This is a genomic window from Aquimarina sp. AWH4_224 (genome assembly GCF_056160245.1).
In genome coordinates this window covers 230,686-288,356 of sequence record NZ_JBSWWU010000005.1, presented here as the reverse complement: position 1 = coordinate 288,356, position 57,671 = coordinate 230,686, and the positions used below count along the sequence as shown (strand labels likewise).

Below are 57,671 nucleotides of genomic sequence, written 5' to 3'. Positions count from 1 at the left end.
TAGGAGATAAATCAGATCCAATACTCCATGCCGCACCTTCGTTTTCGACTTTAGTCAATACAAAACTATTTTGTATTACATGAATTCTTTCTTCCTTTGCTATCGTTTGTCGCACTACGTTTTTTGAAACCTGATCACAACTTACGTTGAGCAGCACTAAAGCTAATATTAAAGTAATTCTTAGTTTTTTAGCAATTTTTATGGACATATTAAAAGGATGATTTATATTAAAATTAGGCAAGAGTAGGTTTTTTACTGTTTCCAATAGTCTTTGAAATCTGTAATAGGAAAAGCTTCTTTATATTTTTCGCCGTTGATGGTTCTGTTCTCGTTCGAGTCGTAATCCAGGGTGATTTTCCAATTTTTACCTTCTAACTTTAATAAAAGATGAAATTGTCCATAAGATGTTTTTTCTTCATTGTTTTTATTGGTGTAATACACGCGATAAATACCTCGGTCAGAAATCAGCGAATCCGATAGGATTCTTTCAAAAAGTCTGAAGCTGATTTTTGCAGGTTTTCTATCGGGTTCGCTCCATCTTTTTTGATATCCTTCCAAATATTGAGAAACTGTTTTTATCTCTCCACCATTTCCTGAAATTCGTATCATTTCTTTGCTATGTATAGAAGCAAAAAGGTCATAATCCAATGTTTCAAAAGCTTTGGAAAAGTTCTCGTAAATATCTGCATTGATTTTGTCGTGTATGGTTGCTTTTTGGGCAATACTTTGTTGCATTCCGCAGATCACAAGTGAAAGCAATATAAAGTTCGGAATATATTTAGATAGCATGAGGATTAAGATTTTGACTTTTTATACAAGACACAAGATAACAATTCTGGATAGTTCTCCAGTTTAGGATGCAAAAAGGTTTCTATTCTTTCCATTCCTATTTTTTTCATTATGAGTTCTGATTTCACATTAATTTCTGGTGCAACAGAATATATGGTATCCAAACCAATTTGATGATAACCATAATCCAAGCACGCTTTAGCGCCTTCTGTAGCATAACCTTGATTCCAAATACTTTTTTTTAAGCGCCATCCGATATCTACAAAGGTTCCAAGTTTTGTTAAATAAGTTTGTTCGGATAGCCCTATAAACCCTATAAATTCCTGATTTTCCAAAAGGTCTACGGCAAAATAACAAAACCCTTGTTCCTTATACATGCTTTGCATTCTTTTAATAAAATCCTCAGTATCATCTTTTGAGGGTTTAAAAGGGAAAAATTCCATAACGTCATCATCATTATTGATGTGATACAAAGCTTCAAGATCATCTGTTGACCATTCCCGAAAACCAAGCCGTTGCGATGAGAAAATATAAGTGTTCATAAGGTCGTTGCTAAAGAGAAGACTAAAATATGTTTTTCTTTCAAAAATGCTTTCTTTGTATACCAAACATTATATGTATTTTGTGATATGCACCCATTACAGCAACACTTATCCAAAGAAGTTGATCTTACCAGCGCTGAGTTTGAGAAGGTTTTAGGCTATTTCGAACCCATTTCTTTTCAAAAGAAAGATCAAGTGATGCATTCTGGCCAATACATCAATCATCAATACTACGTGATAAGTGGATGTTTGCGTACGTATTTGTTGGATCGAGATGCAAAAGAGCATACTTTGCAATTTGCTGTGGAAAATTGGTGGTCTAGTGATTATATAGCCTATTACACTGGAGCTAAATCTATCTTGAATATTGAATGTATAGAAGATACAGAGCTACTACGTGTCAATAAAAAAGATATTTTATTGCTGTTTGAAGAGGTTCCTAAATTAGAACGTTTCTTCCGTAGACAACTTGAAAATGCTTTTGTTGCCTTTCAAAAAAGAATACTTTCCAATTTAAATAATACTGCCGAAGAGCGTTATGATGCTTTTTTACAAAGTTATCCAAATATCGAGCAACGCGTAAAAAATTATCAGATCGCCTCTTATCTTGGGATTACTCCGGAAAGCTTAAGCAGGATTCGAAAACAAGTCAAAAAGAGCACTTAAGCTACTATATACCTTTCTTATCATACATCAATTTTTAGCAGACACGTCGGTTATACTTTTGAAATCAAATAGTACCTCAGAATTAGAGATGTACTTTAAAATGTTTGATTTTAAAATTTATGATTATGAAACAAAATATGTTATGGATGAGCATTATGGTATTAATATTTACCAATGTAAGTGCTCAGAAAGTAAAAAAGATTTGGGAGGTAAACGGTTTGGAAGCGCCAGAATCTGTTGTTTTTGATAAGGAAAACAAGGTGTATTATGTGTCGAACGTGGCTGGGCAACCTGCCGAGAAAAACGGATTGGGATATATTTCCATGGTGACCACCGATGGTAGCATCAAAACAAAAAAATGGATTGCTGGGTTGAATGCGCCAAAAGGCCTTGGGTTGTATAACAACCATTTGTATATCGCCGATATCGATGTGGTGGTAATAGTAGATATCAGTACCGGGAAAGTTCTAGACCGACTCACAGCAGAAAAAGCTACTTTTCTAAACGATATTGAAATAGATGCTAATGGCACCGTGTATGTTACGGATACCTTTGGCGGGAATGCGATTTACAGCATTAAGGATAAGAAAATTGAACTTTGGTTAAAAGATGAAAAATTGGACTATCCCAATGGACTCAAAATTGTAGATAATAAACTATATGTGGCAAGTTGGGGGGTGGTCACTAACCCAAAAACTTTTGAAACTGAAGTTCCGGGAAAATTAATGTCAATAGATCTGTCGACCAAGCAAATCAAGGACATTACTGGGCCCAAAGGAAATTATGATGGTTTGATAACATATGATTCCCAATTTCTGATCTCAGATTGGATAGCAGGAGGGGTGTATGCGATTAATCAAAAAGGAGAGGTGTCTGAAATTTTGGATTCAAATCCGGGTGCTGCAGATATTTTCTTGAATGAAGAAGAAAAGCTGTTACTCGTACCGCAGATGCTAGATGGAAAGATGACCGCGTATCAATTATCAGAATAGAAATAAAATGATCGTGTAATAAAAAAGCGCCTTCAATTTTTTGAAAGCGCTTTTTTATACATTGTATTTCATAGTTAATTCCCATCCTCAAAAACGGTACTTTCGTACGCACCAATATCCGGGGCCGTAGGATTTCGTGTTGTACCCAAAATATCGGTTCCCGAAGTAGGAGTACTGGCTCTGCCATTGGCAGCAGAATTATCACCAATATTCAGCATGTTATCAAATGGTGCTTTGAAGTCGGGATTTTCATTAAAGATGATGTTCTCAAAAAGAGATGTATTGTCAAAATCGTATAATGGATCATCTACAAACCGATCACTAAAGTCATTAAATCGAATCAAGCTATTTTGGAAATTGTAATTAAAAGCTGTACCGTCTACACGACTAAATAAAAGTTCTAAATCTTGATTTCCGTAAATAATACAATTCGTAAAATTAGCAGCCAATAAATCCGCGACTACAACTTCGGTATCACTGATTTGCAGATTATTATCAATCAAAACAGATGGCAGTTGTCTAAAACCAGTTCCTATACTCGAGTAATTCGTAAAAGTACAATGATTAAAATTGTAGGTGCCTCCTAAGGAACAATTTAAAGCCACCTGTCCAGCATTATTGATGACAATATTCTCTCCGAGAATGTTGGCCGTTCTGGCCAATAAGCCAACGTTTGAAGAATTATATATCTGCGTATTCGTTATGGTGAGAGTAGGGTCAGGACCTCCATCATTAGAATCCATCAATATACCTGCTGTAGCATTCTTTATGGTTGCATGATTAATAGTATGTCCTGTACTTCCAGCTGTTAACCAAATGGTACCCCATTGTCCTGGGATATCACTAAAACCGGGTTCTAATCGATCTCCTTCAAAAATGACTTCATTTTCCATACGTTCGGGATCTGTACTCAACTCTCCATTAACTTGTAACGTGGCATTATTGGCTACAATCAATCCGGAATTAGCATGAAAATGGATTCTTGCACCAGGATCTATCACCAGAGTTTCACCACTAGGTACCGCGGCATATCCATAAATTACGTAGGGCTTTTCGTTGGTGAAATTGAGTTGATCATTGTCGAGAAAGAACCCTTCTATACGGATCTCATTATTTTCATTATCGACTCCTAATAGTAAAGTCTCGACTTCTCCGGTCATCGCATCCCGAGAAGGGAATAGAAAAATGGCATCTTTGACCAAGGTGACCAAATCTACATCTTGCGGACTTCCTCCTGCATCAAAAATAATACGATCAGTATATAAAAACTCCAGATCATTAGTTTGTGAGGTAATATCCGTAGTGGTTTCTACAAAGATGAAAATACTGTCTTTCGCCAAAACTTGAATATCTTCAAAGGATTTTCCAGGGATACCATCTACATTAAGTCTGTAATTAGAACTCTCTCCACGTTCAAGGGCTATGGTTGGAATAGTGAAATCGTCATTTGTTCTATTATATACTCTAAAACTATAAGTACTCGAGCTGATGTTTGTAAAAACGGTATCCAGAAAAAGAGTATCTACCGAAAATTCTAGATTCCCTATACTTGGTCCTGATTCGAAATCCTTACGACAGGAACTCCAGAAAACAATCACTATAAGTAAGAAAAGTGCTGATAAATAGCGCATTATGTTTTGGTTTTTTAGAGCAGAGATATCTCTTTGCAAATCAAGTCATACTTTGATCGAAATATCAATATCTAATTTGAGTTAAATGTATAACTTTTTATGTAGTCTTAATATTGCTTTTTGGCAAAAATTTCAGAATCCCTGTACTTCTGTAAGAAATAAAACATTCGTACATTTGTTGTTCACTATTAATACGACAACATAATAATCTATTATGAGTACATATGATGTAGCCGTGATTGGCTCTGGACCTGGTGGATATGTAGCTGCTATTCGATGCGCACAACTAGGTATGAAAACTGCAATAATCGAAAAATATTCAACACTTGGCGGAACTTGTCTTAACGTAGGGTGTATCCCTAGTAAGGCATTACTCGATTCTTCTCATCACTATGAGCATGCAGTAAAGCATTTTGCTGATCATGGAATTGAAATTCCTGGAGAAGTAAAAATCAATCTCGAAAAAATGATCGCTCGTAAGCAAGCAGTAGTAGATCAAACTACAGGTGGAGTGGATTTCTTGATGAAGAAAAATAATATCGAGGTGTATGAAGGTGTTGGTGCTTTTAAAGATGCTACTCATATCGATATCGCAAAGGCAGACGGAACAACAGAAACCATCGAAGCGAAAAATATAATCATCGCCACAGGCTCAAAACCTTCAACATTACCGTTTATCACAATAGATAAAAAGAGAGTGATTACTTCTACAGAAGCGTTAAAGCTAAAAGAAGTACCAAAGCACATGGTGATAATAGGTGGTGGTGTTATAGGATTGGAGCTAGGACAGGTATATCGACGTTTGGGAGCTGAGGTTTCTGTGGTAGAATATATGGATAGAATTATTCCAGGAATGGACAAAGCTTTATCCAGAGAATTACAGAAAGTATTGAAAAAGCAAGGTGTGAAATTCTACACTTCTCATAAGGTTACCGAAGTAAAAGCTACTGCAAAACAAGTAACTGTTACTGCCGATGACAAAAAAGGAAATCCGGTACAGTTCAAAGGTGATTATTGTTTGGTGTCAGTAGGGCGTCGTCCTTACACAGATGGATTAAATGCTGAAGCTGCCGGAGTAAAAATTAATGAAAGAGGACAGGTTGAGGTAAATGATCATTTGCAAACCAATGTGCCTAATATTTATGCTATTGGAGATGTGGTAAAAGGAGCAATGTTAGCCCATAAAGCCGAAGAAGAAGGAGTTTTTGTGGCAGAAACATTAGCAGGACAAAAACCACATATCGACTATAACCTAATACCTGGAGTGGTTTATACCTGGCCAGAAGTTGCTGCAGTTGGTAAAACTGAAGAAGAGTTAAAAGAAGCTGGAGTAGCCTACAAATCAGGTCAGTTTTCGTTTAGAGCCTTAGGAAGATCCAGAGCAAGTGCTGATCTAGATGGATTTGTTAAGATTTTGGCTGATGAAAAGACAGATGAAGTGCTAGGAGTACACATGATAGGAGCACGTTGTGCAGATATCATTGCCGAAGCGGTGACTGCCATGGAGTTTAGAGCATCTGCCGAAGATATTTCACGTATGTCGCATGCACACCCTACTTTTACAGAAGCGGTAAAAGAAGCGGCCTTGGCAGCTACAGATAATAGACCTTTACACATGTAAGAGAATAAGACTATAAATAAAAAAAGGCGAGCTTAAGAAACTCGCCTTTTTTATTTGATGAAGTTATAGCTGTTCGAGTGTTTTTAGAACCTCGGTCTTATAGTTCCTGCTGATAGGGAGTGATTTGTTGCCTACTACAACTTCTTCATTAGAAAAAGAATCTATTTTAGATATAGCCACAACAAAAGAACGGTGAATACGAATAAAGTCTTTAGTAGGAAGTTTGGACTGCATATTACTAATGGTCTCTCGGGTTGTGATCACTCCAGAAGTACAATGTATTTTTAAGTAATCACTATAGCTTTCGATATATAAAATATCAGAAAAATCTATTCGTTTCATACGTCGGTCCGACCGTACAAAAATATAATCTGTATGCAATGAATTCTCTTGGATATCCTTAGTAGGTTGTTGATACACTTCAAAGTAATTGTTCAGTGATTTCAATAAGCGTTCAAAAGAGATTGGTTTTAATAAATAATCTACAGCATGCAAGTCAAAACCATCGATAGCATATTCTCTGTAGGCAGTAGTAAAAATGATTTTGATGTTTTTATTAATGGATCTGGCAAATGAAATACCAGAAATACCGGGCATGTGTATATCCAAAAAAATCAAATCCACAGCTTGTTCATTAATACAGCTAAAGGCATCCATAGCATTGGCGCAAATTGCAATAATTTCGATGCGATCTATTTTGCTTAAATGATCTTTGATGATATCCCGTGCCGTAGGTTCATCGTCTACTATGATGCAGGAAACTTTAGTATTCATTAACCGAAGATTTTGAAATGTTTAATTGTAATTTGGAAGTATACCACTCGCTGTCTTTGTGCGTTTCTAATTGATAGTTATTTTTGAATAGAAGCTCAAGGCGTTTTTGGACATTGCTTAAGCCAATTCCTGGCGGATGTTCGGCTTCGTCATTTTGAATCGAATTTTTGATATGAAAATACAATTCGTCGCCAGTAAGTTTAAGTTTGATATAGATATATAATTTATCATTTCGTATTTGCCCATGTTTGAAACTGTTCTCTACAAAAGGGATAAGTAACATAGGAGGGATTTCTATGGTGCTATTTACTAGAGGTAGGTCTACTTCAATAGCCAAGCTATCTCTGAAACGCATTTTTTCTAGAGCGACATAATCTTTGATGTGCTCTATTTCCTCTTGTAAAGGAACCAAAGGTTTGTCACTTTGATACAGCAAGTAATCCAGGAGATTTGAGAGTTTTAGAATAAGTTCTGGAGTTTCTTCAGACTTTTTGATGGCAAATCCATACATCGTATTTAATGTATTAAAAAGAAAATGAGGATGAATCTGCATTTTTAAGTACTGAAGTTCTTGTTCCTTCAACTTTAATTGTGTCTCCAGAATTTTATGAGTTAGCTGTTGATTCGCTGTAATGGATTTGTAGTTGCGATATGCAAGGTTTAAAGCACTGGCGATGAAAACCACAAAGTATACCGCGATAAAAAGAAATAGGGGACTTCTTGTCATGGGAGCCATATCGGCAACTTTTGTTTCAGTAAGAAATATCAGCCCATAAAAAAAGGAAATTACAATAAAGTAAGCAGAAACTATGATGGTGTAAATACAGTATAAGACAAAGAGCAAATACTTCTGCTGAAACAGATATTTAGGAATCAGCAGTTCGATCACCGTATATGTTGTTCCCACGGTTACTGGCATCAAAAACAAAGAGAACGAAAACACATAATGAATGTCATTAGTATTGTATCCAAAGAAATAGGTATAACAAAACAACACAATCGTCCAAAAGGCAACGTGTAATATTATTTGCGCGATTTTTTTGAAAATAAATTCTTTTGAAATCATCTCTTTACGGATACGCTTCTAATATCCGTATATTTTTTAAAACAGCATGATTAATGAGGTGAATAACTGAATTGCCCCCTGTTTTGACATTTTGAACAACATTTGTAATTGGATCTGCTATACGCAATGCTAATTTGGTCATTGATCGAAATTAAAAATATTGAGGTCTCTTTGATCTTAGTTTTGTTTCCGAATCAATATCAAAATCATTCTTCAATGCGAATTTTAGAGATTACTTTTCTACTGAGTGTTATTGCTTTTTTTGTCAGCATTTTTCTTAAGAACTCATCAATTAAAAAATGGATCTTATACAGCGAGACACTATTTCTGGTACTGCACTTACTCATAGAGGAGAGCAGATGGCAAATGTATTTGGGATATGTCTCATTTGTAATTGGAATACTTTTTTATGTTCGTCCCAGGATCAACCGATGGATAAGAGGAATAGGATCGGGTTTGGGGATGTTGTTATCTATTGTAGCATTTGTTTTAGGTATGGTCATGCCAGTAATCAAGTTTCCAAAGCCAACTGGGGATTATACCGTAGGAGTAGATACTTTGTATTTTGAAGATCAATCCAGACCCGAATTGATTACAGAGGAAGAGGATGATAGAAGAAAATTAACGGTTCATATCTGGTATCCTTCTTCAAAAAAGATTACCGAACCCGAACGATATCTGGATGATGGATATGCCGAAGTATTTGCACAAAGTAAAGGTATGCCTACGTTTATGGCCTCTCATTTTAACCTTACCAAAACGCATACTCAACGACTTTTACCCATAATCAAAAACAAGCGATTACCAGTAGTGGTATTGTCTCATGGCTTAACATGGAGTGCCAAAATGTATACCACCCTTGTCGAAGAAATGGTAAGCAAGGGGTATGTGGTTGTGGGTATTGATCATATGTATGAATCATTTTTGACAGAATATGAAGGAGAACGAATCCGTTGGAGTGAAGAGAACATCCAAAAAATGAATGAGGGCGTTGATTTTAAGTTTGTAAATGAAACCAATGAACTTTTCAAACAAGAAAAAGACACCACCAGGAAGTACGAACTGTTAAGCAAGGTGGTCCAACATCTGCCATATTTTGAAAGTTTAGATCGATGGGCGAACGATATTTCTTTTGTACTGGATCAAATCGAACTGCTGAATAACAATCCGGATAGTGTGTTTTTTCAAAAATTTGATGTGGATAACATTGGTCTTATTGGGCATTCCTGGGGTGGAGCAGCGGTTGTTCAAAATGCAGCAGTAGACCCAAGAGTTAAAGGAGTGATTAATTTGGATGGAGCACAATGGGGAAGAGCAATCGATACAACTCTGAAGGTGCCGTTGCTAGTCATGCATGCCGATAGAAATTATAAAGAATTCTTTACTCCTAATTTTTACATCTACGATCGTATTACTAGAGAGGATTACTACCTAGCTACTATTGCATCCAGTGCGCATACTAATTTTGGAGATCTTTCGTATTGGACCAAAATTAATGCCTTAACCGAAACAGGAACCATTGTACCCAAACGAATGAGCGACATTACCAATCAATTGGTTTTGGCATTTTTTGATAAACATCTTCGGGGTAAGTCGATTGCACTTGCCAAAGAGTTTTCTTCAGAACAGTACCCTGAAATAGAAATGATCAAGAAAAAATAACCTTCGAGCATTATCGCTCACATATTATTTATAAATTAAACACCAGTTATTATGATATCACTATTTTTTATTCAATCTCAAGATCAACCCGCATCATTCCCCGTCTTTCAACTCTTACATGAAGGAGGTCCATTTTTTATGGTACCAATTTTGATGGTTCTTTTAGTAATACTGTTTTTGGTCATAAAGAGTATATGGGTATTCTATCGAGAAAAGCGTTGGTCTTCAAAATACATAAAACTGATTAACTCTTTAGGGTTATTGATTTTGGTTTGGGGTATTTTGGGGCAACTTATTGGGCTTATTGAAGCATTTGATCGTATAGAAATGTTAGGAGATATTTCTGCCAGCATGCTGGCTGGAGGATTAAAAGTATCTGCTTTGCCTACCTTATTCGGCTGTTTTGTATTTGTGATTTCCAGAGCAGCGACAACAGTATTCACCTGGGTACAAAAAGAAGAATAAAACACAAATATCATGCAAAAAACGATCACTACTCTGTTATTATTTGTTACAGTTATCACACAGTCACAAATAGTCAATACACAAAAACTCGATAGTTTTCTTACTCATTTATCGCAAAAAAATAAGGCAATGGGAAGTTTGTCCATTCACAAGGCGGGTAATGAAGTATATGCTCGGTCTATTGGTTATGCCGATGTAGCTGAAAAATTGTTAGCCAATAGTGAAACAAAATACAGAATAGGTTCAATTACCAAAACGTTTACGGCTACGCTAATCATGCAATTGATAGACGAAGGTAAGTTAACTCTCGATACTCCGCTTAGTACGTATTTTCCGCAAATGCCAAATGCCGAAAAAATTACTGTCGAGCACCTTTTAAGACATCGTAGTGGTCTTTTTAATATAACAGGAGATAAAGATTTTAGACAATGGATGCTAAGACCTAATACCAGAACCGAGATGTTGGACCGAATGGTAGAAAAAGAAATACAATTCAAACCCAACAAAAAAGCAAAATACTCGAACACGAATTATCTACTACTGGGATATATTTTGGAGGATATTGAAAACAAGAGTTATGCAGAGATTTTGAAATCACGAATAGTGATGCCTTGTAAATTGAAAAATACGAGCTATGGTGGCAAAATTGATGTAGCCAATAATGAAGCGAATTCCTATGTGCTACATGCCAATTGGGTGGCACAACCAGAAACAGATATGAGTGTTCCGGCAGCGGCAGGTGCTATTATATCTACACCAAAAGATGTTGCCATTTTTTATAATAGTTTATTCAAAGGGAAATTAGTCTCTGATAAATCGTTAGAAGAAATGAAACGATTGGTAGATCGATTTGGTTTGGGGCTAATGGAATTTCCATATACAGATGGAGAAAATTACGGGCATTCTGGAGGAATAGATGGTTTTCAATCCATCGCGATTTATATTCCTGAAAACGAGCTGATCATCACATATTTGTCTAATGGAGTTGTCTTGGGGCTAACTGATATATTAATGGGAGTAGCCAAAATATACTTTGGAGCTCCTTATGAGTTCCCAGAGTTCAAACCTCCTTTAGCCTTGAAAACCGAAGAGTTAGATTCGTATTTGGGCGTATATAAGGCAAACAAGTTTCCACATCAAATAAAAATCACCAAAGAAGATACGCTATTGATTGTTAATGCTAAGAATGGACCCACATTTCCGGTAGAATCTTACGAAAAAGATGTGTTTAAATCAGATCAGACAGGAGTGCAAATTCAATTTTTTCCAGAGCAAGATAAAATGGTATTACACCTGGGCGCCAAAACCACAGAATTAATAAGAGAATAATATAAGATATGAAGCTCTAATTGAAGGAAAAAAATTAGAGCTTCATAATTTTAGTTTTTGTGAGACCCGTCACAATACGGAGGGTTTTTGGTTTGTTTACAGGTACATAAATACGCTTCTTTAGCTTCTTCAACCTTAAAAATCACTGGGTCGGTGCCGTCTTCTTTTTTATGGTTTCCGTTGCAAAAAGGTTGGTCAGAACTAAAACCACAACTACACCAGGCATAATTTTTATCTGCTTCTAATTGACAGGGAATAGGAGCATCCCCGGCTTTTCTTACATTTTTCATAGCTAAACGATTTTTTGTGTATTTAAATGTATTAAAATGAGCATTAAGACTGGTTCTAAATACGATCATTTTTCAATAGAAAAAGGAGTCATCCAATTATGAGGGCGTTCTTTATTTTATTAGAGTAACCTCAGGAAAAGCAGCTTTGTAACCAAACCAAAACGCATTGTGGGTAGGAACTCTTTTTAAAACTTCTTGTGTTTTCGTATTTATTAATTCTTCTTCTTCCAATTTCCAGGAATTACCTTTACTATCGGTTGCTGTAGATTGTCCATCATAACCTACAAATTCAATAGTTTTGTTGAAATATACCCGATGTGCTCCACTTTTATCCGTAAATACAATAAAGTTTTTTTGATGGATTACACCGGTATGTATAGGATTCTTTCGTAGATATTTGGAAGAAATGGCAATATTCTCTTCAGTTACACTAGGTAGTCGTATGGCCAGAATCTCTTGCTTGTTTTTTAATCGCTTGTCTTTTTTGGGAATATTAAACATTAACTCATCTGTAGAAAAGTAGTCTTTGTAGGCAATCCCTTCGTCGTAATTACGATCATGCCCTGTTTTAAGAGACAATACTTTAGTTTCCGGATGCCTCTTTTTCCATTCACCCCAAGTCGTGGTGACTACACTAAGGTATTCGAGTTCAATCCCTTTATCTACCAAAGGGCCAATAACTGGCTTTCCCCATAAGGTGTTCCATAAAGATTGTGTTTTTTTATCATACATTAATTTGTTAGAACGATATAAAAAACCACTGGTTCCCATTTGGTATTTCACGCCATTTTGTTCGGTTTTATAGAGAATAACGGTACCACATAATGTACAATACACCCCAGCTACCGGAACTCCTCCAACCTGATCGGTAAACATTTCGTGCCAAGCCAAAATTCGTTTGGGATAAGCCCGTGTATCTCCATTGATCGATATCCCAAATACGATATGATCATCTTCCAAATAAGAGGCCTGATTGGCGTTGATCATATTGGGATTTCGCAATGGAGGAATCCCATCCTGGATAACACCACCCCAACGTACTTCGTCTAATCGGATTGTGGATTGATCTTGACGACTCAAAAAATATTTAGCAAATCTGGAGTCTATTGCTCTGTGCAAAGCAGCTTTAAAAAAGTAATATCCCTCATTATACGTAGCATCTTTGTTCCAAAGATATTCATACCATTGATTGAAATCGTAGGTGTAATTTTTACCGGTCTTTTTTTGCAAGATATTCAAAAGCTTACTTGAGGTAGAAGGACTTTTTAAAAAATACAAGCTCTCTATAGCCAAAGCTTCAAAATCTTCAGACCAGTTATCGTTAATGTATATCAACGCTTTTTGATGTGTATTACGATCTCTGGTGGCAAAAAAATCTAAAAAATAATCATAATCCTGTTTGGGAAAATGATTACCATTTTGAGCTTCTAAGGTTCCTAATTGCAGACATGTCAAAAGGATAAACACAATCTTTTTCATAGACTTACTTTTTAGGTAAGTCGTTATGGGTAGCGGATATCAACAGATTTTAAGGAAACTTTAGAGAATTAAATTCGCGCTTGGTAGGTATACAAGTCAAAATACCTGCCTTCGGCTTTGATTAATTCATCATGAGTTCCACGCTCCGCAATGTTTCCAGATTCGATAACAAGTATCTGATCTGCTTTTTTTATGGTGCTTAATCTGTGGGCAATCACAAATGTGGTACGTCCTTTCATGAGTTCGGCAAGACTTTTCTGTATCAAGGCTTCGCTTTCGGTATCCAGATTCGATGTGGCTTCGTCTAGAATAATAATTTTTGGATCGGCCAATATAGCTCTGGCTATCGCGATACGTTGGCGTTGTCCTCCGGATAATTTCACCCCTCGTTCTCCAATTAAAGTATCTAATCCATCTTCAAAGCGATCTGTAAATTCATTTACGTAAGCCGCCTTTACTGCAGATTGTAATTGTGCCTCGGTAGCATCAGGACGAGGGAAAAGAATGTTTTCCCGAATAGTGCCTTCAAACAAAAATTCATCCTGAAGTACCACTCCCAGATTCTTACGGTAACTCTTGAGTTTTACTTTAGAGATATCATGACTATCTATGGTAATGATCCCGGATTTTGGATTGAGAAAAGTAGCCGCCAATCCTGCAATGGTAGATTTTCCAGAACCTGAGCTTCCTACCAAAGCAGTTACCGAACCGGACTGTGCCCTAAAGCTTATGTTGTGCAATACTTCTTTTCCTTCTTCATAGGCAAAACTCACATTGTCGAAAATAATATCACCATCGATTTGATCCAAAACAATATTTCGGTCCTCAATCTCTTCTTCGGTAGTCATGTTCATCAATTCTTCAGTCCTGTCCAAACCAGCTAGGGCTTCGGTTAATTGACTTCCAATATTGCTCATTTGTACGATAGGGGCGATCATAAAAGCTAAGTACATTGTAAATGACAAAAATTGCCCCGTTGTAAGACTACCTTCCATCATATAATAACCTCCGATCCCCATGATTCCTGTAGAGGCAATACCTGCCAAAAGGAAAGTAGAAGAACTTGTCATTAACGCAGTGGCGGTCAAACTCTTTTTTACATTTTGAAACAATCGATCAACTCCTCTTTCAAAAATCTTATTCTCTTGTTCTTCGGCATTAAATCCTTTGATGACTCTTACACCTGCTAGCGTTTCAGTAAGTCGACCTTTTACTTCGGCATTAATTTCACCTCGAGCTCTAAAAATAGGTCGAATATATTTGAAGGCTTTAAGAGCGATGATGCCAAATAAAGTAACAGGAACAAGCACAAATAAGGTCATCCAGGGATTGATATAAATTAAAAGAATCAAAGAAACAATGGCTGTAAACGTACCGCCAACCAGTTGCACTAATCCTGTACCGATCAAATTTCGCACTCCTTCAACATCACTCATAATTCGTGATACAAGAGAGCCGGACTTGGTGTTGTCAAAAAAACTAATAGGTAAGGAAAGCACCTTTTTTTGCACTTGGGCACGTAATTCTGAGATGAGGTATTGCGCCTGCACACTCAAAATTCGAGTTAAAAGAAATGACGTGGTCGCTTGAATCAATATGGCCAACCCTACTATGATCAATAGTTCGTATAATTCACCCATATCTTTACTAGGGATTACTTCATCCAGTAAAGCTTTACTTTTCCAGGGTAAGATTAAACCAGCGATTCTATTAAAAATAATTAAAACCAATCCAATAAAGACCAAATTGCGTCTTGGCCAAATAATAGTTTTAAATGCGGTGATCATGCTCACCTTAGGTTTCTTTTTGCTCTTTGTTTTATCTTTTGTATTCATTGGTTTTGGTTAGTTTGAAATAAGGAAATAGTATAATCCAGTAATGTGCTATCTCCATGCACTCCATGACCTGGGATTACAATGGTAACTTCAGGATAAGCCTTTTTGATGTTTTGCACCGTAAGGGGCCATGCAATGACATTGGCATCGGCTAGATTTCCTTTTCTTGCCTCAAGACTTTTGATCATACACCCTCCGAAAATGATCTTCTCTTTTGGGAAATACGAAATGATGTTATCAGCTGTATGCGCTTCTCCAAAAAATCTATTAATGATAGTCTTATTTCCAAGTGTGAGCTCTAGGCTATTTTCGAAGATGCGATCGACGGATCCTGAATTTTCTTGTTGCATAAAAAATGCGGTTTTTTGCGAAGCAATAGATGGGATATTGTATTGTTTAAAGACATCCATTCCTTCGATACAGTCATTATGATGATGATTAAAAACTACTCCTTTTATAGATAGCTTTTGATCATCCTGAAGCCATTGGATGAGCTCTTTGGTTGCAGTATCATTTGCAGGAGTATCAAAAACATAGGCTTGTCCCTCATTTTTGTATACAAAACCATTACAAGGAAATAGGGCTCCATTTTGTAAAGTAATATTAGAAATATGGATATAAGCGTTATCGGTGATTTTGAGTAGTTTTAGATCCTCCGAAACAATAATTGTTTCAACATCTTTATGAGTTTGGCAAGAAATCAATTGAGCACACAGAAATACAAATAAGAGTGCTTTACTCATTGGATTGATCCTCATATGGTTGGGTGGTTTTCTTCTTTTTGATTAATCGTACAACTAAGATATAAATCCCAACGGGAATTCCGACCCAAATAAGTTCACTTAACAATACTTTAATGCCCCAAATTCCAAAAAAGTTACTGGCTCCAATAGGCGATACCATGATTGGGCGCCAAGGAAAGAAATATCGGGTATCATCAAATGGTGAGAAAAAAGCAATACCCAATCCACCTGTTGTCATAGCATCCAGAACTCCATGAGAAGCTGTACATAGCGTAAAGTATAAGGTCAAAAGTAACCCGGTATGCGAGAAAAAGCGTCTTCGATAAAAAATGATGGTAACCAGAAATCCTAGCAAGACCGCAAAAACCAGTGAATGCGAAAACCCTCGATGCCCCCAAAAATCTTCATAAGCAATACCAAATTTAAACCCCACTACATCCGCATCTGGTAACATAGCACATAAGATACCAAGGATCCAAAATTTTGTGTTGATTATGGATTTGGGAAAGGTCTTTCCAATGCCATATGCCAAGAAACCATGTGTAAATATAGAAGCCATAAATAACAATTGTTTCTAAGCGCTTAATATCTTGAATTATCGCTTCTTTCGTTTTTTATTCTTTTGATTAAACGTCTTATCTCCACGAGTTTTGGGTTTTTTGTACTTCTTTTTGATCTCTCGTTTATACTTTCCACCCAGATTTACTTTTTTGTTTTTTTCCTTTTTTTCATGAAAGGCTGCGCCCGCTTCATCATCGTTAGGGCGTTTATGAGGGTTGTAAATTTCCTTGATTTTGGGTTGCTCTTCTGGAGTAAGTTCTTCCGAAATTTCTACAGCTTCCGGAAAAGAAAGCTGTTCTATCTTCATTTCCATTAAAGCTTCAATGGTTTCGAGAGATTCTTCCTCTTGCGAAGTGACCATGATGATAGCATTTCCTTTCTTTTGCGCTCTACCGGTTCTACCGATACGGTGCATATAATTCTCTGGGTATGCAGGAGTATCTACATTGATTACATGAGAGATATCATCTATATCCAATCCTCTGGCCATAACATCTGTAGCAATCAAAATGCGATGTTCTCCACTTTCGAATTGTTCAATGCTTCGAAGACGATAATTTTGAGTTTTGTTAGAATGAATAACAGCGCATTGGTCTGGGAATGTTCTTTCAAACCGCTCAAACAAACGATCTGCCATACGCTTGTTGGCTACAAACAGCAGGGTTTTTTGAAACTCTTCGTTGTCTTCGAGAAGATATTCCAGGAGATTTACTTTGGTATAAAAGTTTGCTGTACTGTAGGCGTATTGTTTGATGTTCTCTAGCGGTGTACCACTTTTGGCAATCGATATTTTTTTAGGATTGATAAAAATATCTTTGATGATTTCTTCGACCTGTTCGGTCATTGTTGCCGAGAACATGATATTTTGCCGCTGCTGCGGAAGGATATCAAAAATATTCATCAGCTGATGCCTAAATCCTAGGTCCATCATCACATCTACCTCGTCGATTACTAATTTTTGTATAGATTTTAATTGCAGTGCTCTACTTACAGCAAGATCATACAAACGACCTGGGGTTGCTACGATAATATCTAGCCCTTGCGAAACGATTTGTTTTTGTGTGTTGATATTAGTTCCTCCGTATACACCAGCGATGCGGACGTTAATATAGGTGGATAACTTTTCAATTTCATCTGATACTTGTACTACCAGTTCGCGAGTAGGAACGAGTACTAGAACTCTTGGATTTTGTTGAACCGAATACTTAAGCATTCGCAAAATAGGAAGCATGTAGGCATAGGTTTTACCTGTACCGGTTTGTGCTATCCCCACCACATCTTTACCAGACATGACTACTGGAAATGCTTTTTCCTGAATTGGAGTAGGAGTGGTAAACCCTAAATCGTCTAGAGCGTTTAAAAGTTGAGTACTTAAATTAAGATCTTGAAAAGTCAATGGTATTTATTTTGATGGTACAAAGGTAGCCTTATTTTGTGACTGTATACATTTTGGTTAATTTTGAAATCAAAATCACACAAATATGAAAAAGATTCTCGCTTTTGCCGGGTCTAACAGCAGCACATCGATCAATCACAAATTAGTAAAGTATGTAGCCTCAGAGATTAAGGAACATGAAATTATGGTCCTAAATTTAAATAGTTACACTATGCCTATGTATAGTGAAGATGAAGAGAAAAAAGGGTTTCCTGCCATGGCGATGGGTTTGAAAAAGGAAATTTCAGAAGCGGATGCTTTGATCATTTCGGTTAATGAGCACAACGGAAGTTTTGGTGCTTTTTTCAAAAATATTATAGATTGGTTATCTCGATTGGATCGTAATTTTTTAGAAGGAAAAAAAATATTATTGATGAGTACTTCTCCAGGAAAAAGAGGAGGATTAAGCTCCTTAGAATACGCAAAAGGTATTTTTCCGCGGTTTGGAGGTGAGATTATCGAGAGTTTCAGTTTTCCTTCTTTTTATGATAATTTTTCTATGGAATCTGATGCCGTATCAGACGAAACACTTTTGTTGGGATTAAAACAAGTTATAAGTACTTTTGCACATCAAATTAAATGATGCCGTGCGAAGTACCCAAAAATATGCTTTAACAGATCCCGCTTCTTTCAAAAATCAAATGTTACAATGGGCGCAGACATTTGATGAAGTCATTCTATTAGATTCTAATTCGTATCAGCAACTGTATTCTAGTTATGATGCTGTTTTGGCTGTTGAGGCCTTTACTACACTAAAAACGGATCACGTAAACGCTTTTGCAGAGTTACAAGAGTACCAGGAGAAAACGGCTGATTGGATTTTTGGATATTTATCTTATGATTTGAAGAATGATGTGGAGCATTTGATTTCTCAAAACAAAGATGGTCTGTTATTTCCTGATCTGTATTTTTTTCAACCCAAGAAATTATTGTTGCTGAAAGGTGACGAATTAGAGATGCATTATTTGCGTATGGTGGATGATGAGATGGACGATGATTTTCAAGAAATTCAGAAGTTACCGGACACGATTCAATTGCTGGAAAAAGAAGATAGTGATTGTGGTAAAGTGAAAATTAGCCTGGGAATGACCAAAGATGTGTATAAGAAAAAGGTCGGGCTGATGTTGGATCATATACATCGGGGAGATATTTATGAAGCGAATTTTTGCCAGGAATTTTTTGCCAAAGACAGTTGCATTGATCCTTTACAAACCTACCATCATCTCAATGCCATTTCGCAACCACCTTTTGCTACATTTTTGAAGTTCGACAATCAATATTTGTTGTCCGCATCACCAGAGCGATATATTCGAAAAGAAGGAAAGAAAATTATTTCGCAACCTATAAAAGGAACTGCCAAACGAGCCGAAGATAAGATAGAGGATAAAAAGCTTGCAACTCAATTAAAAGCAGATTTAAAAGAGCGTTCAGAGAATATTATGATCGTGGATCTGGTGCGTAACGATTTGTCCAGAACTGCGGTCAAAGGTTCGGTGAAGGTAGAAGAACTTTGCGGAGTATATAGCTTCAAACAAGTACATCAAATGATTTCGACGGTTGTCTCTGAGGTGAAGGAAACAACCTCTCCGATAGAAGTGATCAAGACTACATTTCCTATGGGGAGTATGACCGGAGCACCTAAGATTTCTGCTATGCAAATTATTGAAAACCTGGAAGAATCTAAACGCGGATTGTACAGTGGTGCGGTGGGATATTTTACTCCTAAGGGAGACTTCGACTTTAATGTAGTGATACGTAGTATTTTGTATAATGCTGCAGAGAATTATATATCGTATACTGTTGGGGGAGCAATCACAGCCAAATCCGATCCCGATAAGGAGTACGAAGAATGTTTGCTAAAAGCAAAAGCAATGCGCGAAGTGCTTGAAGGTGTTTAATTGATTTTTAGAATATTGTTTTAGTCAAATAAGATTTTTTCTAAAGCTTTTTCTAACATTAATAATAGTTTCCTTTACATCATTCGCAGTGATTTCCATGATGGAGGCAATTTCGTCAAAATTAAGTTTGCCAAACACAAATAAATCGATGATTTTGGAAGTCTTCATCGGTAACCAACTGTAGAATTTACCTAAGAGTTTCTGTTTCCTAAAATCTGTAGAGGGCTCGGCGTCAATGATACGAAGGATTTCAGAATCCAGGTCATCATAAATGAAATTTTGCTTGTTTTCAGAAGATTGATGGTAGCATATGTCATTCAGATCTTCTTTCATGATTAGTTCGTTACCTTCTGTCGTATACACTTCTTCTAGTTTCTCCAATTCGTTTTTTAGGAAATGGTTCGTACTAATACTTCGCTGATGCCAACCTTCTCTTAGATACAATTCATCGATAAGTTCGTCGGCAATTTTGAAAAGTTGTAATTCCAGTGATAAGGTATCCATATGGATATCAAATTCATCCTGGTGTAGTTTTACAATAGCATCGTCTATAATACCGTTAGAACAATACATGTTTTGTGGCAAAATACCAACGCTTTCAGCAATGTATAATCGGTGTTTTACATATGGATGTAAGTGAGGAACAATAGAAAGTAATTTTTTACTAAATTCCCTTTGATCATCAGCCCTATAAAATTTCTGCAATTCATCTGTCCTTGTCATTGGTCCTTGATTTAAGAGTTGTTGTTTTAAAAATAACGAAAACAAACCAAATTTGATGTTAAAAACTTGAAAATCAATGGATAAATCAATGTTTTGAGTCTAATGTTATTGGTAAATCAAAATTGTATATTTGGAAAACCGTAAAAAAAGACAAATATCTTGTTAGCACAGGAATTTAAAGAGCATATTTCTACACAACTCCCTTTTTTGATGGGGAGCAGAATATTGATTGCCTGTAGCGGAGGATTGGATAGTATGGTGCTTGTAAAATTATGTGTTGAAACCTCTTTTGAAACAGGAGTTGCACATTGTAATTTTAAGCTTCGAAATGAAGAGAGTGACGGGGATGAAGCTTTTGTAAAAGCATATGCTCAGCAATTACATATTCCTTGTTTTACAACCTCATTTGATACCGAAAAGTACGCGGCGACTCATAATTTGTCGATACAAATGGCAGCTCGGGAGTTACGATATCGTTGGTTTGATGAAATGGCAGAACTCCATCAATACGATTATATTCTTACTGCGCATCACACGGATGATAATCTCGAAACCTTTTTGATCAATTTGTCAAGAGGAACGGGAATAGAAGGGCTTGCCGGTATTCCAGAAGTAAATGGGAAGTATATCAGGCCTTTACTTAATTTTTCGAGGGAGGATTTGCTAAAGTTTGCTAAGAAACGAAAATTACAATGGAGAGAGGATAGTAGTAATAAGAGTACCAAATACCTTAGAAATAAATTGAGGCATGATGTAATCCCAGAGTTGAAGATGATTAATCCAAGCCTACTTAAAAACTTTCAAACTACTGTAGCCAATATACAAGCCAGTACTAGCTTTATCAAGTCACAAGTTCTCTTGCTAAAAAAAGAGCTGTTCCTCTTGGGGGAAAATGGTGTTATAAAAATTCCGATTAATCGATTACAGAGTTATGGTAATTCAAAGAGTAGCTTATTTTTCTTATTAAAGGATTATGGGTTTACAGCTTGGAGCGATATCGAACAAATGGTAACTGCGCAATCCGGGAAACAGATTTTTTCTGCAACCCATCGTTTAGTAAAGGATCGAGAACATTTATTATTAAGTCCAATAATCGAAGAATTACCAGATCATGTGTATTCAATTCCTGAAGAAGAAACCATGTTAATGTTTCCTTCCGGAACGATGCGTTTTAAGGAGGTTGACGAGATGGAAAGTGCAAATTTGAAGACGATTTTTGTAGATAAAGAAAAGTTAAAGTACCCTTTAAGTGTAAGAAAATGGAAAGAAGGCGACTACTTTTATCCACTGGGAATGAAAGGGAAAAAGAAATTAAGTAAATATTTTAAAGACGAAAAATTATCTTTGTTAGCCAAAGAAAGAGTGTGGTTGTTGTGTTCTGGAAAAGAAATTGTTTGGATTATCAATTACAGAGCAGACAATCGATATAAAATTATGCCCCAAACTAATCAAATACTAAAAATAACTATAACCTAATGCGCTATCTACTACTATTTATAACCCTATTGTCTACATCTGTTTTTTCTCAAACCCTCGATCCAATAGAATGGAATGCGGGAATTGAAAAAGAAACAGAGGATACGTATGTCTTAAAATTTACAGCCAAACTGGACAAAGGATGGCATCTATATTCAATACACGAGGTAGAAACCGATGAAATAGCTCCTGTACCCACAGAGTTTACCTTCTATCCAACACCAGACACCTATGAGCTAATTGGAGCGACTATAGAGCCTAAGGGAATTGAAAAGTTTGATAAGATTTTTGAGATGGACATAAAGTACTTTGAAGAGAAAGTTACTTTTACCCAAAAAATAAAACGCATTAACCCCAATTTAAAAAGCGTTAAGGCAGAGGTTTTCTTTTCTATTTGTGATGACGAGCGTTGTTTGGCTCCAGAAACGGTAGAGTTTGATATTAGTTTTTCTGGTGCAGCTTCCGAGAACAAAGGAGATGCTTCTGCAATAACTGATAATGATCGTAATAAGTCTAATGCACTAGATATCGGGATTCAAGGGAAAGAAAAATTTCCATCAGAAGAGGTAGAAAAGAAAAGTTATTTCAACATCTTTATTTTAGGTTTTTTAGGTGGTTTGATCGCACTGCTTACACCTTGTGTGTTTCCAATGATACCGCTCACGGTATCGTTTTTTACCAAAAGTGCCAATAACAAGAAAAAAGGAATGTTTAATGCTATTTTGTATGGCTTTTTCATTTTTGCGATATATGTATTACTAAGTTTACCATTCCATTTGTTGGATTCTGTAGACCCGGAGATTTTGAATAATATCTCTACCAATGTGACACTCAATATTTTGTTTTTTGTCATATTCATTGTTTTTGCAATTTCCTTTTTTGGATATTTCGAAATTACTTTACCTGCATCTTGGAGCAATAAACTAGATAGTAAGGCAACCAGTATAGGAGGAATTGTAGGTGTGTTTTTTATGGCACTTACATTAGCTTTGGTTTCCTTTTCTTGTACAGGACCGATTTTAGGATCGTTGTTAGGAGGATCCCTAAGTACCGATGGTGGAGCGATGCAGTTAAGTTTTGGTATGGGAGGTTTTGGATTAGCCTTGGCATTACCATTTGGTTTATTTGCCTTGTTTCCAAATTGGTTAAACTCTCTACCTAAAAGTGGAGGATGGTTGAATACGGTTAAAGTAGTACTTGGGTTCATTGAGCTAGCCTTAGCTTTCAAATTCTTGTCTAATGCTGATCTTGTAGAGCATTGGGGACTATTGAAGCGAGAAATATTTATCGGTATCTGGATTGTTATCGGAATAGGGATGGTCTTGTATTTGTTTGGGAAAATTCGTTTTCCACACGATGGCCCGTTACAGAAATTAAGTACAGCAAGAAAAACACTGGGAGTAGTAACCCTGGCCTTTGTGATTTATTTATTACCTGGCCTTACCAATACAGCTTATGCAAATTTAAAGTTACTAAGTGGTTTCCCGCCTCCGTTATTTTATAGTGTTTATGAAAAAGAAGCGCATGGCCCTCTAGGATTAAATGCATATACTGATTTTGAAGAAGGAGTGAAAGCGGCCAAAGCCCAAAACAAACCGATTATGTTGGATTTTACGGGATGGGCCTGTGTAAATTGTAGAAAGATGGAAGAGCAGGTTTGGAGCCACCCAGAAATTATTGAAATATTAAAAGATAAATATACATTGATTTCATTGTATGTAGATGATCGAGAAAAACTATCCAAAGAAGAACGATTTAAGTTCTTGAAACCTGATGGAAGAGTAAAAAATATAAAAACTATTGGGGACAAATGGGCAACCTTTCAGACCCTTAATTTTCAGAATAATTCGCAGCCGTATTATGTTCTTTTGGATAGTGATATGAATATGCTGAACCGTACTACAGCATACACTCCCGATGTCAAGGAATACCTAAAATGGTTAAAGACCGGCTTAAAGAATTATAGTTCAAAATAATCGTTTTTGATATTGTTATAAGTTTTTATTATAGCTATCGTGTAAGTACGTTTATTTTTTTCGACTTACTTAGTGTTCAAACCCTAATACAATGAAGAATGCTAAGTGAAAAATTAGAACTTTCCAGATGTTTTCCGTTTATCGAAAAAGAGCTTGAAGATGAAATGCTTTCTTTTGGGCAATTAAAAAGTATTCCCAAAGGTGAGTATGTCGTAAAACAAGGTAGTTACCTTAACTTTCTTCCCATCATATTAGACGGTTTGATTAAAATGTACGCCGAAGAGGAGGAAGTAGAATTTTTGCTATACTATATTCATCCAGGACAATGCTGTATTCTTAGTTTTAATCATTTGTTCGGACAAGAACCTGTTCGTTTCTCAGCAGTTACAGAAAAAGAAACAAAGGTGCTATGCCTACCCATTAAAAATGTAAAAGAATGGTTTTTTAAATATCCATCATTCACGCAAATTATATTAAAAGACTTTCAACGTAATTACGAGGATCTATTGAATACTACAAAACAAGTAGTGTGTTATAAAATAGAAGATAGATTGGTGAATTACCTAACCGAAAAAGCGAAGCTTCAAAATTGCAATATGATACAAATGTCTCATCAGCAAATAGCTTCAGATTTAGGAACTTCAAGAGAAGTAGTTTCGAGGCTTACCAAAAAATTACAAGCTACGGATTTACTGATTCAGCATAAAAGACATATCGAACTAAAACAATTGCAAGTAAGCTAAAATAATAGTTTTTCTACCCTTTGCTTTTAGGTGCCAAATTGGTGCCTAAAAGTGTATGTATTTTTGTTTGTAATCATTTGATTATCAATTAATTAAATAACAAATTTTTAACAATTTACGGTGACTTTTGTCACCGTTTTTTGGTTTTGATTGCGATTAATTTTGTCTCAAGTAAAATGAACAAATAAAAGTATATATCATGAAAAAAATTAATCTTTACTTTTTTATTGCTTTAATAGCATTCGCATCGTGTAGCGATGACGACGATGTAGTGACACCTCCGGATAATCCGGATCCTGTCGAAAATAATGTTGTAATCAACGAAATTAGATTTCTAGGTACCGACTTGGTAGAAATTTTTAACCAAGGAGATCAAGAAGCAGACCTTAGCGATTATTGGTTATGTTTAGGACCTGGTACTTACCAAAGAATTGGGGAAATCACTCCAGAAAGTGGAAGTGTTGTAATTCCTGCAGGGGGATATTTGGTATTACCTTATAATTTACCTGATACTGATGCAGGTTTAGGATTGTATTCTTCAAACGAATTCACCAATGCTGATGCACTTGTAGACTTCGTGCAGTATGGATCTGGTGGTAGCGCTAGAGAAGATGTGGCTGTAGCCGCTGGTTTATGGACAGCAGGAGAGTTTGTTCCTGCCACAACAGATGCGGACAACAGTATCATCTTTGATGGAGAAGGTAATGGTGCTGCAAATTGGGCAGAAACTACTACTGTGACATTTGGAGCAGAAAACGTATTAACAATGCCTGTCAATGATGTACGTTCTATCGTATTTAACGAGGTAAATTATGGTGAAGACAAATTAATCGAGTTATGGAATAATGGTACTGTATCGGTAGATTTGGCACCATACTGGTTATGTCTTGGTCCTGGTCAATATTTACAGATTGAAAACGCAACCGTAGTAAGTGGTAATAGAGAACTTGCACCAGGGGAATTTTTGGTAGTAAACTGGGATATGTTAAGTAATAATGAAGGACTGGGATTATATTCTACAAATACCTTTGCTAGTGCTGATGCTATCGTTGATTTCGTGCAATGGGGATCTGGAGGAAATCCTAGAGAAAATGTTGCGGTTGAAGCTGGAATCTGGACTGCAGGAGACTTTATTCCAGAGGTAAGACTACCAAGTTTCAGTATCGCGTACGATGGAGAAGGAGATGCTTCTACAGATTGGGAAGAGAGAGTTAATCCAACTTTTGGACAAGGTAATGCTACTGCGGTAACCAACAGAACATTTGCTGTTACCATCAGAAATACCGTAAATTACTTATATGCAGCTCCATTTGCAGAAAACGCACCTGTAGGAGCTTTGAATGGAACATTAACCAAAACATTTAAAGCAGTTCCAGGAGCAAAATTAAATTTTGCAACAATGTCTGCAGCTACAAATGACTGGTTTTTTGGACCAAGAGGAGTAGGGATAGATTTATTTAACGGACAAACAGCGGTAACCGGAGATATTACAGATCAAGTTTTACTTTGGGATCTAGGTACAGAAGAAGAAGAAGCGGCCTTTATCGCTACCGTACAATCGGGACCAAACATGGGGAATCCAGATGATGACAATACCGTTAGAATCATACAAGAAGATGTAAGTGCTGATATTCGAGTAGAATTAGCATATGATGAGCCAACTAGAGAATTTACATTAACCATTACTAACTTACAAGGTGCAGGAAATGGAATCGTTATTACTCCAGGATTAGTTGTACTACATGCTCAAAATAACCCTTTATTTACTCTAGGGCAGCCTGATAGAGGAGTAGGTCTTGAAGCTATTGCAGAAGACGGTCTTCCTGCCGAATTAAATGATTGGTTCAATGAATTAGGAACGCAAGGAACACCACTTAGATTATCTTCTTCATTAACACCTTTATCTCCTTCGTTTATCTATGCTTTTAATACAGACAGGGATCCATGGTTTACCCAAGGAGAAGCAGCAAAAGCGTCTAGTGGATTAGAAGAGATCGCAGAAGATGGTGATAGAAGCGTGGCATACAACTACCTAAAAGATTTTGGTATCCCAACAGCTTTACCAACCGAGGCAGGACCAATTATGCCTGGTGGTGTACATACCTTCACAATAGAGGTTCCAGAAGGACAAGATTATAAATTAGGTTTCGGTACTATGTTCGTTCAATCCAACGACTGGTTTATCAGCACAAACAATGTTGGATTGGTATTGTTTAACCCAGATGGATCTGCTTTCTCTGGAGTAAGCGAAAGTTCAAATACATACTTATATGATGCAGGTACAGAAGATGATGAGCCAGTAGGTTTTGGACCAAATCAGGTAATGAGACAAACTGCACTTAATACAGGACCTGCAGATGCTGATACTTCTGTAAGAAGAGTTTCATCTATAGAAGATGTTCAATTCGGAAAAGGAGTGATCAATAGTGGGCCTGGAGTAACATGGTTTGGAGATCCAAGAGGAGGATATAACCTTATTGAAGTTGAAATCACGCCACAATAGTGCTTACCCCAAAGCCAAAATATCTATATAAGGGGATATAGATATAATAATAGATCGCGGGAAAAACCTTTGGCATATTAGCCAAAGGTTTTTATTTATGATAATATCTCAGAGATAACTAGATAATATCGCTGAACCTGTGTTAAAATCTCCTTAAAGATATCTTTATGGCTACACCATTTTTTTATCTTCAGCGACAAACTAAATTAACATCAATGCAAGTCTTAAAAATTAACTATTTTACTTTATTCGTACTATTTGTTTCCTTTATAGGGTTTTCTCAACAGGATAATGCATACGAAGTAAAAGATCACTACACAAAGAAAGAGGTTGATATCGTAATGCGAGATGGTACCAAGTTACATACAACCATTTATTCCCCAAAAGATACTTCAAAAAAGTATCCTATTCTAATGCAACGAACCCCATACAGTTCTAGACCATATGGAGAAGGACAATTTAGATCTCAGATTGGTCCTAATAAATATATGATGCAAGAAGGTAATATCATTGTTTATCAGGATGTAAGAGGTCGTTGGATGAGTGAAGGAGTTTATGATAATATGCGGGCTTATATCCCTAATAAAAAAGGAAAACAGTTCGACGAAGCCAGTGATACTTACGATACTATAGATTGGTTAGTAAAAAATGTGGCTAATAACAATGGAAATGTTGGTGTATGGGGGATTTCGTATCCAGGGTTTTACGCCACGTATTCCTTGTTAGATTCACACCCAGCGTTAAAGGCAGTTTCGCCTCAGGCGTGTATTGGAGATTTCTTTTTTGATGATTTTCATCACAATGGGGCATATCTTTTAAGTTATTGGAGAGCAACTGCGGTATTTGGTTATGAAAAAACACAACCTACAGACAAAGGATGGTATAGTTTTCCAGATCTTAAAAGCAAAGATCAATATCAGTTTTTCTTAGATGCCGGTCCTTTAAGTAATCTTGATCAATATTATAAAGAGGATAATGTGTTTTGGACACAATTAAAAGAACACCCTAATTATGATGAGTTTTGGCAAAAAAGAGGAATCATTCAACATCTTGAAAATATTAAACCCGCTGTAATGGTAGTAGGAGGACTTTTTGATGCTGAAGACTTATATGGTCCGTTTGAGACCTATGAAAACATAGAAAAAAGAAGTGATAATTATAATATTATGGTTTTTGGTCCTTGGAGTCATGGAGATTGGGCCAGAAGTAAGGACCGTCAGGCTATAGGAAATGTATATTTTGGAGATAATATTTCTGAAAATTACCAAAAGAATGTAGAAACCAGGTTCTTTAACCGTTTCCTGAAAAATGACACCAAAAAAGAAGCTCTACCAGAAATACAGATTTTTGATACGGGAGCGAAGAAATGGGATGCTTTTGAAACCTGGCCACCAAAAAATACAGAAAAGAAAACATTTTATTTGGCAGACGGTCTTACCGAAGCAAAAGGGGATGGCGCTTCAGAATTTATAAGTGATCCTAAAAAACCAGTTCCTTACTCAGAGGACGTGAAGATGGTGTTTACACCAAGAAAGTATATGACCGACGATCAAAGATTTGCTGCTCGTCGTCCAGATGTTTTGGTATTCGAAACCCCGGTTTTGACTGAAAACGTAACGTTATCTGGAGAAATATTAGCCAAATTAAAAGTAGCTACTACAGGTACAGATGCGGACTGGGTGGTAAAATTGGTGGATGTATTTCCTAACGACGCCGAAGATACTCAGGAAACTCAGAAATATTTAAAAATGGGGAACTATCATATGATGGTTCGTAGTGAGGTAATGAGAGGTCGTTTTAGAAACGATTTCAGCAAACCAGAACCTTTTACTGCTAACGAAAAAACAGCTGTGAATATTAAATTACAGGATGTACATCATACTTTTAAGAAAGGACATAAAATTCAAATTCAGGTACAGAGTACTTGGTTTCCATTAATTGATTTGAATCCGCAAACTTTTGTACCCAATATATTTAAGGCAAAAGCATCAGATTTCAAAAAGCAGACACATAAGGTATTTCATGATTCTGCAATCGAAGTTTCAATTTTAAAATAAACCATCACCCTAAATACATGTGTAACATGCAAAATATTTTAAGAACAAGTACTCTTGTAATGTTTGCAGCGTTTGCTTTGGCAAGTTGCAAACAAGAAAATAAGGAGACCGCTACCGAAGTTTCGAGTGCTGAAAGTATAGAGGAACATTCCAAAAATTTGAATGATTGGTTTGAAGCTCAATTTCAGGAAGAGGTGAAATTATCTCCAATGACTCAAACCTACTTAGGAGTTAAAACGGAAGATTATGGTAAATGGGATGACATTTCTTCAAAGAGAGAAGCAGAAGACTTAGAACGGGTAAAACGACGCTTAGCATATCTGAACGATTCTGTTGAAATATCTTTGCTCAATGATGCTACCAAGTTGAGCTATACTTTAATGAAACAAGATCTTGAAGATGAAATTGAAGATTTTCAATATCGTTTCTATGATTACCCGGTAAATCAAATGCACGGTATGCAAGCCGAAATACCTGCGTTTATGATTAATATGCACCGAATTTCTGCAAAGAGCGATGCAGAAGCTTATATTGCCAGATTGAATGGGATCGATGCGCTGTTTACGCAACTCGTAGAAAACATGAAAATACGAGAGAAAAATGGAATTTTACCTCCAAAGTTTGTATTTACAAAAGTTTTGGATGATAGTAAAAATATTATCACGGGTAAGCCATTTGATGAATCTAAAGAAGAAAGTACATTATTGGCCGATTTTAAAGGTAAGATTTCATCGCTGGAATTGTCAGATGAAGAAAATCAAGAACTCATAGCAAATGCAAAAAAAGCATTACTAGAAGGTGTAAAACCAGGGTATGAAAAACTGATTACTTTGCTAGAAAAACAACAACAAAGAGCAACTACAGACGATGGAGCCTGGAAATTTCCAAAAGGAGATAAATTCTATAATATAGCATTAAAAAGGACAACAACTACTAGTATGACAGCAGACCAAATTCATGATTTGGGGCTAAAAGAAGTAGAGCGTATACATGGTGAGATGCGAGATATTATGAAGCAGGTAAAATATGAAGGTACGTTGCAAGATTTCTTTAAGTATATGAAAGAGGATAAGAAGTTCTATTATCCTAATACAGAAGAAGGAAAAGCGGCCTATCTAAAAAAGGCTGTAGGACTAATCGATAACCTGAAATCAAGATTGGATGAGTTGTTCATCACAAAACCCAAAGCGGATATCATAGTGAAAGCTGTAGAGCCTTTTAGGGAAAAAAGTGCTGGTAAAGCGTTTTATCAGCGGGGTACACCTGATGGATCTAGACCAGGAACCTATTATGCAAATCTTTATGACATGGAAGCCATGCCTATATATCAAATGGAAGCTTTGGCATATCATGAAGGAATCCCAGGACATCATATGCAGATATCGATAGCGCAAGAGTTACAGGATATACCAAAGTTTAGAAAGTTTGGCGGATATACTGCCTATATAGAAGGTTGGGGACTTTATAATGAGCTCTTACCAAAAGAAATAGGCCTTTACAGTGATCCATATTCAGATTTTGGTCGATTAGCAATGGAACTTTGGAGAGCATGTAGATTAGTTGTAGACACTGGGATTCACGCTAAAAAATGGACGAGAGAAGAAGGGATAAAGTACTATGCCACAAATACTCCTAACGCGGAAAGTGATGCTATCAAAATGGTAGAAAGGCATATTGTGATGCCTAGCCAAGCTACTGCATATAAAATAGGAATGAATAAAATTCTGGAATTAAGAGAAAATGCAAAAAAGGAATTAGGAGAGCAATTTGATATTCGGGAGTTTCACGATGTTGTGCTCACAAATGGAGCAGTCCCCCTTAATGTGCTGGAGAGTTTGGTAGATGAATGGGTAAAGAGTAAAGCAACAAAATAAGAATACACACAAGAGCGAAATGCTTTGTTGAGAAAGTAGATTGTTTTCATAAACAATCTACTTTTTTTATGCGGAGTTTTTTTGAAACCAAACGTAAAGTAATTTTAATAACAATACTTATGATTAATCCACGATATGTAATGGTAAAATGTTTCCTATAATTCAAATATAATTGTGAAAGCCTTGTCTTGGTTTTTTAAAAATAAACAATTGAAAGTTAGTAGTTTATTTTCTCTTGTCTATTCATTGTCTGTCTCTTTTAAAGACTAGTTGCCATAGGTCTACTTAATGTATACTTCTATTTTGGGATGTGTATCCATGTGCTCTTTATATTTATAAAAACAATATATACCAATGGATAAATTAACTCAATTTTTTAACGAATTATCGACCAATACAGACCAATTGGATCGTTTTAATTCAGGCTCGAATAAGACCGAAATGATCAGTAATCGACAGCGTATGTTGGACGTATCAGGAGTGCAACATACAGAAGAGATAATTGACATGAATCTAGAGGATTTGCAAAACTTCATGAACAAAAACCTTGCTCAAAAAACAGACAACAATTTGGAAACAACAATTTGTGGTTTGATCGCAAAGCAAATGCTCAAACATCCAGAACGAATAGCAATTATTGATAGAGAGACAAAAATCAGTTACAAGGACCTAATGAAACGGGCTGGTGAGGTTGCCGGAGAACTCATTAACCGAAAGGTAACACCAGGATCACTGGTAGGCGTATGTATGAATCGAACCTGGGAGTTGGTAGCAGCTCTAATTGGTGTAATGCAAGCTGGATGTGCATATGTGCCTTTGGATCCGGCATATCCACAGGATAGGGTAAAATACATGTTAGAACATTCTCGTGCCGTGGCAACTATTGTGGATAATGAGGTTTCTGCCGAACTATGTAGTAGTGTGCAAGAACAATTACGGATCAATAAATTAGGTGAACATATCGATCATTCGGTAAGAGCATCAGGAAACGATTTGGCTTATGTTATTTATACTTCGGGTTCAACAGGGAAACCAAAAGGTGTAGCGGTAGAGCATAAAGGTTTTGTTTGTCTTCGTCAATCTATGCGAGAACTATTTAGTGATGAGGAGTTGAAAGGAGTTTTTGCAGGGGCTTCGGTTTGTTTTGATACCTCGGTAATGGAGATTATGGGAACCTTATCCCTGGGGGGAACTATCATTTTAGCGAAAAATGCATTGGAGTTAACCAAGCTTCCTGCTGTAGATCAGATCAGAGTTTGTGTAATGGTTGCCTCGGCAATGCAAGCTTTACTAACAACAGAAAAATTACCCAAGGGCTTGAAATGTTTAGTATTTGGTGGCGAGGCACTAAAGCCCTCACTAGTCGCGCAAGTGCATAAACAAAGACCAGATGTACGTGTTTTGAATGCATATGGACCTACCGAGGATACGGTCTATTCTACCATCGCTGAAGTTTCTCCTGGGGCAGAAGTAGTCACTATTGGTAAGTCTGTGCCTAACTCACGTGCTTATATTTTGGATGAAGCTTTGCAACCTGTTCCCACTGGAGTAGGAGGAGAATTGTACCTAGCGGGAACCAAACTTGCCCGAGGTTATTTGTATGATGAAGTTAAGACCAAAGAGCGATTTATTGACATAGAACCAAATAATCTGATTTCAGATAATCGCTTATACAAAACGGGCGATTTGTGTTGCTGGACAGAAAATGGAGAAATCGAGTTCCTGGGAAGAGTCGATCAACAAGTAAAGATCAGGGGTTATAGAATTGAATTAGAAGAAATCGAGTCCACACTCGAGTCTATGGAAGGTATTGATGCAGCTGCAACGGCAGCCGTCGATGGAGGTTTTGGTCAGAAAATATTAGTGGCCTATATTGTAAGCAAAGATAAGGCGGTAACTGAGACCGAAATTAAATCGTATATATCACGACGATTACCAAAATATATGGTTCCTCAAGTCATAAAATACCTAAAGGCTTTACCACTGTTACCAAATGATAAGCTAGACCGCAAGAAATTAATAAGTTTAGAAGGGAAAGCTTGTGTCAAAAAAGATTCCGAAAATCAGACTGTCGTGCAAAATTTGATAGTTTCAAAGGATGAACAACAAGGAAAGATATTGTCAATTGTTCAGAATGAAGTAGCGTCTCTACTCAATTTGGATGATCCGGAAGGAGTATCACCAGAGGATTCATTCGATAATCTAGGACTCGATTCTTTAACTACGTTGGAGTTTAGCTGTAGACTTACCAATTTACTGGGGCAAGAGCTATCCGCTCATGCTATTTTTGAGCATTCCACTCCAAATGCATTAGTTAATTATATTACTAATATGAAGGGGAGTGGTGATGCAAATAGCTCTACAAATGGGTCAAAAACTGTATTCACTGATACATTAGCTAGTTTTCAAACACATATTCAGTCAAGTCATCCTACATTTCAGGCTGCGAAAGCACCCGCTTGGGACGCGACGGATAAAAGTAAGCTGGTTCAAGAAGTCCTTCATATGGTCAATAATGATCGCAGAAACCCGTATAGCAAAGTATTACGAACAGGAAGTGCCACCAAAGGTATTGTGGGCGATGCTTATAATGATGAAGAGCAAGAGGCTATTATATGGACAACGAATCTGTATCTTGGTTTGAATCGCGATCAAAAAGTTATGGAGGAAGCTTCTGATGCATTAGCACGTTTTGGTACCGGAATGGGAACCTCTGCTGCGGCTTCAGGAATGACGAATCAACACTTAGAGTTCGAAACTGAGTTTGCCGATTTAGTTGGCAAACCTAGTGCATGTTTGTTTCCAACAGGATATACCGCTAATGTTGGAGCAATAGCAGGATTATTAGGAAGAAATGACGTGGTAATTATCGATCAACTCTGTCATGCATCTATAGTAGATGGCGCACGTCTTTGTGGAGCTACGGTTCGAACGTTTCAACATAATAGTGCATCTGATTTAGAGGAAGTCCTTAAATCTGAAATGTCTCCATATCGTACAATTTTAGTAGTATTAGAAGGGGTATATAGCATGGGAGAAGGGGCCGCACCAGTTGCAGAGATCGTTCGAACAGCTAAGAAATATAATGCACTCGTTCTGGTGGATGAAGCACATTCTTTTGGCTTTTACGGTGAAAATGGAGCAGGTATTTGTGCAGCTCAAGGTGTTACTGAAGAGGTAGATTTCATTATGACGACACTCAGTAAAGCCTTAGGGAGTCTTGGTGGAGTAGTAGCTGCCAGTCAGGAACACGTTGATCTTTTGAAGTCGTCCTCTAGAGCTTATATCTTTCAGGCCTCAATTAGTCCGGCGGATATGGCCGCAGCGCTTACTGCATTAAGACGTCTTCGCTCTGATGATGCGTTACGAGAACAATTATGGGATACTACTCGTTACATGCGTAAACAATTTGAAGATGCTGGGTATGATTTGGGAACTGGAGATGGCCCTATCGTTACTCCACACTTTAGTGACAAAGATAAACTGTATGCTATTGTACAAAACATGTATCAGCAAGGTGTTCAAACTTCTGCGGTAACGTATCCGATTGTCGAAAGCGGACGTGGGCGTTTGAGACTCATCTGCTCGGCAGCCCATACCCGTGAAGATGTAGATAGAACCCTGGCGGCTCTTATTGAGGCAGAACGCAAAGTAGATGAACAACTTACCATTGAGCAAAATGAAACAAAAGATTCGAATATTTCAATATCTGATATCGAAGCTTGGGCCAAAGGATTTTCCTTGTATCTAAAACGATCGATGGCAGTAGTTGCTGCCCCGACTCCAAACCTGACCATATCTGTTAGGACTTCTGAAGCATCTAAGCCAATCGCAATCTTAGTAGAAGATGGAAAGATTACAATAAATTCAGATGAGGATTGTGATTTGCCTTCTTGCTCATTGGTCATCACTGATAATGATGCAGTTTCTGCATTGCGATCGTCTGATGTACAAGGATTACTTCATTGTATTTGCAAAGGAACCTGTATTTTGAAAGGACAAGTCGAACCATTTATTTGGTTTATAGGAAGAATGGTAGATCATAGAAATAGCACGCAGAACTAGATCAATTAAAAGATTAGTGGTATTAAATATCTATAAATGGGTTAAAGGCCTTTCTCTTTGAAAGAAAGGCTTTTAACCAAATTAAAATTCTATTTTTATGGTAAAACCACAAAAAAATGAAAGAATAATACTACAAAATTATAGATAATTATAAAATTTGTGTATTTTGTGGACTAAATATGCTTTTTGTCATGTTTAACCCCCAAAATGAACACAATGAAGAAGATAACTTATCTACTAATCTTGTTATGCCTTGCATGCCTATCTGGTTTCGCCCAAAACCAATGGTCTGCGGTAGACCTTTCCGAAATAGGGAGTGTAAAAGATTCCGTACTCTACGACACAGCAGTCAATAATTTACAAGAGTTTGTAACTCAAGATCAATTGGATAGGGCACAACCTCTGGCAGATCAGCTAATTCAGTTAGGTTTTGATATCGACTATAAAAGAGGATTAGCTATGGTGTACCGACAAAAAGGACTGATTAGCAATAAACTATATAGAACTACAGAATCCGAAACTAACTTCGAAAAAGCCTCTAAATACTTTAAAGATATAAATGACCTTAACGGCTTAGCCTCGGTTCGTAATGATAGATTTATTATTGAGCAGAGTAAAGGAAATCTTGAGAAAGCTGCAGATTATCTAATGGAAGCGAAGTTGTGCAGAGAACAACTTAAAGACAGTATTGGATTATCCAGTATTTACAACAATCTGGCTATTGTATATAAGGATCTGAAAGATGTTGCTTCTTCAGAGGAGTATTATTTAAAATCTATAGCGCTAAGAAAAAAATTAGGACTGGGAGGACTAGGGTTGGTACTGAACAATTTAGCACTATTATACACTGAAAATGGTAAGCTTTCTGAAGCTAAAAAACTACTTTCAGAATCGCTCCAAATCAATAAAAAAGAAAAAGATCTTAAACACGAGGCTCAATCGTATAGTATTATGGCTAAAGCTGCTATGTATAGCAAAGAATATACAACAGCAAAAAAGTACTATGATACTACGCTATGCGTTGGAACGCGAGCTAATTATAAGTTGATCGTAACTAATGCCAAGCAACAGTTGGGTATCATTGCTTTGGAGCAGGGAGATTTTGTAAAATCAGAAGCTTTATTAAAAGAAGCAAGAGCCAATTTTGAAAAAGCTAACATTACTGCATTAATATTAAAAAACTATAAATATTCGTTCAAACTGGATTCTACCAAAGGGAACTTGCTAGGAGCCTTGGGGTGGCAAAAGAAATATCTGGAACTTTCGGATAAGAGAATGTATGATATTGCAGCAAAAAAGATTGAAAAAACAAAAGCACATTATAAAGCGGAGTTAGAACAACTTAAACTAATTGAAGAACAGGAAAAAAGAGAACGGGAAACTGCAGCGCAATTGTTTCAATTTCGTTTGATTGCTTATATCGCTAGTGCGGTTGTGTTGGTGGTTCTTATCTTTTTGATTATGATCATAAGAACAAGAAATGAGAGAAAAAGACTTATAGCCAAGCTGGATAATTCCAATCAGGTAAAAAATAAGCTGTTTTCGATTATTTCTCATGACCTTAAGAATGAGATTAGTGGCCTAGAAGGAACTTTAAATCTTTTGAAGGAAAATTCAATAAGTGATAAAGAATTTAAAGAGGTGGTTCCGCTTTTGGCAAGTGGTGCTCATCAAACTTCTATCTTATTGCATAATCTATTAAATTGGTCAAAGTCTCAGTTAAAGGAATTAAATGCTAATCCTACTACTTTTGATATTTCTGAAGTGATTTCGGATAAGTTTACATTTTTTGAACAAAAAGCCAAGCAAAAGAATATTCAGTTGATCAATAACTTGAATCCAACAAAGATTTATGCCGATAGGGATATGTTTGGTATTGTAGCCCAAAATCTTATTGCCAATGCTATCAAGTTCTGTAATCCAGGAGATTCGATTTCCTTACTTTCAGAAGATAAAGACAATCATTATGAGATTCGATTTAAGGATACAGGTGTTGGTATTAATCCACAATTTATTGATAAGTTGTTTGCCGAAGACACTTTTACCACTCCTGGTACACAAAATGAAACTGGTACAGGTTTGGGATTACGTATTTGTAAGGAATTAATAGAGCTAAATCGAGGTAAAATTGATGTAACCAGCGCTCCGGGAGCAGGGAGTACATTTCTTATTTCATTACCTAAAGCTGCATAAATATTACCAGAAAGGAATTATTTATCCATTAAGTTTCTGAATTGATAGAAAAACCGTTCTATCAATCGCAGATCCTCGGTAACAATTTCGACAACACCTCTCATTTCTTGCCTAAAAGGAATCTCCTTATCATAAGTAGTAATGAGTTTGTCTGGAAGCGCAACATCAATAAGATATAGGCCATCCTTGTCTGGCAATAGTGAAATATAACTCACTTCACCTTTTAAGGTCCCAAATTCGTCGTCTGGAAAATTTTCCAATCGAATATTGGCTGTTTGTCCAATTTTAATTTTTCCAGAGTTTTGAGAAGGAGCTTTGATTCTGGCCAGATACGATGATTCTTCTATAGGAACGACCACAAAAACCACATCCCCAGCGGTTACGGTTTGGTTGGGGTTACGGTAATTTAGAAATGAAACACGACCATCCATATCCGATTTCAGGACATATTGCAATTCCCAATCTCTTATACTTGTTTTTAATTGATCAAAAGATTGAAGTACTTTCTTGAATAAATTAATTTCTTCCTTTTGTTTGTTGATTTCCGTTCCTTTAGAATTTTTGGTAGCATTACTAATGTTCTCCGTGATTTGCGATATTTGAACGTCATTGTTTTCATAGTCACGTTTTGCTCTCAAATAATCCAATTCTTTGTTTTCATAGGTTTGCTGAGAAATCACTCCTTTGTCATAAAGATCTTTTTGTCTCCCCAAATCTTCCTTTTTTAAGTTGAGCTCTTTACCACCGATTTTCTTTTGTGCTTTAAGGCTTTCCAATCTTCTATAGGATTCTGATAGGGCTGCCGCATTGGCAATAACTTCATAATTAAAGGGTTGATACTTCTTATTTAATCTATATTCAGAATAACTATTTTCAAACAAAGCAAAATTGGTCTCGATATCCCCCAGAAAAAGTATTGGTAATTGATCCACAGGGAAATAGAACGACTGATTGTCTAATTTTGTGGTGTCAATAATAGATTTTAAGTAAAAAACGTCTTGGTAATTGGCTGTACTTCGTAATATAGCCAGAGGGGTATCCTTTGGAACAATTTGATTATCCTCTACCAATATGGATTCTATTTTTCCATTGATCTTGGCATACTCTTTTTGAGGGGGGATTTGAGTAGTTACAATGGCCTCTGCGGGAATTACATCAGGATACTTGATTAACCAGGATAAAAACAACAAAAGTATCACCAATCCTAGTATCAATAGATTTCCCCATCGAATCATCCAATGAGGAACTCGAGTTAAAATTTCTTGTACTTCTTCGCTTCTTAATTGTATGTCGTCTAAGTCTTCTGGCATCTTACTTTCCGAGTTCTAATTGATTTTTAACTAAATGATAATAGTTTCCTTTGTTTTTGATCAGTTCTTCATGATTTCCAACTTCTACTATTTGTCCTTTATCCAGAACCACAATTTGGTGCGCATTCTTTACGGTGCTCAATCGATGGGCAATGACCATTACAGTCTTGTTTTCGAAAAAGGCATCAAGGTTTTCCATAATTACCTTTTCATTATTGGCATCTAGGGCAGAGGTAGCTTCGTCAAAGAATAAAAACTTGGGGTTTTTGTACACCGCACGAGCAATAAATAAACGCTGCTTTTGTCCAGTACTTAATCCAACACCTTCCATACCGATTTTGGTATTATAGGATAGAGGAAGAGACTCTATAAATTCTTGAATATTGGCCACTTTTACTGCATGCGCAAGTTTTTTCTTATCTACATAATCTTCTCCTACTGCAATATTATTGGCAATAGTATCATTAAATATATATCCTTCCTGCATTACCACTCCAAAATGATCTCTCCAGGATTTTTGTGAAACTTGTTTTAAATCATACGGACCAATAAAAATTTGTCCTTCATCGGGTTCATAGAATTTTAGTAATAGTTTCATCAGAGTCGTTTTTCCACTACCACTAACTCCCACGACCGCAGTGATCTTGTTAGCAGGGATCGAAAGGCTTAGTTTTTCTAAAACAGGTTTATCTGATCCAACATATCTAAAATCTACTCCTTTTACATCAAAACTTGAGTTTTCGGGAATTTCTCGAATCTTTTCATCACCAACTTGTTCTTCATCTTCCTTATTATGGATTTCTCCCAAACGTTCTAAAGAGATTTGGGCATCTTGTAGTTCTCGTAAAAAATTAATCAATTGGGCTATAGGAGCGTTTAACTGACCCACAATAGCCGTAATGGCCAACATCATACCCAAGGTAATTTCTCCATCGATGACGAGTTTGGCAGAAAATACTGTAATAATGATGTTTTTAAGTTCATTGATGAATGATGATCCAACACTTTGGTATTGCTCAAGAGCCAGATTTTCTATAGAAATTTTAAATAATTTGGCTTGTACAAACTCCCAATTCCATCGTTTTCTTTTTTCGGCATTGTGCAGTTTTATTTCCTGCATTCCATTAACAAGTTCAATCACTTTACTTTGTTCTTCACTAATTTGTGAAAATCGCTTGTAATCTAGTTTTTTTCGTTTTTTAAAGAAGATTAGTATCCAGGCAAAGTAAAACACACTACCAACTGCAAAAATCCCAAAGATAGTTAAGCTATAATAGATAAGTACAATGCTGAATACAATGAGGTTTACCATCGAAAACAACACGTTTAATGAAGACATGGTAAGTATCTGTTCAATTCTTTTATGATCGTTGATACGTTGCAACAAATCCCCGGTCATTTTTACATCAAAATAGGAGATAGGTAAATTCATCAACTTGATAAAAAAGTCAGAAATTAGTGAAATGTTAATACGAGTACTTAGATGTAATAAGATCCAACTTCGTAACACTTCAATTAAGGTTCTACCAATAAATAAGGATAACATTGCGATCAAAACCAGATACACAAAGTTGAGGTCTTGATTTTTGATACCGACATCAACTATACTTTGTGTTAAAAAAGGAGTGATAAGCTGTAATAAACTTCCAGCAGTTAATCCTAAAGCTAATTGAAAAAGAAACGCCTTGTATTTGAAAATGTATTTGGATATGAATTTGAAACCAAATTTTTCATCATTTTCATCGATATTATCACTGTAAAAATTTGGTGTTGGCTCTACCAGCAGGGCTACTCCTTCTTCGGTAGTTTCATCTGCATTGTTTCCAATCCAGGCACGGATAAATTCTTCTTTTGTATAGGTAATTAAACCATGGGCGGGATCCGAAACATAGATAGTCATTCCACCATTTCTATGGTTTTTGATTTTGTATACTACAACATAATGCACTTTGTTCCAATGTACAATGCAAGGCAAGGGAACTTCATCCAATTTATTTAAAGATAACTTCACGCCAAGAGATCTAAACCCAATTGCTTCTACTGCTTCACTAAGTCCTAACAATGAACTTCCTTCACGAGTGGTTTCGCTTAAAGTTCTTAGTTTTTCGGTATTAAGAATTCTCCCATAATGCTTAGCAATTATCTTAATACAAGTGGGTCCGCAGTCTTTGGATTCGGCTTGTTTGTAAAAGGGAAACTTTGGCATTAAGTACTTTTAAATTAAATTGATTTTGTGTAATTCATGATCTACAAAGTAAAGTAAATCTTTTTGATTTTACTATCTTAATAAGAATAGTGGGACAAAAGATAAAAATAATGAAGAATATACTTTCTGAAAAATGAAAAAAGAGCGCTAAAAAAGCGCCCTTTAAACATTATAGTATTAGCTAACTATTAAAAAAAGAATCTAAGTATTATTCTTTGGTAATTGACCATACAGAATAACTTCCAGGAGGTGCACTCAAAGTAGCATTTCCTTCAGCATCCGCAGTAGGAGTAGCTCTTGAGTTATCGGTATAATCAACTAATTGTTTACCAGCCCAATTGGTCTGTACGGTGCGTTGTTTTGTTTGTCCACTGATATTCATATAAAGAATCAAACCAGGATTATCTCCGCTTCCGCTTCTTTTCATAATGTACTCATCTTTGCTGGCTTCAATAACTTCTACATCACCAACAGCTAATGAGTTATAAATTTGAATTAAAGTATTGAGTTGACCTTTGAATGCCTGGTAATCCAAGTAGAAAACAGTAGGATAACCGTCATGAGTAAGAATATAAGAATACGCTAATAGTTTCTTACCATAACTAATTCTGTTGTCCGGATTTGGATCTTTCTCTGTATCATGATTTGCAGTAAAAGTAACAGCATTACCTGGATCCAATTTTCTCAACATATTACCAGCATCGCCTAAAGCGGTAAGATCATTGGCTCTATCCAGAGTTTCATCTAATCTGTAAAAGCAAGCGAAATCAAATGCGGCAGATCCTGAAGCATCAACCCAGTCTTTTAAGACCTGTTGGTTACCATCAAAGTTTTCTCCTACCGAGAACCCTCCAACTTTGTCGTTCCATGCCGTTACCCATTTAGGAGCAAAACTCTTTACATAGTCAAAACGCCATCCGTCAAAACCAAGAGATCTATAGAATTCTGCTACAGAATCGTCTCTACCCCATAACCATTCTTGTACATAAGGTACTACGTGACTAAGATCTGTTTCTGGGAAAAATAAAGCTTCTTCATCAGCATCAACAACTCCATTAGGGTGGAAATGATCAAAAGTTCTATTGAATTTACCAGAAGCATTTCCATTTTCTTCATTGAATAAAGTAAATACTTCTGCACCTCCTCTAAATGGATTTGCTTGTAATCCTCCACCAGAATTATGACCCATAACAACATCAGCAACAACCTCAATGTCATTGGCATGTGCTTTTTGGATTAAGTCTTCTAATTCTTGTCTTGATCCGAAACGAGTTTCCACGTTTTTAGAACCTCTTTGACTGAATTCTCCTACGTCAAAGTAGTCCATTGGGTCATATCCCATAGAAAATTCACCTGAAGCACCTTTACTTGGAGAAGGTAACCAAATTCTATTTACACCGGCGTCAGCCCATTCTTCAATTTCTGAAGCAACTTGATCATACCATCCTCCAATAGGTTCTACATCCCAATAGAAAGCTTGCATAAATACTCCAGCATCTTCCTTTTGTAGTTCAGTAAGATCCATTTTTAAGGATTGACTGGTAATGATTGGTTCTCCTGTATTGGGGTTATCATCATCTTCACTACAAGCTGTGAAACCAAGAACCATTCCCCCTATAAGGAGGATGGTTTTGGCTGATATATTTTTAATGTTTTTCATTTCAACGGTTTAAATTTCTAAAATTTAATTTCTAGGAACAAAGATGTAACGTCCATCTAAGTCATTGAACCAGATGTCATAAGTTCCTGCAATAACTGGAGTATCAGGAGGGTTTCCTTCTGTAGTTGCCTGTCCTGTAAGTGGAGTAGAACCACCCCAGTTTCCTGGCCAGTCATTACTGTGTCTAAACTTAAGTGCACCATCGAAAAGTGTTACATTTTCGGCGTACCAAATGTGAGGATTGAAAGGAGACTGGATCAAGTCTGTATCATCTCCACCCCATCCGGTATCATCTCCAGTTCTTGCAGAACCAATGAAACCGATAGTTGTATATTCTGTTGCTCCAGTAATATCAATAGCATTTAATTCGTGAGTAAGCTCATCGGTATTCACGATTAACTCATAGTATCCAGAAGATCCAATAGTAAACGCTCCAGGATCACCACCAAGAATATCACTGCTGGTAAATCCACCACCATCAAGACCCCATTGTGGTTGCCAAGCTCCTTTGTTTTCTAATAACTTGAATTCGTTTTCACCGTCATTGAATTCAAAGAAACCTCTGAAATAGAAAATGTTTGAGTTATCAGGATCTCTAAATAAGTAAGTATTAGTAGCTCCGTTGTTCCAGTCATCGTTGTTAGCAACACCATCTTTATTGGTGTCAACAGTATTTCCTACTAAAAATAAGTTCCTTGTAACAATTATCGTAGAATAAGGTGTTACGGTTAAAGCTACTGGATTAGAGATAATTGAAGCCCCTCCATTAGTTCCTAATGAAGAAACAACTCTTAGTTCAAAAGAAGCTTCATTATCTGGTTCTAATTCTAAAAGGATTGCCAAACTGTTTAGCTCACCAATAGTCCAAGAGTAGAAACGATCTGTAGTTACAGCTACTTCTAATGGGTTGGCAAAATCTGTTCCCGCAGCAGCGGCTTGAATGGTATAACTAATCGGTGTATTTACATTATACTGAGCGTCTTCCCATACTAAAGTAAATCCTTGTAAGTTCTCATTCTCTTTGGTTAAGGCGATAGTAGAATTTGCAGATACTATAAGTGGTCCTTCGGTTTGTTCTTGTTCAAGAACAAATGTTGGGTCTTCATCTTCGATACATGCATTGAAGCATAATGCAGCTACAAATGCAAAGAGTAAAATTGATATCTTTTTCATGACTGTATAATTTGAATTTTTCATAGTTTAATTTTAGAATCCAGGGTTTTGTCCTAAGTTAGGATTTGCAGACCTGCTCGATTCTGGAACAGGGAATAATCTTAAGTTTTCAGAGATAGATGATCCATTTTGTGGTCCACCTTTATAAGACCAGTTATAGGTTCCACCCGTGTAAAGGCCAAAACGTATAAGGTCTTGTCTTCTGTGTCCTTCCCAATGCAATTCTCTTGCACGCTCGTCAATAAGGAAATCAAGTGTTAAATCGGCGTCAGCAATGTTTCCTGAAGTATCTCCGAAGGCTCTTTCTCTTAGTTGATTTACCAATCCTAGCGCAGTAGTACGATCACCACCACCACCTCTTAGTTGTGCTTCTGCATACATTAAGAATACATCCGCCAATCTAAATAATGGGAAATCAGTATCCACAAATGTAGCATCCTTTCCAGGCTCTCCTGTAGAAGTAATGTTAGAAAACTTAGCTAATAAATATCCTCCGGAAGTGTCAGAAATATCTGCAATTTCAATTGGACGTTCTTCATCGGTAACTACATTTCCGTCATCATCCAATTCTATGTCTCTAGAAACTACTGTATTTCGGCCATCATTGTTAAAAAGAGCATCATTAACGAATAACTCTCCAAATTGTCTTCTTATACGATATAAGTTTCCAAATCCACCAACACCCAGTGATTCTGGAGTAGGTTGAAACCCTGCTCTTGCATTCTGTTGTCCCTGAATAAGAATACCAGCACCTCCAAAGTTTCTAACCGATGTACCATCGGCGATTACAGGGAAAATAACTTCATTTTGAGCACCATTAGTATCGTTATCTGCGTTAAAGTTGTTCAGATATACAGGATTTAATGAATATCCACTATTGATAATTTCTTGACATGTCGTCAAACAATCTGCAAAACGTTGGTTTTCTGCACCAAGATAAACTCCTGCATTTAAGTATAACTTTGCAAGAATCATTTTAGCCACTCCTTTATTCGCTCTTCCGTATTGAGAAGTATTCCCTGGAGCAGCGTCTAATAGATCAGCATCTACAGCTAGCAGCTCAGATTCGATATAATTGAATAATTCTTGTCCAGCGATTTCTGGTACTCTTGTAAATCCAACGGCATCATCTTCTGTAGCAAAAGGTGCTCTTCTGAAAAGATCTAATAAATGATAATTAGCCAATGCTCTTAATACCCTAGCTTCGGCTCTGTAGGCTCTTATTTCATTTCTTAACTCACCAGATACTCCTCTTTCATCAAGTTTGGCATCTGTAGTTTGACGTAAAAACTCATTAGCTAAAGAAATCTGGAAAGTTGCTCTGGCCCAAAAACCAAGAACTACTACATTATTAGCATCCCAGCTATTTCTTTGTACCTGACGAATTCCTGGGTCATTTTCAAAAGTCCAGATCGTTTCGTCAGTAGATAAGTTTTGAAGGTTAAACAACCCTCTTATATATTGTCCGGTTCCTGCATCAATCCCTGCAATGTTAGACTGTCCAGGACCATCTAAACCTACTACAGAAAGGTTTGCATACACACCGGCGATAGCACGATCATAAGCGTCTGGAGTACTAAATACATCCTCTGCCAGTAAATCATCATCATCTTCTAATTCGATATTCAAATCGTCTTCACAAGAAGCGAACATACCGATGAAAAGAAATGCGTATAAAAATATCTTATAAAATTTCATTTCCTTAATTTTTTAGTATTTATAGTTAATTCCTAACAAGTACGTACGTCCTCTAGGGAAGATCGTATTATCGACACCATTATTCTGTATTTCTGGGTCTAGACCAGAGTAGTCTGTGATTACAAATGCATTTTGTACACCTGCCCAAAAACGAAGACTAGAAACACCTTTCATCACATCTCTAAGCGTATATCCCAGGGTGATGTTATCCATTCTCAAGAAAGAAGCATCTTCTACATAAAAATCTGATAGGATTACATCTGACGTGTTTTGGAAATTAGTGTCTAATACACTCACCGGAGTATTGTTGAATACATTTCTAAATACATTTCCTAGCTGCGCGTTTGAGGAAGCTACGTTATTGTAAATTTCGTTTCCTAAACTCGCTCTCATATTGAAACTAAGGTCAAAGTTTTTGTAGTTAACAGTTGACTGTAGTCCCATGGTTACGTCTGCTACTGCGTTTCCTGAAACGTAACGGTCATTGTTATTAATCACGCCATCTCCATTTAAGTCAGCATAAGCTCCTTCAATAGGTCTTCCGTTTTCATCATAAACTTGCGCAAACGTAAAGAAAGAGAAAGGATCCTCACCTTGTCTCTGGATCTGGATGGTGTTTCCAGTTCCTCCGCTAATACCAGTAGTTAAAATATCCTGACCAAATGCTAATTCTTCAATTTCTCGGTCAATGTAAGTCGCATTAAAACTTACATTCCAGTTGAAATCATTTTTTCTAATAACATCTGCGTTGATAGCAAATTCAATACCTTCTGTAACGAACTTACCAATGTTTTGGAATCCTTGGTTGGTAAAGTTAGCAGCATCTGGTACTGGTGCTTGAGAAAGTAAGTCATCTGATTCTTTTCTAAATACATCTATAGAACCACTAATACGATCATTAAAAAAACCATAATCTAGTCCAATATTATATTCTGAAATTTTTTCCCATTCGATATCTTCATTTCTAAATTGAGCTTGAACTATGTTCACTACTTCTCCGTTAAGAATGTATTGTGTGTTTGGACTACTACCTCTATATCTTTCTAAAAATTCGAAAGCAGAAGGGATGTCTTGCTGTCCTGTAATACCATAACCTAAACGAAGTCTTAAGTTACTCAATACATTAGAGTTTCTAAGGAAATTCTCTTCACTAATCTGCCATCCAAAAGAAGCAGAAGGGAAGTAACCAAATCTGTTGTCTTCACTAAATCTAGAAGTACCATCACGACGAATAGATCCAGTAATAAAATATCTATCGTTAATTTTGATATTGGTTCTTAAGAAGTATGCTAATAGAACAACATCTGGACTAATCGTTTCCTCTGGTTCGATATTAGGATCTCTTTGATCACCTGTCGTAAAGATTTCTGTTTCGAATTTTTGATAAGAATAACCTCCAGTGGCTTCAATATCGAAAGCACCTACTTTTTTGTTGTATACTAAATAAGCATCTAATAATCTGTTTTCTGTAAGAAAATCGGTATCCGATTTAAAACCGTTGAATTCTCCTTGTGCAGAGTTAAATGTATTCGCACTTTCTGTAGAACGTTCCTCAAACCTGTCTGTTTCACTAGAATCTAAACCTAAGTTTAATACAGCGCGTAGGTCAGGAAAGAAATGCAACTGATAATCAAATTTTGCATTACCATAAAACCTTCTTACGTTGGCTATATCTCTGGTTTGTAATAGCTGAGCTACTGGGTTTCTTTGTACGTTTGCCTGTGCAAAACCTTCACTGTTTATATATTCAAAAAATCCTCCATAAGGTGAAGTAGCATCAAAAACAGGTTGTGTAGGGTCAAAAGTAATCGCAGAACCTTCAACACCAGGGGCAAATCTGTTTTTCTCAAAACTTAAATTTGCATTCACATCAACTTTTAAATGATTATTGAATAATCTTGGGTTTAATGCAAGAGACATTGCAGTTCTTTCAAACTTTGATGTTCTTCTTAATCCTTCCTGATCAGATCTACCTAATGTGAAACGGGTGGGTAGTACCTGCATGATTGATCCACCAACAGACAAGTTATGATTTGAAGAGAATGCATCTCTGTAAATCTCATCTTGCCAATCTGTACTTGCCGATCCAAGATCAGCTAGTCTATCTGGAAAATTTTCTGCAATAAATGCTCGGTACTCATCAGCAGAAAATACATCAACTACTTCATTTGCCGTAGTAATGTTTGTTTGCGAATCCAAGCTAATTTGTAAATTCTTTTTTCCCTTTTTAGTAGTAATAATAATTACTCCGTTTGCTCCTCGGTTACCATAGATGGCCGCTGCAGAAGCATCTTTAAGAATCGAAAATGATTCGATGTCATTTGGATTAATTGCAGATAATACAGATCGTGAACCATTATTAGTATCTCTCGGGTCGTTTAATGGTAAACCATCTACTACAATAAGTGGATCATTTGATGCGTTTAAAGAGGCACCTCCTCTAATTCTGATTTGTGAGTTTCCGGCAGGACCTCCGTTGGTGTTAATGTTAACACCAGCGACACGACCGTTAAATAAATTTTCTGCGGTTACGTTATTACCAGTATTAAAATTCTCTGATGTAACAAGAGCAACTGACCCAGTAAGATCTTTCTTTCTTGCAGCACCATAACCGATAAGAACAACCTGTTCTAATTCCGCAGCATCCTCTTCTAAAACCATGTCTATGGTAGCTTGACCTGTATACGTCACTTCCTGAGGTATAAAACCTACATAGGAGAATACGATAACATCCCCATTGTTAACATTGCTCAAAGAATAAAGACCATCAAAATCGGAAGAAGCTCCGTTTGTGGTCTCTTTGACAATGATATTTACACCCGGAATGGGTTGACCACTTCCCGCGTCAGTAACTGTTCCCGAGACAGTCGACTGGGCAAAAAAGCTCATTGGTATCAACCACAATAAAAACAATGCGCTTTTAGTTAATGTTTTCATAAAATTAAATTAGTTTTTGATTGTTTTAAGTCTTATATTTTCACTTTCTGCATCCAAAGTATGTAAATTTTACGTTAAATCTTCAATGCCAGTGTAGTCGAAACCTTACGAAAACGTTTGCGTGTGGAAAACTTTTAAAATTCCCTTAAAATTTTAAGTTTTATTGTGCTCATATAGCATAATTTCGCCCCAAAATTTAGGGAGTAAACAAAAAAAGGAAGAAGGGACAATAAATATTAGAACGTGTTGACGCTTTTGATATCTTTAAATACGTAATTGGATTGGGATCATTTTAAAGGGGAAATAACCGCTAACAAAAAACAAAAACAATGAAACAAAAAGTTACACTAAAACAAATTGCAAAAGAACTGGATGTTTCCATCTCTACAGTGTCCAAAGCCCTAAAAGACAGTGTGGAAATTAGTTTGGACACTCGTCAAAAGGTAAAAGCTTTCGCCAAGCTGTATAACTACAAACCAAACAACATTGCATTAAGTCTTAAGAACAGAAAAACTAAAACGATTGGGGTTATCATTCCTGAAATTGTGCATCACTTTTTTACAACGGTAATTGGAGGAGTTGAAAAAGTGGCTAATGAAAAAGGGTATAACGTAATTATATGTTCTTCTAATAATTCTTTTGATAAAGAGGTTATCAATATGGAAATGTTGGCCAGCGGCAGTGCTGATGGTTTTATTTTATCTGTGGCCAAAGAAACCCAACTCAAAAAGGACTATCATCATATAGAGGAAACAATGAGCCAAGGGATGCCAGTGGTGTTATTTGATAGAATAATTGATGAGGTAGTATGTGATAAAGTAATTATAGATGATGCCAAAGGAGCGCAAACAGCCACAAATCATTTACTCTCATTAGGGTGTAAGAAAATTGCCATCTTGACCACAGTGGACTATATAAGTGTGGGTAAGCTAAGAACAAATGGGTACTTAAGGGCTCTCAGAGCCTATGATATTGAAGAAAATGAAGAGCTTGTGTTGAAGATAGAGGATATTGATAATTGTGAATCTGAAATTCACGATTTTTTTGAAAATAAAGAGGTGGATGCGGTCTTTGCGGTGAATGAATTATTCGCAGTTTCAGCGATCAAAGTATTACATGCGCAAGGTAAGAATGTACCAGATGATGTAGCTGTTATAGGATTTACAGATGGGATTCTTTCAAAACATTTTATACCGAGTTTAACTACAATTAGTCAACACGGAGAGGACATGGGGATACGAGCGGCCAAGCTGTTAATAGATAAGTTAGAAGGAGATGAAACCATGACAGAGGAGTACCGAACTGTAATTATAGATACGAGTTTGGTCCAAAGAACATCCACAAAAAAAAGTAATGACTAACGATTTATAATTAAAAAAATGTAATATCTTTGGAGCCTATCAGAACTTATATTTTCACTTTCTACATTTAAATAAGTTTTGATAAGTCTTGCGCTTATCAGTGTAATAATTAAATATTCACTTAATGAACAAGCGTAAATTAAGTTTCTGGGAAATCTGGAACATGAGTTTCGGTTTCCTAGGGATACAAATGGGATTTGCTCTTCAAAATGCAAACGCCAGTAGAATTTTACAGATTTTTGGTGCTGATGTACATGAGCTGTCCTGGTTTTGGATTGTTGCTCCCTTAACGGGATTAATCGTTCAACCTATAATAGGATATTACAGCGATAAGACATGGACCAGATTAGGTCGCCGAAGACCTTATTTTCTTACTGGAGCTGTCTTGGCATCTTTAGGACTATTGCTTATGCCTAATGCCGACATGTTTACAGCCTTTATGCCAGCCTTATGGGTAGGAGCAGGAATGCTAATGATCATGGACGCTTCGTTCAATGTTGCTATGGAGCCTTTTAGAGCTTTGGTTGCAGATAATTTGCCATCGGATCAAAGAACACTAGGATTTAGTGTTCAGACGGCACTTATCGGTTTTGGAGCCGTAATTGGGTCGTGGTTACCCTATGCATTTGTAAACTGGTTTGGGATTTCTAATGTTGCCGAGGTCGGAAAAGTACCTTTTCATTTATTACTTTCCTTTATTATAGGAGCAATTGTTCTAATCGGGAGTATTTTGATAACAGTTTTTACTACCAAGGAGTATACGCCAGAAGAACTCAAAGCTTTTGAAGAAGAATCTGATAATGAGGAGCCGGAAGAAACGTCTTCCTTATTAAATATCTTTTCGGATTTCAGGAAAATGCCTTTGACCATGAAACAATTGAGTTGGGTGCAATTCTTTTCCTGGTTCGCATTATTTGGGATGTGGGTTTTTTCTACCCCTGCGATAGCACACCATGTATATGGGTTACCTGTAGAAGATCATAGTAGTAAAGCTTATCAAGATGCGGGAGACTGGGTAGGTTTCTTATTTGGTGTATATAATGCAGTTTCTGCAATTTTCGCTTTTTTCTTACCAGCAATAGCATTTAAAATAGGAAGAAAGCTTACACATTCTGTATGTTTAGTCATAGGAGGTGTCAGCTTCATATCCATGTATTTCATTTCTAACGAAATGTTGTTGATCATTCCTATGATCGGAATTGGATTTGCCTGGGCCAGTATTTTGGCAATGCCTTATGCTATTTTGGCAGGAGCGATCCCAGCGAGAAAAATGGGAGTGTATATGGGGATATTTAATTTCTTCATTGTATTACCTCAAATAGTAAATGCATTAATAGGAGGTCCATTAGTGAAATACTTTTATAATGGAAATGCTATGTACGCCTTAGTAATAAGTGGAGTGTCCTTTATTATAGCAGCCTTATTGGTGACTAGAGTAAAAGATGTAGATGATAAAGTAATTTTGAATAAAAGCTAAGATAAAATAAACATGAAGAAAGCATTTATTTTTGATTTGGATGGTGTTATTGTTGATACAGCAAAATATCATTTTTTAGCCTGGCAAAATCTAGCCAATAGCCTAAGTATTTCTTTTTCTGAAGAACAAAATGAACAACTAAAAGGAGTTAGCCGAGTACGATCTTTAGAAAAAATTTTAGAATGGGGTAATAAGACCATTTCAGAAGAAGAATTTACAAGATTAATGGCCGAAAAGAATGAGGAGTACCTAGCCTATATTTCCAGGATGGATACCTCAGAAATCTTGCCAGATGTCCCAAGAATACTTAATTATTTGATTTCAAAAAATCAAGCAATTGCTTTAGGTTCAGCAAGCAAAAATGCACGAATAATTTTAGACAAAGTAGAACTAACCAATAAATTTAATACTATCGTAGATGGTACAGATGTATCCAAAGCTAAACCGGATCCAGAAGTGTTTTTGATCGGTGCAAAAGCTTTAGACATTGCTCCAGAGGATTGTGTGGTTTTTGAAGATTCTGTTGCAGGTGTACAAGCTGCAAATATTGCCAATATGATCAGCATCGGAATCGGAGACGCCAAAGTGCTTCATGAGGCAGATTACGTTTTCAAAGACTTCACCGAAATCAAAGAAGAGTTTTTGGATACATTACTAACTACCGAAAAAGTTTAACAATTTTAGAAGAAGATGAATCAGGATTATATAAAACCAGATAACTGGTCGATTATTGAAGAAGGATTTGATGTAGAACGAGTTAAATCCTCAGAAAGCCTTTTTAGTATCGGTAATGGTGCTATGGGACAACGAGCAAATTTTGAAGAAACTTATACAGGTCCCACTTTCCAAGGAAGCTATATTGCCGGAGTATATTATCCAGACAAAACCCGAGTAGGATGGTGGAAGAATGGGTACCCAGAGTATTTTGCAAAAGTTCTTAATGCACCCAACTGGATCGGTATAGATGTCGAGGTGAATGGAGAAAAACTGGACCTACATCAATGTAAGTCAGTTGCCAATTTCAGGAGAGAACTTAATATGAAAGAAGGATGGTACCAACGTTCATTTACCGCAGTACTTACTAATGGCACAGAAATAGAAGTAAAAGCAACACGATTTCTTAGTCTGGATCTAGATGAGGTAGGTGCTATTCGTTATGAGGTAACTCCAATCAATCAGGAAGCTAAAGTGGTATTTACACCATATTTGGATGCCGGGATTACGAATGAAGATACCAACTGGGATGATAAGTTTTGGGATACCTATGACTTGTCTCATAATGGCAATACAGCTTATATTCTATCAAAGACCATGAAAACAGAATTTCATGTGTGTACAGGAATGCTAAATCAGTTGTTTGTTGCCAACGAACAAGTAAATGCTAGTCCGAAAGCCGAGACCAGTGGTACCTCTGTAAGATTGTCTTATGAAGCTCAAGTAGCTAAAGGACAAAGTACACATCTGGTGAAATTTGGAGGGTATACAGTATCGCTAAATCATAAAAATGAAGATCTGGTTTCAGCCAGTGCAACTGTGCTGAAGCAGGCTTCGGAATCTGGTTTTGATGCTTTGTTAGACTTGCAAAAGAAAGCCTGGTCCAAGATTTGGGAAATGGCAGACATTGTTATTGAAGGAGATGTAAAAGCACAACAAGGGATTCGTTTTAATATATTTCAGCTAAACCAAACCTATTTAGGAAAAGATCCTAGATTGAATATTGGCCCAAAAGGATTTACAGGCGAAAAATATGGCGGGAGTACCTATTGGGATACCGAAGCATATTGTCTTCCTTTCTATATGGCTACCAAAGATCAGATGGTGGCAAGAAACCTTCTTACTTATCGTTACCATCATTTGAATAAGGCGATAGAAAATGCAGAAAAACTTGGATTTACCAATGGAGCAGCCTTATACCCAATGGTAACCATGAATGGAGAAGAATGCCATAACGAATGGGAAATTACTTTCGAAGAAATCCATAGAAATGGGGCAATGACCTTCGCTATTTATAACTATGTCCGATACACAGGAGACTATAGCTATATCCCAGAAAAAGGATTGGAAGTAATGATTGGTGTGGCACGTTTTTGGCATCAGAGAGCAACGTTTTCTGAAGAGAAGGAGAAATATGTTATTTTGGGAGTAACCGGTCCAAACGAGTACGAAAATAACATCAACAATAACTGGTATACAAACTATTTAGCCAAATGGTGTATCGAGTATTGTATAGAAAGCCTCAATAAAGTAAAAGGAGAATATGCTGTAGACTACAAAAGGGTTATAGAGGCTACGAATTTGCATCAAGAAGAAATTGATGGAATGTTGAAGGTAGCAGAGCATATGTATTTTCCTTACTCAGAAAAGCATCAGGTATTTTTACAGCAAGATGGATTCTTGGATAAGGAACTTATCACAGTATCCAATCTAGATGCTTCTCAGCGACCAATCAATCAATATTGGAGTTGGGATAGAATTTTACGTTCTCCTTATATCAAACAAGCGGATACGTTACAAGGGATGTATATGTTTGAGGATAAGTTTACCAAAGAAGAAATGGCAAAACACTTTGATTTTTATGAACCATATACGGTTCACGAATCTTCTTTGTCTCCTTGTGTTCATAGTATTATAGCAGCTTATCTGGATAGGATGGATCAGGCGTATACATTTTACTTGCGTACATCCAGACTAGACCTTGATGATTACAATAAAGAAGTAGAAGAAGGACTACATATTACTAGTATGGCGGGAACCTGGATGAGTATTGTTGAAGGTTTTGGAGGATTAAGAATTAAGGAGGATAAACTTTCTTTTACTCCAAGAATTCCTAAAGAGTGGAAAGGATATACTTTTAATGTGAACTTCAGAAATCAAATCTTGAAGGTAAGTGTTTCTCAAGAAGGAACATCTTTTACTTTAGAAGGAAATCAGGAATTGACTATTTGTGTGGACGGTAAAGAATTTACCATTTCCCCAGATAGTTTAATAACGGTGTAATCAATACCAATTGATTGAATATAAAAACACCTCAAGAGCTTTGGTTTTTGGGGTGTTTGTCTCTAACCAATTACCATAATCATTTTAAAAACTTAAAACAATGAAGAATATAGTACTAGTTCTATGCTCTTGTTTATTGTTTTCAATTACTTACGGACAAATAGACAAAATAGAACCTCCTTTTTGGTGGAGTGGGATGCATCTTGACCAACTGCAGTTGATGTGTTACGGAAAAGATCTTTCTAAATATGATATACAGATAGAAGGGCTTACCATAACAGAGGTGAAAAAGACCGAAAACCCAAATTATGTGTTTGTTACTATAGATACAAAAGGAGTACAACCAGCTACTTTTTCTATAGATTTTAAAGAAAATAATAATACTGTGTTTTCTCAACCTTATGAATTGAAACAAAGAAGAGAAAACTCCAAAGATCGAAAAGGCTTTGATAGTAGTGATGTTATGTATTTGATCATGCCAGATCGATTTGCTAATGGAGACTCCAAAAATGACTCTCATCCAGATACTGTGGAGAAGGCCGATCGATCAAATCCAGGTGGACGCCATGGGGGAGATTTACAAGGGGTAATTGATCATTTGGATTACCTCAAAGATCTTGGAGCGACGGCCTTGTGGAGTACTCCGTTGTTGGAGGACAACGAACCCGTATACTCATATCATACTTATGCGCAAAGTGATTTATACAAAATCGATCCAAGATACGGTACGAATGAAGATTATAAACGCTTGGCTTCAGAAATGCACAAGCTGGATATGAAACTAATTATGGATTATGTTACCAATCATTGGGGATCCAAACACTGGATGATTCAGGATTTGCCAACCAAAGATTGGATTCACCAATGGCCAGAAGGTTTCAGAAGAAGTAATTATCGAATGACTACGCAGTTTGATAACAATGCAGCTCAAGTTGATGCCAAAGGCTGTATGGATGGCTGGTTTGATACCACGATGCCGGATATGAATCAAAGTAATCCTTTATTACTGAATTACATTACACAAAATGCAATTTGGTGGATAGAGTATGCAGATCTTGATGGGTTTAGAGTAGATACCTATTCCTATAATGATAAAGACGGTATAGCACAATGGACCAAAGCAATTATGGAAGAGTATCCTAATTTTAATATTGTAGGTGAGGTTTGGATGCATAACCAGGCTCAGATTGCATATTGGCAAAAAGACAGTAAAATAGGAGCAATTAATGGCTTTAATTCACATTTACCGTCGGTAATGGACTTTACCTTGCACGATGCACTAATGGTAGTATTTGATGAAGATGAAGGCGCATGGGACAAAGGTATGATCAGAGCTTATGAAAATTTTACAAATGACTTTTTATATCCAGATATTAATAACATTCTGTTGTTTGCAGGTAATCACGATACCAATAGAATCAATGAGATCTATCAAGGAGATATTGATAAGTATAAAATGGCCATGACCTTGGTATTTACCACACGAGGTATTCCGCAGATTTATTATGGAGATGAAATTGGAATGCTAGGAAATCGTGATAAAAAAGGGGATGGTGATATACGCAGAGATTTTCCAGGAGGCTGGGAAGGCGATCAACAAAATGCCTTTTTGCCAACGGATCAAAATAAGGGAAGAACCAAAGATCAGGAAGCCTTTCATTCATTTACCAAAAAAGTATTGAACTGGCGTAAAAATGCTTCTGCCATTCATAATGGACAATTACTTCAGTTTATCCCATTCGACAATGTATATGTGTATTTCAGATACAATAAGGAGCAAACTGTGATGGTCATTATGAATAATAGTACCAAGGATCAAAATATCGATGTAAACAGATTTAAAGAAGGAATACAAGCTTTCAAAACTGGTGCCGATATTATTACTGATAGCAATATTGATATTACCGAGGATTTTAATATTCAGGCTAAAAAATCCATGATACTAGAGTTGAAATAAAAGAATAAACCTAATAGAATTAAAGAGATAATGAAAAAACTAGCAATAAGTTTAGTCACCCTGGGAGTATTGTTTTCCTGCGGAAAAGAAAAAAAGGAAACCGTAGCGGCCAAAACCGAAGTAAAAGAAGAAGTAAAACAAGAACTTCCTCCGGTAGATAATTCAATGATGGAGAACGCGGTGATATATGAAGCTAATATTCGTCAGTATTCTGAAGAAGGATCGTTTAAAGCATTTACCAAAGATATCCCTGTATTGAAGCAATTAGGAGTAAAAGTGCTTTGGGTAATGCCAATTTATCCTATTTCTACCACCAAAAGCAAAGGGCCTTTAGGAAGTTATTATGCGATTTCTGATTATACCAAGGTAAATCCAGAATTTGGAACCTTAGAAGATTTTAGAGATTTGGTAAAAACAGCACATGATAATGGTATTTATGTGATTTTGGATTGGGTAGCAAATCATACGGGATGGGATCACGTATGGTTAAAAGAGCACCCGGATTATTATACCAAAGATAAAGAAGGAAATATTACGCATACTGTAGATACGGACTGGACAGATGTTGCTGATCTCAATTATGACAACCAGGAGATGCGTGAGCAGATGAGAAAGGATATGATGTATTGGGTAAAAGAGGAAGGCGTAGATGGCTTCCGATGTGATGTGGCCGGAATGGTGCCTGTAGATTTTTGGGAAAAAACAGTAACTGAGCTAAAGAAAATCAAACCTGTATTTATGTTGGCAGAAGGTTGGGAGCCTGAATTGCTGGACAATGCCTTTGACATGGGATACGGATGGGATACGCACCATAAAATGAATGATATCGCGCAAGGAAAAGCAGATGCTAAAGAATGGGATAAAAGAATGGCGCAGATCGACTCTTTGTATGAAGAGGATGATATTTTGATGAACTTTACTTCCAACCATGATGAGAATTCCTGGAATGGTACTGTAGATGAAAGAATGGGAGATGCCAAAGAACTGTTTGCTGCACTTTCGTATGTAGCACCAGGTATGCCTTTGATCTATTCGGGTCAGGAATATGATATGGATAAAAGATTACTCTTTTTTGAAAAGGATACCATTATTAAAAAGAAAGGGAAATTCTTTCCATTATATGAAAAACTAGGAAAGCTTAAAAATACCAATCCTGCTTTGCATGGAGGAAAAGAGGCAGCATCATATACCAGAATTAAGACTTCTGATGATAAAAAAGTGTTGGCCTTTGCAAGAGAAAAAAATGGCAACAAAGTTGTGTTTGTAGCCAATATGACCAAAGAGCCTGTTACATTTACCTCGGATTATGTGGGTAAATTCAAAGACTACTTCTCTGGAGAATCTATGGAAGCAACAGCAGACCAAAAATATGAACTGGATGCTTGGCAATATTTAATTTTGATTCAAGAGTAATCAAAAAACGAAGTGTTAATTTATCAAACGGTCTGTTTTTACAGACCGTTTTTTGTTATTTATACATTTTTGAACAAAAGTTGAGGTCTATAGA

At 36.5% G+C, this 57,671-nt stretch carries 41 protein-coding genes (1 of these 41 running past the window's edge); 22 read left to right on the top strand and 19 right to left on the bottom strand.

Annotation, left to right across the window (positions count from 1 at the left end):
* The 3 genes in view from lspA to ACXAGJ_RS12170 are tightly spaced (at most 44 nt apart) and all read right to left on the bottom strand, a layout consistent with a single transcriptional unit that may run on beyond the window.
* Window positions 1-208 carry the beginning of a signal peptidase II gene (gene lspA, locus ACXAGJ_RS12180; protein WP_474840209.1) on the bottom strand. Its footprint begins 305 nt before the window's first position, so the window shows 208 of its 513 coding nt (coding positions 1-208); the start codon lies at window positions 206-208; its stop codon lies off the left edge, out of view.
* A gap of 44 nt (window positions 209-252) precedes the next feature.
* The gene (locus ACXAGJ_RS12175; protein ID WP_474840207.1) at window positions 253-789 is read right to left on the bottom strand and encodes a DUF4440 domain-containing protein; all 537 of its coding nucleotides are present in this window, start codon (window positions 787-789) and stop codon (window positions 253-255) included.
* Between the two features lie 5 nt (window positions 790-794).
* Window positions 795-1,331, bottom strand: coding sequence for a GNAT family N-acetyltransferase (locus ACXAGJ_RS12170; protein WP_474840205.1), 537 nt, complete (start codon window positions 1,329-1,331; stop codon window positions 795-797).
* Window positions 1,332-1,418: 87 nt separating this feature from the next.
* Between ACXAGJ_RS12170 and ACXAGJ_RS12165 the strand changes: the two genes are divergently transcribed.
* Window positions 1,419-1,997 carry a Crp/Fnr family transcriptional regulator gene (locus ACXAGJ_RS12165; RefSeq protein WP_474840203.1) on the top strand — a complete coding sequence of 193 codons (579 nt, stop codon included), beginning with the start codon at window positions 1,419-1,421 and terminating at the stop codon, window positions 1,995-1,997.
* 125 nt (window positions 1,998-2,122) lie between these two features.
* The gene (locus ACXAGJ_RS12160; RefSeq protein WP_474840201.1) at window positions 2,123-2,989 is read left to right on the top strand and encodes an SMP-30/gluconolactonase/LRE family protein; all 867 of its coding nucleotides are present in this window, start codon (window positions 2,123-2,125) and stop codon (window positions 2,987-2,989) included.
* A gap of 74 nt (window positions 2,990-3,063) precedes the next feature.
* Here the strand turns inward: ACXAGJ_RS12160 and ACXAGJ_RS12155 are convergent, their stop codons facing one another.
* Window positions 3,064-4,620, bottom strand: coding sequence for a hypothetical protein (locus ACXAGJ_RS12155; RefSeq protein WP_474840199.1), 1,557 nt, complete (start codon window positions 4,618-4,620; stop codon window positions 3,064-3,066).
* Window positions 4,621-4,834: 214 nt separating this feature from the next.
* Between ACXAGJ_RS12155 and lpdA the strand changes: the two genes are divergently transcribed.
* The gene (gene lpdA / locus ACXAGJ_RS12150; RefSeq protein WP_474840197.1) at window positions 4,835-6,241 is read left to right on the top strand and encodes a dihydrolipoyl dehydrogenase; all 1,407 of its coding nucleotides are present in this window, start codon (window positions 4,835-4,837) and stop codon (window positions 6,239-6,241) included.
* 63 nt (window positions 6,242-6,304) lie between these two features.
* On the opposite strand, the gene ACXAGJ_RS12145 is transcribed toward lpdA, so the two are convergent.
* Together ACXAGJ_RS12145 and ACXAGJ_RS12140 are read right to left on the bottom strand one after the other, a co-directional pair.
* Window positions 6,305-7,015 (bottom strand): LytR/AlgR family response regulator transcription factor, encoded by a 711-nt coding sequence (locus ACXAGJ_RS12145; RefSeq protein ID WP_474840195.1) that lies wholly within the window; start codon window positions 7,013-7,015, stop codon window positions 6,305-6,307.
* Window positions 7,005-8,081 (bottom strand): sensor histidine kinase, encoded by a 1,077-nt coding sequence (locus ACXAGJ_RS12140; RefSeq protein WP_474840193.1) that lies wholly within the window; start codon window positions 8,079-8,081, stop codon window positions 7,005-7,007. The genes ACXAGJ_RS12145 and ACXAGJ_RS12140 overlap by 11 nt, the downstream gene beginning before the upstream one ends.
* A 216-nt stretch (window positions 8,082-8,297) precedes the next feature.
* Here ACXAGJ_RS12140 and ACXAGJ_RS12135 point away from each other — a divergent pair, with 216 nt between their 5' ends.
* Genes ACXAGJ_RS12135 through ACXAGJ_RS12125 form a run of 3 tightly spaced genes read left to right on the top strand, consistent with a single transcriptional unit; the run spans window position 8,298 to window position 11,537 of the window.
* Window positions 8,298-9,743 carry an alpha/beta hydrolase family protein gene (locus tag ACXAGJ_RS12135; RefSeq protein ID WP_474840191.1) on the top strand — a complete coding sequence of 482 codons (1,446 nt, stop codon included), beginning with the start codon at window positions 8,298-8,300 and terminating at the stop codon, window positions 9,741-9,743.
* A 51-nt stretch (window positions 9,744-9,794) separates the two neighbouring features.
* Window positions 9,795-10,208: a MotA/TolQ/ExbB proton channel family protein gene (locus ACXAGJ_RS12130; protein WP_474840189.1), complete on the top strand. Its 414-nt coding sequence runs from the start codon at window positions 9,795-9,797 to the stop codon at window positions 10,206-10,208.
* Window positions 10,209-10,220: 12 nt separating this feature from the next.
* Window positions 10,221-11,537 carry a serine hydrolase domain-containing protein gene (locus ACXAGJ_RS12125; protein WP_474840187.1) on the top strand — a complete coding sequence of 439 codons (1,317 nt, stop codon included), beginning with the start codon at window positions 10,221-10,223 and terminating at the stop codon, window positions 11,535-11,537.
* A 50-nt stretch (window positions 11,538-11,587) separates the two neighbouring features.
* Here ACXAGJ_RS12125 and ACXAGJ_RS12120 read toward each other — a convergent pair whose 3' ends face one another.
* From ACXAGJ_RS12120 to ACXAGJ_RS12095, 6 genes are all read right to left on the bottom strand, one after another.
* Window positions 11,588-11,827, bottom strand: a complete 240-nt coding sequence (locus ACXAGJ_RS12120) for a CDGSH iron-sulfur domain-containing protein (protein ID WP_073316305.1) — start codon at window positions 11,825-11,827, stop codon at window positions 11,588-11,590.
* 111 nt (window positions 11,828-11,938) lie between these two features.
* Window positions 11,939-13,306: a DUF3179 domain-containing protein gene (locus tag ACXAGJ_RS12115; RefSeq protein ID WP_474840185.1), complete on the bottom strand. Its 1,368-nt coding sequence runs from the start codon at window positions 13,304-13,306 to the stop codon at window positions 11,939-11,941.
* Between the two features lie 68 nt (window positions 13,307-13,374).
* A complete protein-coding gene (locus tag ACXAGJ_RS12110; RefSeq protein WP_474840184.1) occupies window positions 13,375-15,141 on the bottom strand; it encodes an ABC transporter ATP-binding protein in 1,767 nt (588 codons plus the stop codon).
* The gene (gene bla, locus ACXAGJ_RS12105; RefSeq protein ID WP_474840182.1) at window positions 15,138-15,884 is read right to left on the bottom strand and encodes a subclass B1 metallo-beta-lactamase; all 747 of its coding nucleotides are present in this window, start codon (window positions 15,882-15,884) and stop codon (window positions 15,138-15,140) included. Before bla ends, ACXAGJ_RS12110 begins: the two co-directional genes overlap by 4 nt.
* Window positions 15,877-16,443: a metal-dependent hydrolase gene (locus ACXAGJ_RS12100; protein ID WP_474840180.1), complete on the bottom strand. Its 567-nt coding sequence runs from the start codon at window positions 16,441-16,443 to the stop codon at window positions 15,877-15,879. The genes bla and ACXAGJ_RS12100 overlap by 8 nt, the downstream gene beginning before the upstream one ends.
* A 36-nt stretch (window positions 16,444-16,479) precedes the next feature.
* Window positions 16,480-17,841, bottom strand: coding sequence for a DEAD/DEAH box helicase (locus ACXAGJ_RS12095; RefSeq protein WP_474840178.1), 1,362 nt, complete (start codon window positions 17,839-17,841; stop codon window positions 16,480-16,482).
* Window positions 17,842-17,926: 85 nt separating this feature from the next.
* Between ACXAGJ_RS12095 and ACXAGJ_RS12090 the strand changes: the two genes are divergently transcribed.
* Window positions 17,927-18,463: an NADPH-dependent FMN reductase gene (locus ACXAGJ_RS12090; RefSeq protein ID WP_474840176.1), complete on the top strand. Its 537-nt coding sequence runs from the start codon at window positions 17,927-17,929 to the stop codon at window positions 18,461-18,463.
* Between the two features lie 4 nt (window positions 18,464-18,467).
* Complete coding sequence (pabB, locus tag ACXAGJ_RS12085; protein WP_474840345.1) at window positions 18,468-19,778, top strand: aminodeoxychorismate synthase component I; 1,311 nt, start codon at window positions 18,468-18,470, stop codon at window positions 19,776-19,778.
* A gap of 24 nt (window positions 19,779-19,802) precedes the next feature.
* Here the strand turns inward: pabB and ACXAGJ_RS12080 are convergent, their stop codons facing one another.
* Window positions 19,803-20,501, bottom strand: a complete 699-nt coding sequence (locus ACXAGJ_RS12080) for a hypothetical protein (protein WP_474840174.1) — start codon at window positions 20,499-20,501, stop codon at window positions 19,803-19,805.
* A gap of 159 nt (window positions 20,502-20,660) precedes the next feature.
* On the opposite strand from ACXAGJ_RS12080, the gene tilS reads away from it, so the two are divergent.
* The 8 genes from tilS to ACXAGJ_RS12040 all read left to right on the top strand — a co-directional run bounded on the left by tilS (window position 20,661) and on the right by ACXAGJ_RS12040 (window position 37,388).
* Window positions 20,661-21,977: a tRNA lysidine(34) synthetase TilS gene (gene tilS / locus ACXAGJ_RS12075; RefSeq protein ID WP_474840172.1), complete on the top strand. Its 1,317-nt coding sequence runs from the start codon at window positions 20,661-20,663 to the stop codon at window positions 21,975-21,977.
* The gene (locus ACXAGJ_RS12070) at window positions 21,977-23,953 is read left to right on the top strand and encodes a protein-disulfide reductase DsbD family protein (protein ID WP_474840170.1); all 1,977 of its coding nucleotides are present in this window, start codon (window positions 21,977-21,979) and stop codon (window positions 23,951-23,953) included. The genes tilS and ACXAGJ_RS12070 overlap by 1 nt, the downstream gene beginning before the upstream one ends.
* A 98-nt stretch (window positions 23,954-24,051) precedes the next feature.
* Window positions 24,052-24,696 carry a Crp/Fnr family transcriptional regulator gene (locus tag ACXAGJ_RS12065; protein ID WP_073316315.1) on the top strand — a complete coding sequence of 215 codons (645 nt, stop codon included), beginning with the start codon at window positions 24,052-24,054 and terminating at the stop codon, window positions 24,694-24,696.
* Window positions 24,697-24,895: 199 nt separating this feature from the next.
* Complete coding sequence (locus tag ACXAGJ_RS12060) at window positions 24,896-27,199, top strand: spondin domain-containing protein (protein WP_474840168.1); 2,304 nt, start codon at window positions 24,896-24,898, stop codon at window positions 27,197-27,199.
* A gap of 215 nt (window positions 27,200-27,414) precedes the next feature.
* A complete protein-coding gene (locus ACXAGJ_RS12055; protein ID WP_474840166.1) occupies window positions 27,415-29,256 on the top strand; it encodes a CocE/NonD family hydrolase in 1,842 nt (613 codons plus the stop codon).
* A 26-nt stretch (window positions 29,257-29,282) separates the two neighbouring features.
* Entirely contained in the window at window positions 29,283-31,130 is a 1,848-nt protein-coding gene (locus tag ACXAGJ_RS12050) for a DUF885 domain-containing protein (RefSeq protein WP_474840164.1), read from the top strand.
* Window positions 31,131-31,484: 354 nt separating this feature from the next.
* Complete coding sequence (locus ACXAGJ_RS12045; RefSeq protein ID WP_474840162.1) at window positions 31,485-35,195, top strand: amino acid adenylation domain-containing protein; 3,711 nt, start codon at window positions 31,485-31,487, stop codon at window positions 35,193-35,195.
* A gap of 216 nt (window positions 35,196-35,411) precedes the next feature.
* Window positions 35,412-37,388 carry a tetratricopeptide repeat-containing sensor histidine kinase gene (locus ACXAGJ_RS12040; RefSeq protein WP_474840160.1) on the top strand — a complete coding sequence of 659 codons (1,977 nt, stop codon included), beginning with the start codon at window positions 35,412-35,414 and terminating at the stop codon, window positions 37,386-37,388.
* Between the two features lie 17 nt (window positions 37,389-37,405).
* Here ACXAGJ_RS12040 and ACXAGJ_RS12035 read toward each other — a convergent pair whose 3' ends face one another.
* The 6 genes from ACXAGJ_RS12035 to ACXAGJ_RS12010 form a co-directional block, all read right to left on the bottom strand.
* Window positions 37,406-38,698, bottom strand: a complete 1,293-nt coding sequence (locus ACXAGJ_RS12035; protein ID WP_073316318.1) for an HlyD family secretion protein — start codon at window positions 38,696-38,698, stop codon at window positions 37,406-37,408.
* Between the two features lies 1 nt (window position 38,699).
* Window positions 38,700-40,904 carry a peptidase domain-containing ABC transporter gene (locus ACXAGJ_RS12030; RefSeq protein WP_474840158.1) on the bottom strand — a complete coding sequence of 735 codons (2,205 nt, stop codon included), beginning with the start codon at window positions 40,902-40,904 and terminating at the stop codon, window positions 38,700-38,702.
* 208 nt (window positions 40,905-41,112) lie between these two features.
* Window positions 41,113-42,564, bottom strand: a complete 1,452-nt coding sequence (locus tag ACXAGJ_RS12025; protein WP_474840156.1) for an alpha-amylase — start codon at window positions 42,562-42,564, stop codon at window positions 41,113-41,115.
* A gap of 24 nt (window positions 42,565-42,588) precedes the next feature.
* The gene (locus ACXAGJ_RS12020; protein WP_474840154.1) at window positions 42,589-43,737 is read right to left on the bottom strand and encodes a SusE domain-containing protein; all 1,149 of its coding nucleotides are present in this window, start codon (window positions 43,735-43,737) and stop codon (window positions 42,589-42,591) included.
* Window positions 43,738-43,770: 33 nt separating this feature from the next.
* Complete coding sequence (locus ACXAGJ_RS12015; protein ID WP_474840152.1) at window positions 43,771-45,435, bottom strand: RagB/SusD family nutrient uptake outer membrane protein; 1,665 nt, start codon at window positions 45,433-45,435, stop codon at window positions 43,771-43,773.
* A 12-nt stretch (window positions 45,436-45,447) separates the two neighbouring features.
* Entirely contained in the window at window positions 45,448-48,372 is a 2,925-nt protein-coding gene (locus tag ACXAGJ_RS12010) for a SusC/RagA family TonB-linked outer membrane protein (RefSeq protein WP_474840150.1), read from the bottom strand.
* Window positions 48,373-48,701: 329 nt separating this feature from the next.
* Here ACXAGJ_RS12010 and ACXAGJ_RS12005 point away from each other — a divergent pair, with 329 nt between their 5' ends.
* The 6 genes from ACXAGJ_RS12005 to ACXAGJ_RS11980 all read left to right on the top strand — a co-directional run bounded on the left by ACXAGJ_RS12005 (window position 48,702) and on the right by ACXAGJ_RS11980 (window position 57,577).
* Complete coding sequence (locus tag ACXAGJ_RS12005; protein ID WP_474840148.1) at window positions 48,702-49,733, top strand: LacI family DNA-binding transcriptional regulator; 1,032 nt, start codon at window positions 48,702-48,704, stop codon at window positions 49,731-49,733.
* A gap of 124 nt (window positions 49,734-49,857) precedes the next feature.
* The gene (locus ACXAGJ_RS12000) at window positions 49,858-51,210 is read left to right on the top strand and encodes an MFS transporter (protein ID WP_474840146.1); all 1,353 of its coding nucleotides are present in this window, start codon (window positions 49,858-49,860) and stop codon (window positions 51,208-51,210) included.
* 12 nt (window positions 51,211-51,222) lie between these two features.
* Window positions 51,223-51,885, top strand: coding sequence for a beta-phosphoglucomutase (gene pgmB / locus ACXAGJ_RS11995; RefSeq protein ID WP_474840144.1), 663 nt, complete (start codon window positions 51,223-51,225; stop codon window positions 51,883-51,885).
* A gap of 15 nt (window positions 51,886-51,900) precedes the next feature.
* Window positions 51,901-54,207 (top strand): glycoside hydrolase family 65 protein, encoded by a 2,307-nt coding sequence (locus tag ACXAGJ_RS11990; RefSeq protein ID WP_474840142.1) that lies wholly within the window; start codon window positions 51,901-51,903, stop codon window positions 54,205-54,207.
* A 100-nt stretch (window positions 54,208-54,307) separates the two neighbouring features.
* Window positions 54,308-56,164, top strand: a complete 1,857-nt coding sequence (locus ACXAGJ_RS11985; RefSeq protein WP_474840140.1) for a glycoside hydrolase family 13 protein — start codon at window positions 54,308-54,310, stop codon at window positions 56,162-56,164.
* A gap of 30 nt (window positions 56,165-56,194) precedes the next feature.
* Entirely contained in the window at window positions 56,195-57,577 is a 1,383-nt protein-coding gene (locus tag ACXAGJ_RS11980; RefSeq protein ID WP_474840138.1) for an alpha-amylase family glycosyl hydrolase, read from the top strand.
* The last annotated feature ends 94 nt before the right edge of the window (window positions 57,578-57,671 follow it).

Coding starts and splice junctions, on each gene's coding strand:
- ACXAGJ_RS12125 (WP_474840187.1), top strand. CDS start 10,221: ATGCAAAAAACGATCACTACTCTGTTATTATTTGTTACAGTTATCACA.
- ACXAGJ_RS12100 (WP_474840180.1), bottom strand. CDS start 16,443: ATGGCTTCTATATTTACACATGGTTTCTTGGCATATGGCATTGGAAAG.
- ACXAGJ_RS11985 (WP_474840140.1), top strand. CDS start 54,308: ATGAAGAATATAGTACTAGTTCTATGCTCTTGTTTATTGTTTTCAATT.
- ACXAGJ_RS12145 (WP_474840195.1), bottom strand. CDS start 7,015: ATGAATACTAAAGTTTCCTGCATCATAGTAGACGATGAACCTACGGCA.
- ACXAGJ_RS12170 (WP_474840205.1), bottom strand. CDS start 1,331: ATGAACACTTATATTTTCTCATCGCAACGGCTTGGTTTTCGGGAATGG.
- ACXAGJ_RS12025 (WP_474840156.1), bottom strand. CDS start 42,564: ATGAAAAACATTAAAAATATATCAGCCAAAACCATCCTCCTTATAGGG.
- ACXAGJ_RS12080 (WP_474840174.1), bottom strand. CDS start 20,501: ATGACAAGGACAGATGAATTGCAGAAATTTTATAGGGCTGATGATCAA.
- ACXAGJ_RS12090 (WP_474840176.1), top strand. CDS start 17,927: ATGAAAAAGATTCTCGCTTTTGCCGGGTCTAACAGCAGCACATCGATC.
- ACXAGJ_RS12110 (WP_474840184.1), bottom strand. CDS start 15,141: ATGAATACAAAAGATAAAACAAAGAGCAAAAAGAAACCTAAGGTGAGC.
- ACXAGJ_RS12160 (WP_474840201.1), top strand. CDS start 2,123: ATGAAACAAAATATGTTATGGATGAGCATTATGGTATTAATATTTACC.
- ACXAGJ_RS12070 (WP_474840170.1), top strand. CDS start 21,977: ATGCGCTATCTACTACTATTTATAACCCTATTGTCTACATCTGTTTTT.
- ACXAGJ_RS12115 (WP_474840185.1), bottom strand. CDS start 13,306: ATGAAAAAGATTGTGTTTATCCTTTTGACATGTCTGCAATTAGGAACC.
- ACXAGJ_RS12000 (WP_474840146.1), top strand. CDS start 49,858: ATGAACAAGCGTAAATTAAGTTTCTGGGAAATCTGGAACATGAGTTTC.
- ACXAGJ_RS12040 (WP_474840160.1), top strand. CDS start 35,412: ATGAAGAAGATAACTTATCTACTAATCTTGTTATGCCTTGCATGCCTA.
- ACXAGJ_RS12065 (WP_073316315.1), top strand. CDS start 24,052: ATGCTAAGTGAAAAATTAGAACTTTCCAGATGTTTTCCGTTTATCGAA.
- ACXAGJ_RS12155 (WP_474840199.1), bottom strand. CDS start 4,620: ATGCGCTATTTATCAGCACTTTTCTTACTTATAGTGATTGTTTTCTGG.
- ACXAGJ_RS11980 (WP_474840138.1), top strand. CDS start 56,195: ATGAAAAAACTAGCAATAAGTTTAGTCACCCTGGGAGTATTGTTTTCC.
- ACXAGJ_RS11990 (WP_474840142.1), top strand. CDS start 51,901: ATGAATCAGGATTATATAAAACCAGATAACTGGTCGATTATTGAAGAA.
- pgmB (WP_474840144.1), top strand. CDS start 51,223: ATGAAGAAAGCATTTATTTTTGATTTGGATGGTGTTATTGTTGATACA.
- ACXAGJ_RS12175 (WP_474840207.1), bottom strand. CDS start 789: ATGCTATCTAAATATATTCCGAACTTTATATTGCTTTCACTTGTGATC.
- ACXAGJ_RS12050 (WP_474840164.1), top strand. CDS start 29,283: ATGCAAAATATTTTAAGAACAAGTACTCTTGTAATGTTTGCAGCGTTT.
- ACXAGJ_RS12130 (WP_474840189.1), top strand. CDS start 9,795: ATGATATCACTATTTTTTATTCAATCTCAAGATCAACCCGCATCATTC.
- ACXAGJ_RS12020 (WP_474840154.1), bottom strand. CDS start 43,737: ATGAAAAAGATATCAATTTTACTCTTTGCATTTGTAGCTGCATTATGC.
- ACXAGJ_RS12035 (WP_073316318.1), bottom strand. CDS start 38,698: ATGCCAGAAGACTTAGACGACATACAATTAAGAAGCGAAGAAGTACAA.
- ACXAGJ_RS12005 (WP_474840148.1), top strand. CDS start 48,702: ATGAAACAAAAAGTTACACTAAAACAAATTGCAAAAGAACTGGATGTT.
- ACXAGJ_RS12120 (WP_073316305.1), bottom strand. CDS start 11,827: ATGAAAAATGTAAGAAAAGCCGGGGATGCTCCTATTCCCTGTCAATTA.
- ACXAGJ_RS12010 (WP_474840150.1), bottom strand. CDS start 48,372: ATGAAAACATTAACTAAAAGCGCATTGTTTTTATTGTGGTTGATACCA.
- ACXAGJ_RS12015 (WP_474840152.1), bottom strand. CDS start 45,435: ATGAAATTTTATAAGATATTTTTATACGCATTTCTTTTCATCGGTATG.
- ACXAGJ_RS12045 (WP_474840162.1), top strand. CDS start 31,485: ATGGATAAATTAACTCAATTTTTTAACGAATTATCGACCAATACAGAC.
- ACXAGJ_RS12030 (WP_474840158.1), bottom strand. CDS start 40,904: ATGCCAAAGTTTCCCTTTTACAAACAAGCCGAATCCAAAGACTGCGGA.
- ACXAGJ_RS12135 (WP_474840191.1), top strand. CDS start 8,298: ATGCGAATTTTAGAGATTACTTTTCTACTGAGTGTTATTGCTTTTTTT.
- ACXAGJ_RS12140 (WP_474840193.1), bottom strand. CDS start 8,081: ATGATTTCAAAAGAATTTATTTTCAAAAAAATCGCGCAAATAATATTA.
- ACXAGJ_RS12165 (WP_474840203.1), top strand. CDS start 1,419: ATGCACCCATTACAGCAACACTTATCCAAAGAAGTTGATCTTACCAGC.
- bla (WP_474840182.1), bottom strand. CDS start 15,884: ATGAGTAAAGCACTCTTATTTGTATTTCTGTGTGCTCAATTGATTTCT.
- lpdA (WP_474840197.1), top strand. CDS start 4,835: ATGAGTACATATGATGTAGCCGTGATTGGCTCTGGACCTGGTGGATAT.
- ACXAGJ_RS12055 (WP_474840166.1), top strand. CDS start 27,415: ATGCAAGTCTTAAAAATTAACTATTTTACTTTATTCGTACTATTTGTT.
- ACXAGJ_RS12060 (WP_474840168.1), top strand. CDS start 24,896: ATGAAAAAAATTAATCTTTACTTTTTTATTGCTTTAATAGCATTCGCA.